Origin of the sequence: Streptomyces sp. NPDC089799, assembly GCF_040684755.1 — a bacterium.
Classification (GTDB): Bacteria; Actinomycetota; Actinomycetes; order Streptomycetales; family Streptomycetaceae; genus Streptomyces.
Genome location: NZ_JBFBGR010000006.1, coordinates 57,672 through 114,682, shown reverse-complemented (window position 1 = coordinate 114,682; position 57,011 = coordinate 57,672). Strand labels below are relative to the sequence as shown.

Annotated in this window: 52 protein-coding genes and 1 pseudogene (2 of these 53 cut by a window edge); 28 read left to right on the top strand and 25 right to left on the bottom strand. The window is 71.3% G+C overall.

Features of this window, described 5'->3' with window-relative positions:
* Positions 1–579 carry the 5' portion of a DUF3152 domain-containing protein gene (locus tag AB0O36_RS07970; protein WP_365105710.1) on the bottom strand. Its footprint begins 327 nt before the window's first position, so 579 of the gene's 906 nt are visible here — the first part of the coding sequence; the start codon lies at positions 577–579; the stop codon falls past the left edge of the window.
* A 205-nt stretch (positions 580–784) separates the two neighbouring features.
* On the opposite strand from AB0O36_RS07970, the gene AB0O36_RS07965 reads away from it, so the two are divergent.
* Both AB0O36_RS07965 and AB0O36_RS07960 read left to right on the top strand, forming a co-directional pair.
* The gene (locus AB0O36_RS07965) at positions 785–1,507 is read left to right on the top strand and encodes a demethylmenaquinone methyltransferase (RefSeq protein ID WP_365105708.1); all 723 of its coding nucleotides are present in this window, start codon (positions 785–787) and stop codon (positions 1,505–1,507) included.
* Positions 1,507–2,418, top strand: coding sequence for a glutaminase (locus tag AB0O36_RS07960; RefSeq protein ID WP_365105706.1), 912 nt, complete (start codon positions 1,507–1,509; stop codon positions 2,416–2,418). Before AB0O36_RS07965 ends, AB0O36_RS07960 begins: the two co-directional genes overlap by 1 nt.
* A gap of 75 nt (positions 2,419–2,493) precedes the next feature.
* Here AB0O36_RS07960 and AB0O36_RS07955 read toward each other — a convergent pair whose 3' ends face one another.
* Positions 2,494–3,015 (bottom strand): GNAT family N-acetyltransferase, encoded by a 522-nt coding sequence (locus AB0O36_RS07955; RefSeq protein WP_365106156.1) that lies wholly within the window; start codon positions 3,013–3,015, stop codon positions 2,494–2,496.
* A 102-nt stretch (positions 3,016–3,117) separates the two neighbouring features.
* Here AB0O36_RS07955 and AB0O36_RS07950 point away from each other — a divergent pair, with 102 nt between their 5' ends.
* Together AB0O36_RS07950 and AB0O36_RS07945 are read left to right on the top strand one after the other, a co-directional pair.
* Positions 3,118–4,401: a geranylgeranyl reductase family protein gene (locus tag AB0O36_RS07950; protein WP_365105703.1), complete on the top strand. Its 1,284-nt coding sequence runs from the start codon at positions 3,118–3,120 to the stop codon at positions 4,399–4,401.
* A gap of 160 nt (positions 4,402–4,561) precedes the next feature.
* Positions 4,562–5,470 (top strand): hypothetical protein, encoded by a 909-nt coding sequence (locus AB0O36_RS07945; RefSeq protein WP_365105700.1) that lies wholly within the window; start codon positions 4,562–4,564, stop codon positions 5,468–5,470.
* 61 nt (positions 5,471–5,531) lie between these two features.
* Here the strand turns inward: AB0O36_RS07945 and AB0O36_RS07940 are convergent, their stop codons facing one another.
* Entirely contained in the window at positions 5,532–6,035 is a 504-nt protein-coding gene (locus tag AB0O36_RS07940; protein WP_365105698.1) for a hypothetical protein, read from the bottom strand.
* Positions 6,036–6,193: 158 nt separating this feature from the next.
* Here AB0O36_RS07940 and AB0O36_RS07935 point away from each other — a divergent pair, with 158 nt between their 5' ends.
* On the top strand, positions 6,194–6,610 hold the full coding sequence (locus AB0O36_RS07935; protein WP_365105696.1) for a hypothetical protein: 417 nt from the start codon (positions 6,194–6,196) through the stop codon (positions 6,608–6,610).
* 276 nt (positions 6,611–6,886) lie between these two features.
* Here AB0O36_RS07935 and AB0O36_RS07930 read toward each other — a convergent pair whose 3' ends face one another.
* The 4 genes from AB0O36_RS07930 to AB0O36_RS07915 form a co-directional block, all read right to left on the bottom strand.
* Complete coding sequence (locus AB0O36_RS07930; protein ID WP_365105693.1) at positions 6,887–8,152, bottom strand: ABC transporter permease; 1,266 nt, start codon at positions 8,150–8,152, stop codon at positions 6,887–6,889.
* A complete protein-coding gene (locus tag AB0O36_RS07925) occupies positions 8,149–8,820 on the bottom strand; it encodes an ABC transporter ATP-binding protein (protein WP_365106154.1) in 672 nt (223 codons plus the stop codon). The genes AB0O36_RS07930 and AB0O36_RS07925 overlap by 4 nt, the downstream gene beginning before the upstream one ends.
* Before the next feature lie 104 nt (positions 8,821–8,924).
* On the bottom strand, positions 8,925–10,451 hold the full coding sequence (locus AB0O36_RS07920) for a peptidoglycan-binding protein (RefSeq protein ID WP_365105691.1): 1,527 nt from the start codon (positions 10,449–10,451) through the stop codon (positions 8,925–8,927).
* Positions 10,452–10,462: 11 nt separating this feature from the next.
* The gene (locus tag AB0O36_RS07915; protein ID WP_365105689.1) at positions 10,463–10,915 is read right to left on the bottom strand and encodes a hypothetical protein; all 453 of its coding nucleotides are present in this window, start codon (positions 10,913–10,915) and stop codon (positions 10,463–10,465) included.
* Between the two features lie 184 nt (positions 10,916–11,099).
* On the opposite strand from AB0O36_RS07915, the gene AB0O36_RS07910 reads away from it, so the two are divergent.
* Positions 11,100–11,516, top strand: a complete 417-nt coding sequence (locus tag AB0O36_RS07910; protein ID WP_365105686.1) for a hypothetical protein — start codon at positions 11,100–11,102, stop codon at positions 11,514–11,516.
* Between the two features lie 26 nt (positions 11,517–11,542).
* The gene (locus AB0O36_RS07905) at positions 11,543–12,475 is read left to right on the top strand and encodes a hypothetical protein (RefSeq protein ID WP_365105683.1); all 933 of its coding nucleotides are present in this window, start codon (positions 11,543–11,545) and stop codon (positions 12,473–12,475) included.
* A 111-nt stretch (positions 12,476–12,586) separates the two neighbouring features.
* Here the strand turns inward: AB0O36_RS07905 and AB0O36_RS07900 are convergent, their stop codons facing one another.
* Positions 12,587–13,411, bottom strand: coding sequence for a C40 family peptidase (locus AB0O36_RS07900; RefSeq protein ID WP_365105680.1), 825 nt, complete (start codon positions 13,409–13,411; stop codon positions 12,587–12,589).
* A gap of 786 nt (positions 13,412–14,197) precedes the next feature.
* On the opposite strand from AB0O36_RS07900, the gene AB0O36_RS07895 reads away from it, so the two are divergent.
* Genes AB0O36_RS07895 through nuoN form a run of 14 tightly spaced genes read left to right on the top strand, consistent with a single transcriptional unit; the run spans position 14,198 to position 29,922 of the window.
* Entirely contained in the window at positions 14,198–14,557 is a 360-nt protein-coding gene (locus AB0O36_RS07895; RefSeq protein WP_365105677.1) for an NADH-quinone oxidoreductase subunit A, read from the top strand.
* 15 nt (positions 14,558–14,572) lie between these two features.
* Positions 14,573–15,127 carry an NADH-quinone oxidoreductase subunit B family protein gene (locus AB0O36_RS07890; protein WP_365105674.1) on the top strand — a complete coding sequence of 185 codons (555 nt, stop codon included), beginning with the start codon at positions 14,573–14,575 and terminating at the stop codon, positions 15,125–15,127.
* A complete protein-coding gene (locus tag AB0O36_RS07885; protein WP_365105672.1) occupies positions 15,124–15,858 on the top strand; it encodes an NADH-quinone oxidoreductase subunit C in 735 nt (244 codons plus the stop codon). Before AB0O36_RS07890 ends, AB0O36_RS07885 begins: the two co-directional genes overlap by 4 nt.
* Complete coding sequence (locus AB0O36_RS07880; protein WP_365105669.1) at positions 15,858–17,198, top strand: NADH-quinone oxidoreductase subunit D; 1,341 nt, start codon at positions 15,858–15,860, stop codon at positions 17,196–17,198. The genes AB0O36_RS07885 and AB0O36_RS07880 overlap by 1 nt, the downstream gene beginning before the upstream one ends.
* Entirely contained in the window at positions 17,195–17,932 is a 738-nt protein-coding gene (nuoE, locus tag AB0O36_RS07875; RefSeq protein ID WP_365105666.1) for an NADH-quinone oxidoreductase subunit NuoE, read from the top strand. The genes AB0O36_RS07880 and nuoE overlap by 4 nt, the downstream gene beginning before the upstream one ends.
* Entirely contained in the window at positions 17,932–19,308 is a 1,377-nt protein-coding gene (gene nuoF, locus AB0O36_RS07870) for an NADH-quinone oxidoreductase subunit NuoF (RefSeq protein WP_365105663.1), read from the top strand. Before nuoE ends, nuoF begins: the two co-directional genes overlap by 1 nt.
* Positions 19,305–21,776: an NADH-quinone oxidoreductase subunit G gene (locus AB0O36_RS07865; RefSeq protein ID WP_365105660.1), complete on the top strand. Its 2,472-nt coding sequence runs from the start codon at positions 19,305–19,307 to the stop codon at positions 21,774–21,776. The genes nuoF and AB0O36_RS07865 overlap by 4 nt, the downstream gene beginning before the upstream one ends.
* Complete coding sequence (nuoH, locus tag AB0O36_RS07860; RefSeq protein WP_365105657.1) at positions 21,773–23,137, top strand: NADH-quinone oxidoreductase subunit NuoH; 1,365 nt, start codon at positions 21,773–21,775, stop codon at positions 23,135–23,137. Before AB0O36_RS07865 ends, nuoH begins: the two co-directional genes overlap by 4 nt.
* The gene (gene nuoI / locus AB0O36_RS07855) at positions 23,130–23,714 is read left to right on the top strand and encodes an NADH-quinone oxidoreductase subunit NuoI (protein ID WP_365105654.1); all 585 of its coding nucleotides are present in this window, start codon (positions 23,130–23,132) and stop codon (positions 23,712–23,714) included. Before nuoH ends, nuoI begins: the two co-directional genes overlap by 8 nt.
* Complete coding sequence (locus AB0O36_RS07850; protein ID WP_365105652.1) at positions 23,711–24,523, top strand: NADH-quinone oxidoreductase subunit J; 813 nt, start codon at positions 23,711–23,713, stop codon at positions 24,521–24,523. The genes nuoI and AB0O36_RS07850 overlap by 4 nt, the downstream gene beginning before the upstream one ends.
* Entirely contained in the window at positions 24,520–24,819 is a 300-nt protein-coding gene (nuoK, locus tag AB0O36_RS07845) for an NADH-quinone oxidoreductase subunit NuoK (protein ID WP_365105649.1), read from the top strand. The genes AB0O36_RS07850 and nuoK overlap by 4 nt, the downstream gene beginning before the upstream one ends.
* Before the next feature lie 12 nt (positions 24,820–24,831).
* Positions 24,832–26,727: an NADH-quinone oxidoreductase subunit L gene (nuoL, locus tag AB0O36_RS07840; RefSeq protein WP_365105646.1), complete on the top strand. Its 1,896-nt coding sequence runs from the start codon at positions 24,832–24,834 to the stop codon at positions 26,725–26,727.
* 1 nt (position 26,728) lies between these two features.
* Positions 26,729–28,300 (top strand): NADH-quinone oxidoreductase subunit M, encoded by a 1,572-nt coding sequence (locus AB0O36_RS07835; RefSeq protein ID WP_365105643.1) that lies wholly within the window; start codon positions 26,729–26,731, stop codon positions 28,298–28,300.
* On the top strand, positions 28,297–29,922 hold the full coding sequence (nuoN, locus tag AB0O36_RS07830) for an NADH-quinone oxidoreductase subunit NuoN (protein WP_365105640.1): 1,626 nt from the start codon (positions 28,297–28,299) through the stop codon (positions 29,920–29,922). The genes AB0O36_RS07835 and nuoN overlap by 4 nt, the downstream gene beginning before the upstream one ends.
* Before the next feature lie 75 nt (positions 29,923–29,997).
* Here the strand turns inward: nuoN and AB0O36_RS07825 are convergent, their stop codons facing one another.
* From AB0O36_RS07825 to fahA, 9 genes and pseudogenes are all read right to left on the bottom strand, one after another.
* The gene (locus AB0O36_RS07825; RefSeq protein WP_365105637.1) at positions 29,998–30,546 is read right to left on the bottom strand and encodes a hypothetical protein; all 549 of its coding nucleotides are present in this window, start codon (positions 30,544–30,546) and stop codon (positions 29,998–30,000) included.
* An 11-nt stretch (positions 30,547–30,557) separates the two neighbouring features.
* Positions 30,558–31,202: a hypothetical protein gene (locus tag AB0O36_RS07820; RefSeq protein ID WP_365105634.1), complete on the bottom strand. Its 645-nt coding sequence runs from the start codon at positions 31,200–31,202 to the stop codon at positions 30,558–30,560.
* 176 nt (positions 31,203–31,378) lie between these two features.
* Positions 31,379–34,126, bottom strand: a complete 2,748-nt coding sequence (locus AB0O36_RS07815) for a fumarate reductase/succinate dehydrogenase flavoprotein subunit (protein ID WP_365105631.1) — start codon at positions 34,124–34,126, stop codon at positions 31,379–31,381.
* An 81-nt stretch (positions 34,127–34,207) separates the two neighbouring features.
* Positions 34,208–34,987: an ABC transporter ATP-binding protein gene (locus AB0O36_RS07810; RefSeq protein WP_365105628.1), complete on the bottom strand. Its 780-nt coding sequence runs from the start codon at positions 34,985–34,987 to the stop codon at positions 34,208–34,210.
* Positions 34,988–35,464: 477 nt separating this feature from the next.
* Positions 35,465–36,232 (bottom strand): annotated as a pseudogene (locus tag AB0O36_RS07805) (ABC transporter permease); the annotation flags it as partial.
* The gene (locus AB0O36_RS07800; protein WP_365105625.1) at positions 36,229–37,596 is read right to left on the bottom strand and encodes an ABC transporter substrate-binding protein; all 1,368 of its coding nucleotides are present in this window, start codon (positions 37,594–37,596) and stop codon (positions 36,229–36,231) included. The gene AB0O36_RS07800 and the pseudogene AB0O36_RS07805, both read right to left, overlap by 4 nt.
* Positions 37,597–37,610: 14 nt before the next feature.
* Positions 37,611–37,838, bottom strand: a complete 228-nt coding sequence (locus AB0O36_RS07795; RefSeq protein WP_365105622.1) for a ferredoxin family protein — start codon at positions 37,836–37,838, stop codon at positions 37,611–37,613.
* A 96-nt stretch (positions 37,839–37,934) separates the two neighbouring features.
* A complete protein-coding gene (locus tag AB0O36_RS07790) occupies positions 37,935–38,690 on the bottom strand; it encodes a GntR family transcriptional regulator (RefSeq protein WP_365105620.1) in 756 nt (251 codons plus the stop codon).
* A 150-nt stretch (positions 38,691–38,840) separates the two neighbouring features.
* A complete protein-coding gene (gene fahA, locus AB0O36_RS07785; protein ID WP_365105618.1) occupies positions 38,841–40,067 on the bottom strand; it encodes a fumarylacetoacetase in 1,227 nt (408 codons plus the stop codon).
* 217 nt (positions 40,068–40,284) lie between these two features.
* Between fahA and AB0O36_RS07780 the strand changes: the two genes are divergently transcribed.
* Complete coding sequence (locus AB0O36_RS07780) at positions 40,285–41,103, top strand: HAD family hydrolase (protein ID WP_365106151.1); 819 nt, start codon at positions 40,285–40,287, stop codon at positions 41,101–41,103.
* A 76-nt stretch (positions 41,104–41,179) separates the two neighbouring features.
* Here AB0O36_RS07780 and AB0O36_RS07775 read toward each other — a convergent pair whose 3' ends face one another.
* The gene (locus tag AB0O36_RS07775) at positions 41,180–43,192 is read right to left on the bottom strand and encodes a CocE/NonD family hydrolase (protein WP_365105615.1); all 2,013 of its coding nucleotides are present in this window, start codon (positions 43,190–43,192) and stop codon (positions 41,180–41,182) included.
* A 206-nt stretch (positions 43,193–43,398) separates the two neighbouring features.
* On the opposite strand from AB0O36_RS07775, the gene AB0O36_RS07770 reads away from it, so the two are divergent.
* The 4 genes from AB0O36_RS07770 to AB0O36_RS07755 all read left to right on the top strand — a co-directional run bounded on the left by AB0O36_RS07770 (position 43,399) and on the right by AB0O36_RS07755 (position 46,608).
* Positions 43,399–44,409, top strand: coding sequence for a polyprenyl synthetase family protein (locus AB0O36_RS07770; protein WP_365105612.1), 1,011 nt, complete (start codon positions 43,399–43,401; stop codon positions 44,407–44,409).
* 200 nt (positions 44,410–44,609) lie between these two features.
* Positions 44,610–45,815, top strand: coding sequence for a DUF2092 domain-containing protein (locus AB0O36_RS07765; RefSeq protein ID WP_365105609.1), 1,206 nt, complete (start codon positions 44,610–44,612; stop codon positions 45,813–45,815).
* A gap of 158 nt (positions 45,816–45,973) precedes the next feature.
* On the top strand, positions 45,974–46,177 hold the full coding sequence (locus AB0O36_RS07760; protein WP_365105606.1) for a hypothetical protein: 204 nt from the start codon (positions 45,974–45,976) through the stop codon (positions 46,175–46,177).
* Positions 46,174–46,608 carry a hypothetical protein gene (locus tag AB0O36_RS07755; protein WP_365105603.1) on the top strand — a complete coding sequence of 145 codons (435 nt, stop codon included), beginning with the start codon at positions 46,174–46,176 and terminating at the stop codon, positions 46,606–46,608. The genes AB0O36_RS07760 and AB0O36_RS07755 overlap by 4 nt, the downstream gene beginning before the upstream one ends.
* Here AB0O36_RS07755 and AB0O36_RS07750 read toward each other — a convergent pair.
* The 7 genes from AB0O36_RS07750 to AB0O36_RS07720 form a co-directional block, all read right to left on the bottom strand.
* A complete protein-coding gene (locus AB0O36_RS07750) occupies positions 46,598–47,926 on the bottom strand; it encodes a M28 family metallopeptidase (protein WP_365105600.1) in 1,329 nt (442 codons plus the stop codon). The two genes, AB0O36_RS07755 and AB0O36_RS07750, sit on opposite strands and share 11 nt — an antisense overlap.
* Before the next feature lie 283 nt (positions 47,927–48,209).
* A complete protein-coding gene (rarD, locus tag AB0O36_RS07745) occupies positions 48,210–49,166 on the bottom strand; it encodes an EamA family transporter RarD (RefSeq protein WP_365105597.1) in 957 nt (318 codons plus the stop codon).
* 216 nt (positions 49,167–49,382) lie between these two features.
* Positions 49,383–50,459: a 2-oxoacid:ferredoxin oxidoreductase subunit beta gene (locus AB0O36_RS07740; protein WP_365105594.1), complete on the bottom strand. Its 1,077-nt coding sequence runs from the start codon at positions 50,457–50,459 to the stop codon at positions 49,383–49,385.
* Positions 50,452–52,404 (bottom strand): 2-oxoacid:acceptor oxidoreductase subunit alpha, encoded by a 1,953-nt coding sequence (locus AB0O36_RS07735; protein WP_365105592.1) that lies wholly within the window; start codon positions 52,402–52,404, stop codon positions 50,452–50,454. The genes AB0O36_RS07740 and AB0O36_RS07735 overlap by 8 nt, the downstream gene beginning before the upstream one ends.
* A 144-nt stretch (positions 52,405–52,548) precedes the next feature.
* Positions 52,549–53,208, bottom strand: coding sequence for a response regulator transcription factor (locus AB0O36_RS07730; RefSeq protein ID WP_365106148.1), 660 nt, complete (start codon positions 53,206–53,208; stop codon positions 52,549–52,551).
* Between the two features lie 236 nt (positions 53,209–53,444).
* Positions 53,445–54,788: a sensor domain-containing protein gene (locus AB0O36_RS07725; protein WP_365105589.1), complete on the bottom strand. Its 1,344-nt coding sequence runs from the start codon at positions 54,786–54,788 to the stop codon at positions 53,445–53,447.
* Positions 54,789–54,923: 135 nt separating this feature from the next.
* Positions 54,924–56,129 carry a sensor domain-containing protein gene (locus AB0O36_RS07720; RefSeq protein WP_365105586.1) on the bottom strand — a complete coding sequence of 402 codons (1,206 nt, stop codon included), beginning with the start codon at positions 56,127–56,129 and terminating at the stop codon, positions 54,924–54,926.
* A gap of 148 nt (positions 56,130–56,277) precedes the next feature.
* Between AB0O36_RS07720 and ndhC the strand changes: the two genes are divergently transcribed.
* Together ndhC and AB0O36_RS07710 are read left to right on the top strand one after the other, a co-directional pair.
* On the top strand, positions 56,278–56,685 hold the full coding sequence (ndhC, locus tag AB0O36_RS07715) for an NADH-quinone oxidoreductase subunit A (RefSeq protein ID WP_365105583.1): 408 nt from the start codon (positions 56,278–56,280) through the stop codon (positions 56,683–56,685).
* A protein-coding gene (locus AB0O36_RS07710) for an NADH-quinone oxidoreductase subunit B family protein (protein ID WP_365105580.1) crosses the window boundary here: on the top strand, positions 56,676–57,011 show its 5' portion. It continues 246 nt past the right edge of the window; 336 of the gene's 582 nt are visible here — the first part of the coding sequence; the start codon lies at positions 56,676–56,678; the stop codon falls past the right edge of the window. Before ndhC ends, AB0O36_RS07710 begins: the two co-directional genes overlap by 10 nt.

The window sequence follows — 57,011 nt, the reverse complement described above, 5'->3', positions numbered from 1 at the left end:
GGTGGCGATCCGTACGGTGAAGTCCACCGGCCCCTGCGCGCTGAGCTGGAAGCCGTACCGGTCGTCGCGGATCCAGCCCCGCTCGTTCGCGAGGACCGCGTCCACCTCGCGGGCCGCCTGGTCGGCGTCCACTCCGGAGCCGTCCTCCACCTCCACCCGGTAGCGCCGGGCGGGCCCCTTGCCGTGCTTGCCGGCGGAGACCCCGGCGGCGGTGAAGGTGCCCGGCCCGGAGCGCGGCACGTCGCTGCGCGAGGCCCGGCCCGGGTCGGTGGCGGGCGCGGACGGGCCCCCCGCCGAGGGGGACGCCCCGGAGCGCCCCGGGAGCGACGGGAGCGACGGGGCCGGCCGGGCCGGTGAGGGACGCAGGGCCGCCTGCGCCCCGCCCTTGTCCGACGGCGGGTCCTGCTGCAGCAGGGCCATCGCGACCCCGGCGGCGCCGGCCGCGCAGACCAGCGCCAGCGCCGTACGGCGGAGCCGCCTGCGGCGCTCGGCACGGACCCGGGAGCGGCCGGCGGACCGGGCGGCGGAGCGGCCGCCGGAGCGGCGTTCGCCGGCGCGTGTGGTGTTCGATTCGCGCATACATTCGCCGCACGGAACCCGTCCGCTCGGCCTTCCCCCTGGATCGTCGGTGCGGGTGCGGAACTGATGCACTATTCCTGCTAGTAGATGCACGGAGAGGGGGTCGGGGTTTCACCGGGGCCTGAAGTTCTCGTTCCGGGCCGCCTGCCAGAATGGACCGGGCACCATCCACGCACCCGAACGAGACGAGCGAGGCCGACCGCCAGTGACCCGCGCACACCTGGACAAGCAGCCGCACGAAGTCGCCTCGATGTTCGACGACGTGGCGGCGAACTACGACCTCACCAACGACGTCCTCTCGCTCGGTCAGGCCCGCCTGTGGCGGACGGAGGTCGCCCGCGCCGTCGACGCCCGCCCCGCCCAGAAGGTGCTGGACCTGGCCGCCGGCACGGCCACCAGCTCCCTGCCGTTCGCGGCCACCGGCGCGTACGTCGTCCCGTGCGACTTCTCGCTCGGCATGCTGCGCGAGGGCAAGCGCAAGCACCCCTGGCTGCCGCTGACCGCCGGCGACGCGACGAAGCTGCCGTTCCGCGACGACACCTTCGACACCGTCACCATCTCCTTCGGCCTGCGCAACGTCCAGGACACCGTCACCGCGCTGCGCGAGCTGTACCGGGTGACCAAGCCCGGCGGCAAGGTGGTCATCTGCGAGTTCTCGCAGCCCGTCTGGGGGCCGTTCCGGACGGTCTACACCGAGTACCTGATGCGCGCCCTGCCGCCGGTGGCCCGTGCCGTGTCCTCCAACCCGGACGCGTACGTCTACCTCGCCGAGTCCATCCGCGCCTGGCCCGACCAGTCCGAGCTGGCCGGGCTGCTGCAGAAGGCCGGCTGGGGCCGGGTGGCCTGGCGGAACCTCAGCGGCGGCATCGTCGCCCTGCACCGGGGCTACAAGGACGCCGAGGGCGTCGAGGGCGGCAAGGGCGCGTAGTGGACTACCAGGCGCTGCTGGAGCGGATCGCCGACGAGGTGGCCCCGCTCGTCGGCAGCGGCACCCCGGCCGGGTACATCCCCGCCCTGGCGTCGGTGGACCCGAGCCGGTTCGGCATGGCCGTCGCCGACCTCGACGGCCGGGTGTACGGGGTGGGCGACTGGCGCACCCCCTTCTCCGCGCAGTCCATCACCAAGGTCTTCTCGCTCGCCCTCGCGCTGGCCGAGGGCGGGGACAGCCTGTGGGAGCGGGTCGGCCGGGAACCGTCCGGCAACCCCTTCAACTCGCTGGTCCAGCTGGAATACGAGAACGGCATCCCGCGCAATCCGTTCATCAACGCGGGCGCGCTGGTGGTCACCGACCGGCTGCAGACCCTCACCGGCGACGCGAGCAGCGAGGTGCTGGAGTTCCTGCGGCAGGAGAGCCAGAACCCGGACCTGGGCTTCGACGCGGACGTGGCCGGCTCCGAGCAGGAACACGGCGACCGGAACGCCGCCGTCGCCCACTTCATGGCGTCCTACGGGAACATGGACAACCCGGTGCCGGCCCTGCTGGAGCACTACTTCTGGCAGTGCTCGATCGAGGCCAGCTGCGCCGATCTGGCCCTGGCCTCGCGCTTCCTGGCCCGGCACGGGCTGCGCGCCGACGGCTCCCGGCTGCTGACCCGCAGCGAGGCCAAGCAGATCAACGCGGTGATGATGACCTGCGGGACGTACGACGCGGCGGGGGAGTTCGCCTACCGGGTCGGACTGCCCGGCAAGAGCGGGGTGGGCGGCGGCATCGTGGCCGTGGTCCCGGGCCGCTGCACGCTCGCCGTGTGGAGCCCCGGGCTGGACGCGCGGGGCAACAGCGTGGCGGGCGTGGCGGCGCTGGATCGTTTCACCACCCTGACCGGGCTGTCCGTCTTCTGACCGGATCTCGGTCATCCGGACGGGTCGTCGGGTCTCCGGGCCCGGCCGTCGGTCATCCCGGCCGGCCGCCGTGGGTCAGGCGTCGCCCAGGGAGAGCGCGTACCGGCGGCCGTTGCGGGTGCCGCCCGGCAGCGGAAACGTCTCTTCGAGGGTCATGCCGAGGCGTTCGGCCACCGCGATCGAGCGCTCGTTGGCGTCGTCGATCATCGCGACCACCCGTGAGAGCCCGGTCCGCCGCACCCGGTCCACGGTGGCCAGCGCGGCGGCGTAGGCGTACCCCTTGCCCCAGTGGTCGCGTCCGAGCCGCCAGCCGATCTCTATCTCGCCGACCGGGCCCCACTCCTTCTCCGCCGGCCAGGGCTGCGCCCCGGTGAAGCCGACCACCTCGCCGTCCGAGTCGAGCAGCGTCCACAGGCAGTAGCCCAGCCGGGCGTCGTGCAGCCGCTGCCGGGCGGTGAACTCCTCGTACGCCGAGAGCTCCTCGGGCCCGCCGAGGAACTCCATCACGTCCGGGTCGTCGAAGACCCGGTGCCAGGCGTGGGCGTCCTCGTCGGTCGGCACGCGGAGTTCCACGGCCGGGAGCGGTGCGTTGGTCATCGTGCGGCCCTTCTCACTGGTGATCACGGTTCGCTGCATAGACTGCCCATGTCCGGTGCCTTCGGCACGCAGAAATTTCGAGCTCCCTGGGGAGATCCCGCAGTGACCGAGCCCCTCTCCGAACACAGCGCGGATGTGATCGTCGTCGGGGCTGGTCCCGCCGGCGCCACCACCGCCCACTACCTCGCCAAGTCGGGCCTCGACGTCCTGCTGCTGGAGAAGACGGCGTTCCCGCGCGAGAAGGTCTGCGGTGACGGCCTGACCCCGCGTGCCACCAAGCAGCTCGTGGCCATGGGCATCGACATCTCCGAAGAGGCCGGCTGGCTGCGCAACAAGGGTCTGCGCATCATCGGCGGCGGGCAGCGGCTCCAGCTGGACTGGCCCGAGCTGGCCTCCTTCCCCGACTACGGACTCGTGCGCAAGCGCGACGACTTCGACGAGACGCTGGCCCGGCAGGCGCAGAAGGCGGGCGCCCGGCTCTACGAGCGCTGCAACGTCGGCGAGCCGATCCGCGACCCGCGCACCGGGCGGATCACCGGCGTGCACGCCAAGCTCGGCGAGGAGAAGACCCCGGTCACCTTCCACGCCCCGCTGGTGGTCGCCGCCGACGGCAACTCCTCCCGGCTGTCGCTGGCCATGGGCCTGCACCGGCGCGAGGACCGCCCGATGGGCGTGGCCGTGCGGACGTACTTCACCTCGCCGCGGCACGACGACGACTACCTGGAGTCCTGGCTGGAGCTGTGGGACCGGCGCGGCCCGCAGGACCGGCTGCTGCCCGGCTACGGCTGGATCTTCGGCATGGGTGACGGCACCTCCAACGTGGGCCTCGGCATCCTCAACTCCTCGTCCGCCTTCCGGGAGCTGGACTGGCGCGAGGTCCTCAAGGCGTGGTGCGCGTCCATGCCGGAGGACTGGGGCTACACCCCGGAGAACATGACCCAGCCGATCCGCGGCGCGGCCCTGCCGATGGCCTTCAACCGGCAGCCGCACTACACCAAGGGCCTGCTGCTGGTCGGTGACGCGGGCGGCCTGGTCAACCCGTTCAACGGCGAGGGCATCGCCTATGCGATGGAGTCCGGGCGGATCGCGGCCGACGTGATCGTGCAGGCGCACGCTCGGGCCACCCCGGCCCAGCGCGAACTGGCGCTGCACAACTACCCGAAGGTGCTCAAGGAGACCTACGGCGGCTACTACTCGCTGGGCCGCGCCTTCGTGAAGCTGATCGGCAACCCGAAGGTCATGAAGGTCGCCGCGCAGCGCGGTCTGAGCCACCCGGTGCTGATGCGGTTCACGCTGAAGATGCTGGCGAACCTGACCGACCCGGCGGGCGGCGACGCCATGGACCGGATCATCAACGGCCTGTCGAAGGTGGCCCCGCGCGCCTGATCCGGCACGGGCCGGTGGCGTATGCGCGCCCGGGGCGGTGAACCGCCTCGGGCCGCATACCTGTTGCCCTTTTCGTACCCCTCTTGGCAGACTCGCGCCGATCGCATTTGATCTTCGGTCCGTCAGTTCTTCACGGGGGGTACACACAGTGCAGTTCCGCATGCCCGCACGCACCGCCACGCGCACCGCCGTACGTACGGCCGCCGCGCTCGCCACGGCCGCCACCGCCGCCCTTGCGGTGCCGCTCGCCGCCGCCGGCACCGCGCAGGCCGCCGCCATGCCGACGTTCGAGTTCATGTGGGCCGGGGACTCGGGCGACGGCCAGACCGACCGGCAGGTCTGGTACGCGCCGGTCTACGACGACAAGATCGACGTCACCGCCTCCGCCGACCACCGCACCCTGCGCGTCACCGTCACCCGCCCCGGCGACTCCTGGACCATGGACCTGGCCGCGCCGGCGGGTCAGACCCTGGCGCCGGGCACGTACGCGGACGCGGTGAAGACGCCGGAGATGCCGGGCGTCGTCCTCGACCGGCCCAGCATGTTCGTCAACGGCTACAAGGGCGGCTGTTCCGCGCTCACCGGCGGTTTCACCATCAAGGAGCTGGAGTTCGGCGCGGGGACCGCGGTCAAGAAGATCGACCTCTCCTACGCCCAGGACTGCGACGACCGTGACGAGCTCAGGGGCTACCTGACGGCCACCGACGTGGCCCCGCCGAAGCCGGTCGCCCTGGCCATGACGGTCAATGCCGGCGGCAAGCTGGCCAAGGACGGCAAGGCCACCGTGAACGGCACGCTCACCTGCACCAAGCCGGTGAAGGTGGACGTCGGCGGCTCGGCGAGGCAGGAGCAGCCGAAGGTCGTCCAGGGCTTCATCCGCACCCAGGTGAACTGCGTCCCGGGCAAGACCTTCACCTGGACCTCGCCGGTCACGGTGCACACTCCCGAGACGGACACGCCGTTCATCAAGTCCGAGCGGCTCGCGGTCTTCGGCTGGGTCTCCACCACCGACCCCGACACCAACCAGTACGTCTCGGTCAGCGCCGACAAGTGGGTCAAGCTCCGCTGACGTGACGGGATGACCCCTGGCGGGGCCCGGCCGGATGACCGGCGGGGCCCCGCCGTCCTTTTCACCTGTTGTCGTCGTCGTGTTTCCTGGCCCCGTCGCTCTTGCATTCCTGAAGTGCCGCACCGTGCTGCCTCTTCAGGCCACCCATCTGCTCGGCGGTCAGCGGCACCGTCCCGGTGCTCGGATCGGGGTCGGGAATCCAGGTCAGTCCCTGCCGACGCAGACAGTCGACCCACCGCTGTTCTTCCGCCAGGGTTTCCGAGCTCACGGGCTCCACGGGGGGCCGCTGGGACTCACATGCCTTTTCGGCCGCGGAGATCTTTTCCGCCGGGTCGGTTTTGGCCAGCCTCGGCGCGCCGTTGTCCTCGTACACGACGGCGAGACCCTCCTTTTTGAGGCAGTCGTGGTACTTGATTTCGGCCGCCGTCGGCGGAGGGCTGTCACTGGCCTTCGGATTCGAATCGTCGGAGCAGCCGCTCAGAACCAGCGCGGCGGCACATGCCAGTGGTATGCACAGTCGGATGCGAAACACGATACTTCCCGATGTTTGATCTTGGATCACCATTACGGGCTCCGGATGGTATTCATGCGATCTGTCGAGCGTCAAGGTGGCGCAAAATGGCGGCTGTCGGCGTCCAGTATTCGGAAGCCCCTTTACTTCCCGAGGGCTCGGGATCTTAGATTCGGCTGTCCCGAAAGGCGTTTACTGGAAGGGAGCATTCCATGAACAAGAAGCTTCGGGTGCGGGCGGTCGGTGCGCTGGTTCCGGTAATGAGCGCGGCCACGCTTCTGCTCTCCGGAAGCCCCGCGTCGGCCTTCAACAAGGACGGCTACCTGGAAAAGGACGAGTTCGGCCTCTACTACACCGTCAACCGCACGGGCTGCGTGTTCGACCTCGGATCGGAGGACATGAACTTCAGCGACAACAAGTTCTGGGGTCCGTCCGGCTGCTCCGGCTACCAGAAAATCACCAACGACAACACCGAGTCCTACTGGAACCGTGACGTATTCACGTGGAAGGTCGGCACGGACAAGGACATGGACGGCCAGGTCGGCACCCTGCCGGAAGGCCACGTCGGCAATGCCTCGGCCACGTTCAAGAACAAGATCAGCTCCGCTGACTACATCCTCGGCACGTGATGCCGGGCGCACGCCCTTCGGTCCTGCCCACCACGGGGCCACTTCCTCACTGACGTTCCCCATGGACGCCGTCACGGACACCGACGCCGACGCGATCCGCATGGCCCGGGTCCAGGAGCGGCTGACCGCCGCCTGCACGGAGCGGTACGGGTTCCCCTACGAGGGGACCGCGGCCGCGGCTCCGCCCGCCGGAACCGGCACACACGAAGGGCCGGCACTCCCGAGCGGGGGAGTGCCGGCCCTTCGTCGTGGACCGGACGCCGGGTCGGGGCAGGGTCAGCGGCGGAGGGCTTCCGCCGGTTCGATGCGGGCGGCCCGCCAGGCCGGGTAGAGGCCGGCCAGCAGGCCGGTGACCAGTCCGGCCAGCGGCGCGCCCGCGACCGTGGCCGGGTGCAGCACCGGGGTCCAGTCCCGGACCACCGCCACCACGACCACCGTCAGCTCGCCGATGGAGGTGCCCACGAGCCCGCCGAGCGCACCCAGCGTCGCGGACTCGGTGAGGAACTGCGCGGAGATGTGCCGCCCGCGCGCCCCCAGCGCCCGCCGAAGCCCGATCTCCCCGGTCCGCTCCAGGACCGCGACCAGCGTGGTGTTGGCGATCCCGACCGCCCCGATCACCAGGCAGATCCCCGCGAGCAGCAGGAACAGCGCGCTCAGGTCGGAGGTGACGCTCGCCCGCAGCATCCGCGGGTCCGGCGGCGGCACGGCCTTCAGGTACTCGGGATGGTCGGGCCGCAGCGCGACCGGCGCCAGTTCGGCCACCTGCCGCGCCGCCCCCAGATCGGTGGCGATCAGCATCCGGGCCTCGGTCGGGCCGGGCGGGCCCCACAGGTCCTCGGCGGTGGCCTTCGGTACCAGGACGGACATCAGGTGCTCGGGCTGCCGGCGTACGTCCGCGATGATCCCGGCCACGGTGAACGGCTGGTCGCCGATGAACACGGCCGGCCGGGTGGACAGGGAGCCGATGCCCAGCCGGGCGGCCAGGCCGCCGCCGATCAGCGCGATCCGCTGCCGGCTCTGCTCGGCGAAGGCGTCGTACAGCCGCCCCTCCCGGAGGGTCGGGACCATCGCGGCGACGGCCCCGGGGGAGGCGGCGTAGACGGTGGAGCCGGCACCGGCGGCCGACTCGGCGGGCGCCACGCCGGACTTGGGCGGCACCGTGCCGACGGTGGCGGACGAGGCCGTGCGGACCTGCCACAGGACGCCCGCCTGCTCGATTCCGGCCACGGACCGCAGCCGCTCCTCCGCGTCGGCGGGAAAACCGGGCCCTGCGAACTCGCTCTGCTGCCCCGCCACGTCCTCGATGGTCACTTCGGTGGCGCTCAGCACGTTGAACCTGCCGTCGATCTGCGCCGATATGGTGCCCGTCAGGCCGAGCACGGCGACGAAACTGCCCACGCCCAGGACCGTGCCGAGCGCGGTCAGTGCGGCGCGGCCGGGACGGCGCAGCATCCCGGCCACGGCCTCGGAGAGTGCGTCGCGGAGCCCGAGCCGGGTGGGCGGTATGCGCTCTGCCGTCCGCCCTCTCGTCCGTCCCCTCATCCGGTCTCTCCCAGCAGTCCGTCCCGGATGGTGACGGTCCGCTCTCCGCGTGCGGCGACCTCGCCGTCGTGCGTGATGACCAGTACGGTCATGCCCGCACCGTGGAGCTCGTCCAGCAGGGCCAGCACCGAGGCCGCGTTGACGGAGTCCAGGTTGCCGGTCGGTTCGTCGCAGAGCAGCAGCGAGGGCCGGCCCACCAGGGCGCGCGCGATCGCCACCCGCTGGCGTTCGCCGCCGGAGAGCCGCCCGGGCACGGCATCCGCGCGGTGGCCGAGGCCGACCCGTTCCAGGGCCTCACGGGCCCGGTCGAGGCGCCGGTCGCGCGGGACTTGGGTGTAGAGCATGGCGAGGGTGACGTTCTCCAGGGCGCTGCGGTGGGGCAGCAGGTGGAAGGACTGGAACACGAAGCCGATGCGGCGCCCGCGCAGTGCGGTCCGGTCCCGGTCGGCGAGGGTGCCGGTGTCGATGCCGTCGAGCAGGTAGCGGCCGGCGGTGGGGGAGTCGAGCAGCCCGGCGACGTTGAGGAAGGTGGACTTTCCGGAGCCGGACGGGCCGACCACGGTGATGAACTCGCCGCGCCGGACGGTCAGATCACACGGTTTGAGGGCGTCGACGGGCGGGGGGCCGGGATAGCGGAGGCCGACCTGTTCGAAGCGGATGACCGGCACGTCGCCGGTGCCGGCCCCGGTGCCGCTGTCCGCCGCGGCATCGGCCTCGGTGTCGGTGTTGCCGGACGGGGCTTCCGGGCCGCCCCGTCCGCGCCGCCACGGGGTCAACGTCCGCCTCCCGGGGGCGGCTCCGCCCCGGCGGTACCGATGATCACCTTGGCGCCCGGCGTGAGGGCGTCCGGCTGCTCCGGGGTGACGGCCACGTACCCGTCCCCGCTCGTGGCGGTACGGACCTCGACGCGCTGCTGGGAACCGTCCGCACCCACCACGGTGACCACGGTCCTGCCGTCGGCACCCGCGGACACCGCGGTGACCGGTACCACCAGCGCCTCGCCGTCGGTGGCAGCGGACTCGACGGTCAGCCGTACGTCCTGCCCGGTGAAGGACGCGGGGAGCGCCTGGTCGGGCCGGACCAGCATCCGGTACCCCACGCCCTGAGCGGGGCCGGCCGCTCCGCCCGAGGAGGAGTCCTGTCCGCCCCCGCCGCCCTTGCCGTCGCCGGAGCCCCCCGGCGCCCCGCCCGACTGCTGCTGCCCGGTGGACCGCTCGCCGGCGACCAGGGACACCTTGGCGCGGATGTCCTGGCCGGCCGTCTCGGAGGAGATCAGCGCCGCCATCCCGGGGCGCAGCAGCTGCTTCTTGTCCTCGGGGAGGTACGCCTCGACGACCAGGTCCCCGGACGACAGGGTGAGGACCGCACCGGACACCTGGGCCCCCAGGCGGGCGCCGACCGAGCTGACCCGGGCCGGGAACGAGCCGATGAACACGGTCTCCGCCGCCGGCAGCGTCGGCCCGTCGGCGGCCTCGGCGGCGGCCAGTGCCGCGCGTGCGTCGGTGAGCTGCTGGCGGGCGCGGGCCAGCTCCCGTCCGCCGTCCGGCGATGCCGGAGCCGCGGCTGCGGACCCCTTCTCCGGGGTGGCTCCTGCTGTGGCCCCCGTACCGCCCTTGTCCTCCGTACCGCCCTTGTCCCCCGTGCCGGGCTTGCTCTCCGTTCCGGCCTTGGCGGCGTCCTCGACGGCCCACTCGGCGGACCGTACGGCCTCCCGGGCCTGCTTGAGCGCGGCTCCACCGTCGGGGACGGCGGGCAGCGGCTCGTACCCGATGGCCCGGTAGCGGGCGGTGAGCGCCGTCTTCGTTCCCGGGCCGAACGTGCCCTTGGGGTCCCGGCCGGTGCCGTGGCCGAGCTCGCGCAGGGCCTGCTGGAGCTGGGCGACGTCATCGCCCGTGGCGCCCGGCTTCAGGTCGCGGTAGACCGGCAGCCCGCCCTTGAGGGCGAACACCGGCCGCCCGGACACCTCGGCCAGCAGCTGACCGGCCTTGACCTCGTCCCCCGCCTTCAGCGGCAGCTTGGTCACCACGGCCGTGCCCGTGCCGTCCCCGCCGCCCTGCGGGGACACCGCAACGGTCTGGCCGGCGATGACGGTCCCCCGCATGACCACGGTCTCGGCCAGCACCCGGCGCTCGACGGCGGCGGTCAGTGCCTGCTGCGCGGGCGGCCGGCTCTCCGCCGCGACCTGCGCGGGCGATTTCACCACGAAGGTGGCCAGCAGACCGCCCACGGCCATCAGCCCGGCCGCGGCCACCACTCCGAAGACGGCCCGTCGCCCGCGGACGAGCGTGGCACCGCTCACATCCCTCTCCGTCACTGTCCCTTGCCCCGTCGGCATTTCGCGAGGACGTCCACGTGCTCGGTCTTGAGCTCGGCGACCTGATCGTTGCTCAGCGTGTCGAACTCGCCGGACACCGGATTGGGGTCCGGGAACCAGGAAATTCCCTCCGCTCGCATACAAGCGGTGTAATTCCGGGCATCGGAGAGTTCCCGGGCGGTGGCGCGCCGCTCGGGCGGCTCGGGCAGCAGCGAGGCGCACGCCCGTTCCGCCGCCGTGATCTCCTCCACGGACTCCGTTTTCTCCAAACGCGGGCTTCCGCCTTCGGAGATTTCTACCTTCAGCCCCTTTTTCTCCAGGCAGTCGTAGTACGCAATTTCCTCGGCGGAGGGCGGAGGGCTGTCCTTGGCGGACGGCTCCTTCTCCCCGCTGCAGGCCGCGACCGGCAGGAGGAGGGCCACCAGTACGGTGCCGAGATATTTGCGCATTACAGCCATTCGGGCGAGGGGTGGGTGGGCTTCGGGATGCTATTCAGTCACCTTATGGAGCGTCAAGTTCCGCTTGTGCGGCTTAAGTTACCGGTCCGGAATGTGGAACCGCCTTTACTTTCGGCAGGATCTGATTCTTAGATTCAGCCCGACCGGAAAGATCATTACTGGAGGGGAATATTCCGTGAACAGCAAGCTTCGCGCCCGTATGGCCGCCGTGGTCGTGCCGGCCATGGCCGCAGCCGCTCTTCTCGCCGCCGGCGGTCCCGCGGCGGCGTACGGCAAGGACGGCTACCCGGAGACCAACGAGTTCAACCTGTACTACATGGCCGACCGCGCCGGCTGCGTGTTCGACCTCGTCAGGGAGGACTACAACTTCAACGACGACAAGTTCACCGGCCCGGCCGGCTGCCACGGTCGTACCGACTGGACGAACGACAACACCGAGTCCTACTGGAACAAGCACTGGCTGACCTGGAAGGTGGCGACGGACGCGAACATCGACGGCAGCGTCGGCACGATCCCGGAGGCCTACTGGGGCAACGCGTCGGCCACCTTCAAGAACAAGATCAGCTCCGCCGACTACATCCTCGGCACCTGATGGCGAGGCAGGGCCGCGATCTTCCCGTGGCCGCCGTAGCACTCGCCGCGGCCCTGCTGGCATCGGGTTGCGGTGCGGACGGAGCGGGGACGGGGGGCGGGAAGGAACCCGCGCTCGGTCCCGTCGCCCACAACCCGGTCACCTCCTCGCTGGCGTTCCCCATGGACGCGTTCACGGATTCCGACGCCGACGTCTTCCGGATGGCCCGGGTCCAGGACCGCATCACTGCCCAGTGCATGGCCCGGTACGGCTTCACGTACGAGGGCTCGGGCCCGGCAGCGGCCCCCGCGGGCGCCGAAGACCGTCACCGCTACCTGTTCGGAGTGGCCGACCCGGCCTACGCCGCCCGGTACGGCTACGACAAGAGCGCCGGCGCCGAGCGCGTCCCGCCCGTCCGGCCGGCGCTCAGCGAGAGCGCCGACGTTGTCCTGCACGGCATGCGCCCCGGCGAGAAGCCGGGCAGCCGCCCCGACCCCATGACCCAGGAAGAGGCGGACAGGACCGACAGCGGGATCGACGTCGGAGGGAAGAAGGTCCCGGCGGGCGGATGCCTCCGCGAGGGCTACCGCAAGCTGTACGCCCCGACCAAGGACAGCGTGGACCTGCTGTTCGCGTTCGGGCTCTCCTCCGAGGCGCACCAGCGGTCGAAGAACGACTCGCGGGTCGAGGCCGTCCTGGGGAAATGGTCCGACTGCATGGGAAAGGCCGGTTATTCCGGCATCCAGACCCCCTACGAGGTGGTCGAGAAGCTGCGGCTGACCGACGACAAGGGCAGCCCCAAGGCCGTCGCCGCGGCCGTCAAGGACGTCGCGTGCAAGCGCGAGGTGAACCTGGTCGGCGTCTGGGCGGCGGTGGAGAAGGCGTACCAGGAGCAGCTGGCCGAGGAGCACGCCGAGACGCTCGCGCTCTACAAGAAGCAGCGCGACGCGCGGTTCAAGCTGGCCGCGTCGATGTCCTGACGGTTCGCAGCGCGCGGCGTACACGCACACGAAGGGCCGGCACTCCCGAGCGGGGGAGTGCCGGCCCTTCGCCGTGTCCCGAGGACGGTGTCCCGGAGGACTACCGGGAAATCAGAGGACGCGGACCGCGCCCGAGGGGCGGTCGTAGCTCAGCGAGCGCTCGACGATGCCCGTGCGCGGGTTCTGGGCGCCGACGAACTTGCCGCCGCCGACGTAGATGGCCACGTGGTACGCGCTGCCCTTGGGACCCCAGTACAGGATGTCGCCCGGCTGCAGGTTGCTCAGCGAGACCGAGCGGCCGGCCAGCGACTGGGACTGGGAGGTGCGGGACAGGGAGATGTTGGCCTGGCGGTACGCGGCCTGCACGAGCCCCGAGCAGTCGTAGGCGGAAGGCCCGGTGGAGCCCATCACGTACGCCTTGCCGACCTGGGCGCGGGCGAAGTTGACGATGGCGGAGGCCGAGCCGGTGACGGGCTTGGCGGTGTCGTCGTCGTTGTTGTTGGGCGCCGACTTCAGCGACAGCGTGGACCGGCCGTCGTTGCGGGTGGCACGCTCCGCGGCCGCCTTGCGCTCGGCCTCGGCCTTGGCCTTCTTCTCGGCGTCGGCCTTCTTCTGGGCGTCTTCCTTGGCCTTCTTCGCCTGGGCGGCCGCGCCGGTGCGGGCGGTCTCCTCCTGAGCGGTCAGCTCGCCCTCGACGGCGGCCGCGCGGGAGTTGTCGGCGGCGGCGGTGACGGCGGAAGCGACCTCGGCGCCCAGGTCCAGGTCGAGGACCGGCATTTCGAGGGTCTCGGGTGCGGGCTCGACCGGCGTCGCGCTCGCCGTGCCGGCCATCGCCAGGGTGCTGAGCACGCCACCGGCAACTCCGGCGCGCACCGCGAGCTTCGAGGCGCTGCGACGGGGCTTCCGGTGGCTGGGTATGTGAGCGGTGTGGGACATGAGTACAACCGCTATCAGGGCGCCAGGGGTCCCTTCAAGAAACGTGGGCTGCGCCACAGTTGCCCGTCACCGGCCTGAACCGAGCGTTCCGGACGCCTTATTGACGCCGTAACGGACGAATCGGACAGGCACTCATAAGGCTGTGATCAAGGGGTTTCCTTGATTTGTCCTATTTGATCTATCGCCTACCATCCATGCACACAGATGGCCAAGCCCTCTTTCCCGGGCCTCTCGGTGCATGTGATGCAGGTCACAGAGGGGTCACGGTTGGGTGGAGCCTTGAGTGTCATTTCGGCCACCGGGGCCCGGAGGCGGCCGCGCGCACCGCGGAGCGCCCCCGGCTCGTGAACGGACGCACGCGCCGGCGCCCCCCGCGGAGTCCGTCCCCCGCGTCCACTTCCGTACCGTCCACCTCCCCCTGTCGGGGGATGCGAGTTCCCTTATCACGCCACCGGTCGCGCTGCCAATTTGCGTGCACGGACCATTCTTTGATAGTGCAACAGCCCTTTCACCTGCGATGAAGCACCCCGATGTCACCTATGGTGATCATGTGGGTGCTTCGCGTACGAAGATCACCACTCATCGGACTTCATGATCGTTCGTCAGGTGGTGGAGATCACAAACTCGGTCTTGCAACCCGTGTCGCAGATCACAGAGCGGCAGGCATAGGATGCGCACCAGTCCGGCTTGTGAACTGCCTCACATGTGCGCGATCTTCGCGAGGCGGGACACACGCGCCGGGCACAGCGGTCCAACGGTCAAGGACGACTGGAAGGAGCGAGGAGCGTGAATGCCTACACGCCCATCCTCGTGCTCGGCGCACTGGGCGCAGGGTTTGCGATCTTCTCCGTGGTCATGGCCACGCTGATCGGCCCGAAGCGGTACAACCGGGCGAAGCTCGAGGCGTACGAGTGCGGCATCGAGCCGACTCCGCTGCCGGCAGGCGGCGGTCGCTTTCCCATCAAGTACTACCTGACGGCGATGCTCTTCATCGTCTTCGACATCGAGATCGTCTTCCTCTACCCCTGGGCCGTCACCTTCGACGCCCTGGGGATCTTCGGGCTCGTCGAGATGCTGCTCTTCGTGCTCACCGTCTTCGTCGCCTACGCGTACGTCTGGCGGCGGGGCGGCCTGGAATGGGACTGAGGGGCTGAATTTTCCATGGGACTGGAAGAGAAGCTGCCGAGCGGCTTCCTGCTGACCACCGTCGAACAGGCCGCGGGCTGGGTGCGCAAGGCGTCCGTCTTCCCCGCCACCTTCGGCCTGGCGTGCTGCGCCATCGAGATGATGACGACCGGGGCGGGCCGCTACGACCTGGCCCGGTTCGGCATGGAGGTCTTCCGCGGCTCGCCGCGCCAGGCCGACCTGATGATCGTGGCCGGCCGGGTCAGCCAGAAGATGGCGCCGGTGCTGCGCCAGGTGTACGACCAGATGCCCGCTCCCAAGTGGGTCATCTCCATGGGCGTGTGCGCCTCCTCGGGCGGGATGTTCAACAACTACGCGATCGTCCAGGGCGTCGACCACATCGTCCCGGTGGACATCTACCTGCCCGGCTGCCCGCCCCGGCCCGAGATGCTGATGGACGCGATCCTCAAGCTCCACCAGAAGATCCAGACCTCCAAGCTCGGCGTGAACCGGGAAGAGGCGGCCCGTGAGGCGGAGGAGGCGGCCCTCAAGGCACTCCCCACCATCGAGATGAAGGGGCTGCTCCGGTGAGCGAGACCCGCGAACCCAATCCCGAGAAGGACCTCAGCGCCCAGAACCTGCCGGGCCAGCGCGGGGACCACGGTGAGGAGATCCGCGTCCAGCGCGGCATGTTCGGCGCCCGCAACGGCGGCGACACCTCCGGATACGGCGGCCTCGTCCGCTCCGTGCGGATGCCCGGCCCCTCCACGCGGCCGTACGGCTCCTACTTCGACGAGGTCGCCGACGAACTCGAAGGAGCCCTGGAGGAACAGGACCTGGTCCCCGCCAACGCGATCGAGAAGACGGTCGTCGACCGCGGCGAGGTCACCTTCCACATCGCCCGCGAGCACCTGGCACGCGTCGCCCGCACCCTGCGCGACGACCCCGCCCTGCGCTTCGAGCTCTGTACGGGGGTCTCCGGCGTCCACTACCCCGAGGACAAGGGCCGCGAGCTGCACGCCGTCTACCACCTGCGCTCGCTCACCCACGGCCGGCTGATCCGGCTGGAGGTCGCGGTGCCGGACGCCGACCCGCACCTCCCGTCGCTCGTCCCCGTGTACCCGACCAACGACTGGCACGAGCGCGAGGCGTACGACTTCTTCGGCCTGGTCTTCGACGGGCACCCGGCCCTCACCCGGATCATGATGCCGGACGACTGGCAGGGCTTCCCGCAGCGCAAGGACTACCCGCTCGGCGGCATTCCCGTCGAGTACAAGGGCGCCCAGATCCCGGCTCCCGACCAGCGGAGGTCGTACAGCTGATGTCCCACACCCCGAACCACGCGGAAGCAACGGCCGAAGGCCGGGAGACCACCGAGGGCACCGTCTACACGGTGACCGGCGGTGACTGGGACGAGATCGCCCGGTCCGCGGCCAAGGCGGACGACGAGCGCATCGTCGTCAACATGGGTCCGCAGCACCCGTCCACCCATGGAGTGCTCCGCCTGATCCTGGAGATCGACGGCGAGACGGTCACCGAGGCCCGCTGCGGAATCGGTTACCTGCACACCGGAATCGAGAAGAACCTCGAATTCCGCAACTGGACGCAGGGCACCACCTTCGTCACGCGCATGGACTACCTGACGCCCTTCTTCAACGAGGCGGCGTACTGCCTGGCCGTGGAGAAGCTGCTCGGCATCACCGACCAGATCCCCGACCGGGCCTCGGTCATCCGCGTGCTGCTGATGGAGCTCAACCGGATCTCCTCCCACCTGGTGTGCATCGCCACCGGCGGCATGGAGCTGGGCGCCACCACGATCATGATCTACGGCTTCCGCGACCGCGAGCTGATCCTCGACGTCTTCGAGCTGATCACCGGCCTGCGCATGAACCACGCGTTCATCCGGCCCGGCGGACTGGCGCAGGACCTGCCCCCGGGCGCCATGGACCGGCTCCGCGACTTCGTGAAGACCTTCAAGAAGAACCTGCCGGAGTACGACAAGCTCGCCACCGGCAACCCGATCTTCAAGGCCCGCATGCAGGACGTCGGCTACCTCGACCTGGCCGGCTGCATGGCGCTGGGCGCGACCGGGCCGATCCTGCGCTCCGCCGGACTCCCGCACGACCTGCGCAAGTCCGACCCGTACTGCGGCTACGAGGACTACGAGTTCGACGTGCCGACCACCGAGACCTGCGACTCCTACGGGCGCTTCCTGATCCGCCTGGAGGAGATGCGGCAGTCGCTGCGGATCGTCGAGCAGTGCCTGGACCGGCTGGAGCCCGGCCCGGTCATGGTCGCCGACAAGAAGATCGCCTGGCCGGCCCAGCTCGCCCTCGGCCCCGACGGCCTCGGCAACTCGCTCGACCACATCAAGAACATCATGGGCACCTCCATGGAGGCCCTCATCCACCACTTCAAGCTGGTGACCGAGGGCTTCCGGGTCCCGCCCGGCCAGGTGTACACGGCCGTCGAGTCCCCCAAGGGCGAGCTCGGCGTCCACGCGGTCTCCGACGGCGGCACCCGCCCCTACCGGGTCCACTTCCGCGACCCGTCCTTCACCAACCTGCAGGCCATGGCCGCGATGTGCGAGGGCGGCCAGGTCGCCGACGTCATCGTCGCCGTCGCCTCCATCGACCCCGTGATGGGAGGTGTCGACCGATGACAGACGTTTCGCTCGGCATGCCGCAGCTCCCGGCCCCGGACTTCCCGGCGGACGTACGCGCCCGGCTCGAAGCGGATGCGCAGGAGGTCGTGGCCCGCTACCCCGGCAGCCGGTCCGCCCTGCTGCCGCTGCTGCACCTGGTGCAGTCGGAGGAGGGCTTCGTCTCCCGCACCGGCATCCGGTTCTGCGCCGAGGTGCTGGGCCTGACCACCGCCGAGGTCACCGCGGTCGCCACCTTCTACACGATGTACCGGCGCAAGCCGTCCGGCGAGTACCAGGTCGGCGTCTGCACCAACACCCTGTGCGCGGTCATGGGCGGCGACGCCATCTTCGAGGAGCTCAAGGAGCACCTCGGCGTCGGCAACGACGAGACGACCGGGGACGGCAAGGTCACCCTCGAACACATCGAGTGCAACGCGGCCTGCGACTTCGCGCCCGTGGTGATGGTCAACTGGGAGTTCTTTGACAACCAGACCCCCGAGTCCGCGAAGGCCCTGGTCGACGACCTGCGCGCGGGCCGCCCGGTCGAACCGACCCGGGGCGCCCCCCTGTGCACGTACAAGGAGACCGCCCGGATCCTGGCCGGCTTCCCCGACGAGCGCGAGGGCGCGGTCGAGGCGACCGGCGGGGCGGGCCCCGCCTCCCTGGTCGGCCTGCGGATCGCCCGCGGCCACACCCCGCACGCGCCGATCGTGCACCCGCGCGGCGAAGCCAAGGCCGAGGGAGGGGAGTGATGAGCGTGTCGGCCAAGGAAAGTCATGGAGGCACCTCCCAGCCGGAGGCCGGGGGAGGGACCTCGCCGGAGAAGCTCCTCGCCCCGGTGCTCTCGGCGTTCTGGGACGAGCCCGAGTCGTGGACGCTGGAGACCTACCGGCGGCACGAGGGCTACCAGGGACTGCGCAAGGCACTGGCGATGACCCCCGACGAGGTCATCGCGTACGTGAAGGACTCGGGTCTGCGCGGCCGCGGCGGCGCAGGCTTCCCCACCGGCATGAAGTGGCAGTTCATCCCGCAGGGCGACGGCAAGCCGCACTACCTCGTGGTCAACGCCGACGAATCCGAGCCCGGGACCTGCAAGGACATCCCCCTCCTCTTCGCCAACCCGCACTCCCTCATCGAGGGAATGGTCATCGCCTGCTACGCGATCCGCTCCGAGCACGCCTTCATCTACCTGCGCGGCGAGGTCGTCCCCGTCCTGCGCAGGCTGCACGAAGCCGTGCGCGAGGCGTACGCCGCCGGCTACCTGGGAGAAAACGTCCTGGGCAGCGGTCTCAACCTCGAACTCACCGTGCACGCCGGCGCCGGCGCGTACATCTGCGGCGAGGAGACCGCCCTCCTCGACTCCCTCGAAGGCCGGCGCGGACAGCCCCGGCTGCGTCCCCCCTTCCCCGCGGTGGAGGGCCTCTACGCCTGCCCCACCGTGGTGAACAACGTCGAGTCGATCGCCTCGGTTCCCGCGATCCTGAACCGGGGCAAGGACTGGTTCAAGGCGATGGGCACGGAGAAGTCCCCGGGCTTCACCCTGTACTCGCTCTCCGGGCACGTCGCCAACCCCGGCCAGTTCGAGGCCCCGCTCGGCATCACCCTGCGCCAGCTGCTCGACATGAGCGGCGGCATGCGGCCCGGCCACCGGCTGAAGTTCTGGACCCCGGGCGGCTCCTCCACCCCGATGTTCACCGACGAGCACCTCGACGTCCCGCTGGACTACGAGGGCGTCGGAGCGGCCGGCTCGATGCTCGGCACCAAGGCCCTGCAGTGCTTCGACGAGACCACCTGCGTGGTGCGGGCCGTGACCCGGTGGACCGAGTTCTACGCCCACGAGTCCTGCGGCAAGTGCACGCCCTGCCGCGAAGGCACCTACTGGCTGGTCCAGTTGCTGCGCGATATCGAGGCCGGCAACGGCGTGATGTCCGACCTCGACAAGCTGAACGACATCGCGGACAACATCAACGGCAAGTCGTTCTGCGCACTCGGCGACGGCGCGGCCAGCCCGATCTTCTCCTCGCTGAAGTACTTCCGCGAGGAGTACGAGCAGCACATCACGGGCAAGGGCTGCCCCTTCGACCCCAAGAAGTCGACCCTGTGGGCCGACACGGAGGTGACCGCATGACCGCCCCGGCAGAGGACCTGGTCTCCGTGACCATCGACGGGGTCGAGCTGTCCGTCCCCAAGGGGACCCTCGTCATCCGGGCCGCCGAGCAGATCGGCGTCGAGATCCCGCGCTTCTGCGACCACCCGCTCCTCGACCCGGTCGGCGCCTGCCGCCAGTGCATGGTCGAGGTCGAGGGCCAGCGCAAGCCGATGGCCTCCTGCACGATCACCTGCACCGACGGCATGGTGGTCCGCACCCAGCTGACCTCGCCGGCCGCGGACAAGGCGCAGCGCGGCGTGATGGAGCTGCTGCTGATCAACCACCCGCTGGACTGCCCGGTCTGCGACAAGGGCGGCGAGTGCCCGCTGCAGAACCAGGCCCTGTCGCACGGCAACTCCGAGTCCCGCTTCGAGGGGAAGAAGCGGACCTACGAGAAGCCCGTACCGATCTCCACGCAGGTGCTGCTGGACCGGGAGCGGTGCGTGCTGTGCGCGCGCTGCACCCGCTTCTCCAACCAGGTGGCCGGCGACCCGATGATCGAGCTGGTGGAGCGCGGTGCGCTGCAGCAGGTCGGCACCGGCGAGGGCGACCCGTTCGAGTCGTACTTCTCCGGCAACACCATCCAGATCTGCCCGGTCGGCGCGCTCACCTCGGCCGCCTACCGGTTCCGGTCCCGCCCCTTCGACCTGGTGTCCTCGCCGAGCGTGTGCGAGCACTGCGCGGGCGGCTGCGCCACCCGTACCGACCACCGGCGCGGCAAGGTGATGCGCCGGCTCGCGCAGAACGACCCCGAGGTCAACGAGGAGTGGATCTGCGACAAGGGCCGGTTCGCCTTCCGGTACGCGCAGCGGCCGGACCGGCTGACCACCCCGCTGGTCCGGGACGCGGCCACGGGCGCCCTGGTGGAGGCGAGCTGGCCGGAGGCGCTGGCCGCGGCGGCCCGCGGACTCGCGGCGGCGCGCGGCCGGACGGGCGTCCTCACCGGAGGCCGGCTCACCGTCGAGGACGCGTACGCCTACGCCAAGTTCGCCCGGGTGGTGCTGGACACCAACGACATCGACTTCCGGGCCCGGGTGCACAGTGCCGAGGAGGCCGACTTCCTGGCCGCACAGGTCGCGGGCACCGGGGTCGGGCTGTCCGGCGAGGGGGTCACGCACGCTTCGCTGGAGGCGGCCCCGGCGGTGCTCCTGGCCGGCATCGAGTCCGAGGAGGAGGCGCCCGGCGTCTTCCTGCGGCTGCGCAAGGCGCACCGCAAGCGCAAGCAGCGGACCTTCGCGCTGGCGCCGTTCGAGACCCGCGGCCTGACCAAGGCCGGCGGCACCCTGCTGGCCGCCGCTCCCGGCACCGAACCGGAGTGGCTGGACGCGCTGGCCTCCCGCACCGGGCTGGAGGAGGGCGGCCACGAGGCCGCCGAGGCCCTGCGGCAGCCCGGTGCCGTCATCGTCGTGGGAGAGCGCCTGGCGGGCGTGCCCGGGGCGCTGACCGCCGCCGTACGGGCGGCCGGCGCGACCGGGGCCCACCTGGTGTGGATCCCGCGGCGGGCCGGCGAGCGGGCCGCGATCGAGGCGGGTGCGCTGCCCTCGCTGCTGCCGGGGGCCCGGCCTGCCACCGACCCGCGGGCCCGCGAGGAGGTCGCGCGGGTCTGGGGCCTGGACGAGCTGCCGCACCGGTACGGCCGCGACACCGGCCAGATCGTGGAGGCCGCCGCCACCGGAGAGCTCGGCGCCCTGCTGGTCGGCGGTGTCGAACCGGCGGACCTGCCGGACCCGGCGCGCGCCCGGCAGGCGCTGGCCGAGGCCTTCGTGGTCTCGCTGGAGCTGCGGCCGGGCGAGGTCACCGAACACGCCGACGTGGTGTTCCCGGTCGCCGCGGTGGCCGAGAAGAGCGGCGCGTTCGTGAACTGGGAGGGCCGGATCCGCCCGTTCGAGGCGGCGCTGAAGCCCGACCAGATGACCCGGCGGCTCGCCCCCGCCGACTCCCGGGTGCTGCACATGCTGGCCGACGAGGCCGGCCGGCCGCTGGGCCTGCCGGACGTCCACGCGCTGCGCCGGGAGTACGACCGGCTCGGCCCGTGGACCGGCGGGCGGGCCGGCGCACAGCCGGCCGGCACCGAGCCGCTGCCCCGCCCCGGCGCGGGCGAGGCGGTCCTGGCCGGACACCGGCTGCTGCTCGACCGGGGGCTGCTGCAGCAGGGCGACGACGCCCTGGCCGGCACCCGGCACGAGGCGAGCGCCCGGCTGTCGGCGGCCACCGCCGCCGAGACCGGCGTCAAGGACGGTGACGTCCTGGCGGTGACCGGCCCGGCCGGCACCGTCGCACTCCCGCTGCGGGTCACCGAGATGCCGGACCGGGTGGTCTGGCTCCCGCTGAATTCGCGCGGAGGCGGGGTCCTCGCGGACCTGGGCACCCGCCCGGGCACCCTCGTCCGGATCGGCGCGGCCGGTCCGGCCCCGTCCGGCGACACCACTGCGGAGGTGGGCGCGTGAACGCGGTAGTACTCGCCGCCGAGGACCTTTCGCTCTTCGGCCGCGACCCCTGGTGGCTGGTCGTCATCAAGGCGGTGTTCTGCTTCGCCTTCCTGATGGTCACCGTGCTGTTCTCGATCGTGTGGGAGCGCAAGGTGGTGGCCTGGATGCAGCTGCGCATCGGGCCCAACCGGCACGGCCCCTGGGGCATGCTCCAGTCCCTCGCCGACGGCATCAAGCTGATGCTGAAGGAAGACATCATCGTCAAGCGGGCCGACAAGGTCGTCTACGTGCTGGCCCCGATCATCGCGGCGATCCCGGCCTTCATGGCCATCGCGGTGATCCCCTTCGGGCCGGCCGACGACCAGGTCTCCATCTTCGGCCAGCGCACCTCGATGCAGCTCACCGACCTGCCGATCGCGATGCTGTACGTCCTCGCGGTCGCCTCCGTCGGCATCTACGGCATCGTCCTGGCGGGCTGGTCCTCCGGCTCGACCTACCCGCTGCTCGGCGGCCTGCGCTCCTGCGCGCAGATGATCTCGTACGAGATCGCGATGGGTGCGGCCTTCGCCTCGGTGTTCCTCTACTCGGGATCGATGTCGACCTCGGCGATCGTCGAGGCGCAGCAGGACCGCTGGTTCATCGTCCTGCTGCCGGTGTCCTTCATCATCTACGTCGTCACGATGGTCGGCGAGACGAACCGGGCCCCGTTCGACATGCCGGAGTCCGAGGGCGACCTGGTCGGCGGCTTCAACACCGAGTACTCGTCGATCAAGTTCGCGATGTTCATGCTGGCGGAGTACGTCAACATGGTCACCGTCTCGGCGGTCTCGGTCACCCTCTTCCTCGGCGGCTGGCGCGCCCCCTGGCCGATCAGCACCTTCTGGGAGGGCGCCAACCACGGCTGGTGGCCGCTCCTGTGGTTCGTCGTCAAGGTGCAGCTGCTGCTCTTCTTCTTCATCTGGCTGCGCGGCACCCTGCCCCGGGTCCGCTACGACCAGCTGATGAAGCTCGGCTGGAAGGTCCTCATCCCCGTCTCCGTGGTCTGGCTGATGCTCGTCGCCACCGTCCGCGCCCTGCGCAACGAGGCGTACGACTTCGGCGAGATCGTCCTGTACGTCGGCGGGGGCGTGTTCGCGGTCCTGCTGCTCTCCCTGGTCGTGGACGTGTTCCGGGACCGGAAGGCGAAGGCGCAGGCGGTCGCCGCTCCCCGGGCGGAGGAGCCCTTCGACCCGATGGCGGGCGGGTTCCCGGTGCCGCCGAAGCCCGGCCAGCGGCCGGAGTCCGTGCCGCGCAGGCGGCCCCGCGGGGAGCGGGAGCTGATTGTCAGTGGCGGGTCGAATACTGACAGTGACCGAGAGGAGGGTGCTGAGAATGTCTGACGAGAAGTGGCAGAACCCGGTGGCCGGCTTCGGCGTGACCTTCAAGGCCATGTTCAAGAAGCGGCTCACCGAGCAGTACCCGGAGCAGCCGAAGACCACCGCACCGCGCTTCCACGGGCGGCACCAGCTCAACCGCCACCCGGACGGGCTGGAGAAGTGCGTGGGCTGCGAGCTGTGCGCCTGGGCCTGTCCCGCCGACGCGATCTACGTGGAGGGCGCGGACAACACGGAGGAGGAGCGCTACTCCCCGGGCGAGCGGTACGGGCGGGTCTACCAGATCAACTACGCCCGCTGCATCCTGTGCGGGCTCTGCGTGGAGGCCTGTCCGACCCGGGCGCTCACCATGACCAACGAGTTCGAACTGGCCGACGCCAGCCGCGAGTCGCTGATCTACACCAAGGAGCAGCTGCTGGCCGGGCTGACCGAGGGCATGGTCGAGGCGCCGCACGCCATGTACCCGGGGACGGACGAGGGGGACTACTACCGCGGCCTGGTGACGGGCGCCGCCCCCGGCACCGAGCGCCAGGACGCCGCCTCGAAGGACCAGGACCCCGCGGACGAGGAGGTCGGGGCATGAGCGCGCTCGCCGAAGCGGCCTCCACCGGCGAGGCCGTCCAGTTCTGGGTGCTCGGCACGGTCGCCGTGATCGGCGCGCTGTGCACGATCCTGATGAAGAAGGCCGTGCACAGCGCGCTGTGCCTGGCCGGGACGATGATCATCCTCGCGGTGTTCTACCTGGCCAACGGGGCCTACTTCCTCGGCGTGGTCCAGGTGATCGTCTACACCGGCGCGATCATGATGCTCTTCCTCTTCGTGGTCATGCTGGTCGGTGTCACCGCCGCGGACTCCCTCAAGGAGACCATCAAGGGCCAGCGCTGGCTGGCCCTGCTGTGCGGACTCGGCTTCGGCATCCTGCTGGTCGCCGGCATCGGCCACGCCGGGCTCACCGATTTCAACGGGCTCGGCCGGGTCAACTCGGCGGGCCACGTGGAGGGCCTGGCCGAGCTCATCTTCACCAAGTACGTGTTCGCCTTCGAGATCACCGGCGCACTGCTGATCACCGCCGCGGTCGGCGCGATGGTGCTGACCCACCGCGAGCGCACCGAACGGCCCGCGACCCAGCGGGAGATGGCCGAGCGCCGCGTGCGCGAAGGGGTCCAGGTCCCGCCGCTGCCCGCGCCCGGCGTGTACGCCCGGCACAACGCGGTCGACGTACCCGGCCTGCTGCCGGACGGCACCCCGTCCGAGCTGACGGTCAGCAAGACGCTGCAGGACCGGGGCCAGGTGCGGGACGTCTCCGCCCGGGCGCTGGAGGACCTCAAGGCACTGGAGCAGCGCGCGGCCGAGCGCCTCGGGCGCGATGCGCACGAGGAGGCCGCCAAGTGAATCCGGTCAACTACCTGTACCTGTCGGCGCTGCTGTTCACCATCGGCGCGACCGGCGTGCTGATCCGGCGGAACGCGATCGTGCTGTTCATGTGCATCGAGCTGATGCTCAACGCCTGCAACCTCGCGTTCGTCACCTTCTCCCGGATGCACGGCAACCTCGACGGCCAGGTCATCGCGTTCTTCACGATGGTCGTCGCCGCCGCGGAGGTCGTGGTCGGTCTGGCGATCATCGTGTCGCTGTTCCGTACCCGTCATTCGGCCTCGGTCGACGACGCCAGCCTGATGAAGCTGTAAGGGGCGCACACCGTGGAGAATCTGATTGCGCTGCTCGTGGCGGCGCCCCTGCTCGGGGCGGTGCTGCTGCTGTGCGGCGGCCGGCGCCTCGACGCCGTCGGGCACTGGCTCGGCACCCTGCTCGCCGCCGCCTCCTTCGGCATCGGCGTGGCCCTGTTCGCCGACATGCTGGGGCGCGACGCGGACGACCGCGCCATGCACCAGTTCCTGTACAGCTGGATCCCGGTCGGCAGCTTCCAGGCGGACGTCGCCTTCCAGCTGGACCAGCTGTCCATGACCTTCGTCCTGCTGATCACGGGCGTGGGCACGCTCATCCACCTGTACTCGGTCGGGTACATGGAGCACGACGAGCGCCGCCGCCGCTTCTTCGGCTATCTGAACCTGTTCCTCGCGGCGATGCTGCTGCTGGTCCTCGCCGACAACTACCTGCTGCTGTACGTCGGCTGGGAGGGCGTGGGCCTCGCCTCGTACCTGCTCATCGGCTTCTGGCAGCACAAGCCCAGCGCGGCGACCGCGGCCAAGAAGGCCTTCCTGGTCAACCGGGTCGGCGACATGGGCCTGTCCATCGCGATCATGCTGATGTTCACCACCTTCGGGACCTTCGCCTTCGGGCCGGTGCTGGACTCGGCGGGCGAGGCGTCCGAGGGCAAGCTGACCGCGATCGCGCTGATGCTGCTGCTGGCCGCCTGCGGCAAGTCGGCCCAGGTGCCGCTGCAGTCCTGGCTCGGTGACGCGATGGAGGGCCCGACCCCGGTCTCGGCCCTGATCCACGCGGCGACCATGGTCACCGCCGGCGTCTACCTGATCGTCCGGTCCGGCGCCATCTTCAACGGCTCGCCGGACGCGCAGCTGGTCGTCACGATCGTCGGTGCGGTCACGCTGCTCTTCGGTGCGATCGTCGGTTGCGCGAAGGACGACATCAAGAAGGCGCTGGCCGGTTCGACGATGTCGCAGATCGGCTACATGGTGCTGGCCGCCGGCCTCGGCCCGATCGGCTACGCCTTCGCGATCATGCACCTGGTGACCCACGGCTTCTTCAAGGCTGGGCTCTTCCTCGGCGCCGGCTCCGTCATGCACGGCATGAACGACGAGGTCGACATGCGCAAGTACGGCGGCCTGCGGAAGTACATGCCGGTCACCTTCGTGACCTTCGGGCTGGGCTACCTGGCCATCATCGGCTTCCCGGGCCTGTCCGGCTTCTGGTCCAAGGACAAGATCATCGAGGCGGCCTTCGCCAAGGGCGGCACCGAGGGCTGGATCCTCGGCGGGGTGGCCCTGCTGGGCGCGGCCGTCACCGCGTTCTACATGACCCGCGTCATGCTGATGACCTTCTTCGGTGAGAAGCGCTGGCAGTCCGACGAACACGGCCACCAGCCGCACCCGCACGAGTCCCCGAAGAGCATGACCCTGCCGATGGTCGTGCTGGCCTTCGGCTCGGTGTTCGCCGGCGCCCTGTTCAGCTTCCACGACTCCTTCGTGACCTGGCTGGAGCCGGTCACCTCCTTCGAGCACGGCCACCCGCCGATCGGCGCCGCGGCCATCACCGGCCTCACCGTGGTCGCCCTGATCATCGGCGTGGGCCTGGCGTACGCGCAGTACGGCCGCAAGCCCGTCCCGGTCACCGCCCCCCGCGGCAGCTGGGCCACCCGGGCGGCCCGCAAGGACCTGTACCAGGACGACTTCAACCACGTCGTGCTGGTGCGCGGCGGCGAGCACCTGACCCGCTCGCTCGTGTACGTCGACCACAGCCTGGTCGACGGGGTGGTCAACGGCACGGCCGCCTCCGTCGGCGGGCTCTCGGGCCGGCTGCGCAAGCTGCAGAACGGCTACGCCCGCTCGTACGCGGTGTCGATGTTCGGGGGGACGGCGGTCCTCATCGCCGCGACCCTGCTGATGAGGGCGGTGTGACATGAACTTCCCGCTTCTGACGGTGACGGCGGCGACACCCGCGGTCGGCGCGATCCTCACGGCGGCCGTCCCGGCCGCCCGCCGGACCGCCGCCAAGTGGCTCGCGCTGCTCGTCTCCCTGGCGACGCTGGTGCTGGCCGCGGTCGTCGCGGTCCGGTTCGAGCCGGGCGGCGCCCGCTACCAGCTCACCGAATCCCACCCCTGGATCCCGGACTTCGGGGTCAGCTACGAGCTGGGCGTGGACGGCATCGGGGTGGCGCTGATCGGGCTCACCGCGCTGCTGATGCCCTTCATCATCGCGGCCGGCTGGCACGACGCCGACCCCCTGGAGACCTCCTCCAAGCGGTGGCGTCCCACCCAGGGCTTCTTCGCCCTGATCCTGATGGTCGAGGCGATGGTGATCATCTCCTTCGCCGCCACCGACGTCTTCCTCTTCTACGTCTTCTTCGAAGCCATGCTCATCCCGATGTACTTCCTCATCGGCGGCTTCGGGGACCGGGCCCACTCGGGTTCGGACGAGAACGCGGCCGCCCAGCGCTCGTACGCGGCGGTCAAGTTCCTCCTCTACAACCTGGCCGGTGGCCTGATCATGCTGGCCGCCGTGATCGGGCTGTACGTGGTCGCGGGCAGCTTCTCCCTGACGGAGATTGCCGACCTGCGCGCCGCGGGCAAGCTGGACATGGCCACCAACACCGAGCGGCTGCTGTTCCTCGGCTTCTTCTTCGCCTTCGCGGTGAAGGCCCCGCTGTGGCCGCTGCACACCTGGCTGCCGAACGCGATGGGCGAGTCCACCGCCCCGGTCGCCGTCCTGATCACCGCGGTGGTCGACAAGGTCGGCACCTTCGCGATGCTCCGCTTCTGCCTCGGCCTGTTCCCCGACGCCAGCAAGTGGGCCACCCCGGTGGTCCTGGTCCTCGCCCTGATCAGCATCGTCTACGGGGCGCTGCTCGCGGTCGGACAGCGGGACATCAAGCGGCTGGTCGCCTACGCCTCGATCTCGCACTTCGGCTTCATCATCCTGGGCATCTTCGCGATGACCACCCAGGGCCAGTCCGGCGCCACCCTCTACATGGTCAACCACGGCCTGTCGACGGCGGCGCTGATGCTGGTGGCCGGCTTCCTGATCTCGCGCCGCGGCTCCCGGCTCATCGCCGACTACGGCGGCGTGCAGAAGGTGGCCCCGGTGCTCGCCGGCACCTTCCTGATCGGTGGTCTCGCCACCCTCTCGCTGCCCGGACTCGCCCCGTTCGTCAGTGAGTTCCTGGTCCTGGTCGGCACCTTCGCCCGCTACCCGGCCGTCGGCATCATCGCCACCCTCGGCATCGTGCTGGCGGCTCTCTACACCCTGGTGCTGTACCAGCGCACCATGACCGGGCCGGTGCGCGAGGAGGTCCGGGCCATGCCCGACCTGCGCCTGCGGGAAGTCCTGGTGGTGGCCCCGCTGATCGCGGTGCTGATCTTCCTGGGCGTCTACCCGAAGCCGCTGACCGAGATCGTCAACCCGGCGGTGCAGCACACCATGTCCGACGTGAAGCAGACGGATCCCCGTCCCGAGGTGGAGGCGGCGAAGTGATCACTCTGAGCGCCGACGCGGTGGACCGGATCCCGGCCCCGCACATCGAGTACGCGCAGCTGGCGCCCACGCTGATCGTGGTGGGCGCGGCCATCCTCGGCGTGCTCGTGGAGGCATTCGTACCGCGAAAGTCCCGCTACTACGCGCAGGTGTTCCTCTCGGTGGCCGCGCTCGCCTCGGCCTTCGCGGCCGTGGTGGCACTGGCCGCCGGCGGGTACGGCACGACCAAGGCGCAGGTCGCCGCCATGGGCGCGATCGCCGTGGACGGGCCCGCCCTGTTCCTGCAGGGCACCATCCTGCTGGCCTCGGTCATCGCCGTCTTCACCTTCGCCGAGCGGCGCCTCGACCCGAAGGCGCACGGCAACCGGGTCGACTCCTTCGCCGCGCAGGCGGCCTCCGTTCCGGGCAGCGACAGCGAGAAGGCCGCCGTCAAGGCGGGCTTCACCACCACCGAGGTGTTCCCGCTCGCGCTGTTCGCGATCTCCGGCATGCTGATGTTCCCGGCGGCCAACGACCTGCTGACCCTGTTCATCGCCCTGGAGGTCTTCTCCCTCCCGCTGTACCTGCTCTGCGCCGTCGCCCGCCGCCAGCGGCTGATGTCGCAGGAGGCCGCGGTGAAGTACTTCCTGCTGGGCGCCTTCTCCTCCGCCTTCCTGCTGTTCGGCATCGCCCTGATCTACGGCTACGCGGGCTCCGTCTCGTACGCGCAGATCGCGGACGTCGTGGACGGCACGGTCACCCGGATCGACCCGGCGCTGGCCACCACCATGGGCAACGACGTGCTGCTGCTGATCGGCGGCGCGCTGATCCTGATGGGCCTGCTCTTCAAGGTCGGCGCGGTGCCGTTCCACATGTGGACCCCGGACGTCTACCAGGGCGCCCCCACCCCGGTGACCGGCTTCATGGCCGCGGCGACGAAGGTGGCGGCGTTCGGCGCGCTGCTCCGGCTGCTCTACGTGGTCCTGCCCGGCCTGCGCTGGGACTGGCGGCCGGTCATGTGGGGCGTGGCGATCGTGACCATGCTGGCGGGCGCGGTCATCGCGGTCACCCAGACCGATGTGAAGCGGCTCCTGGCCTACTCCTCGATCGCGCACGCCGGCTTCATCCTGGCCGGTGTGATCGCCACCTCGGAGCAGGGCGTCTCCGCGGTGCTGTTCTACCTGGGCGCGTACTCGTTCGTGACGATCGGCGCGTTCGCGGTGGTCACCCTGGTGCGCGACGCGGGCGGCGAGGCCACCCACCTGTCCAAGTGGGCCGGTCTGGGCCGGCGCTCCCCGCTCACGGCCGCGGTCTTCGCCGTCTTCCTGCTGGCCTTCGCCGGCATCCCGCTGACGTCCGGCTTCAGCGGGAAGTTCGCGGTGTTCAGCGCGGCGGCGGAAGGCGGCGCGGGCGCACTGGTCGTGGTCGGTGTGATCTCCTCGGCGATCGCCGCGTTCTTCTACATCCGGGTGATCGTGCTGATGTTCTTCAGCGAGCCGAAGGCGGACGGCCCGACGGTCGCGGTGCCCTCGCCGCTGACCATGACCACCATCGCGGTGGGCGTGGCGGTGACCCTGGTGCTGGGTGTGGCCCCGCAGTACTTCCTGGACCTGGCGGGATCGGCGAGCACCTTCGTCCGCTGACCGCGGCCGGGGTCCGTACGGCCGGGCCCGGCTCCCCGAACGGGGGAGCCGGGCCCGGCCGCGTGCAGGGGGCCTTCACCGTGCCGGCGAGGCCGCCACGGGGCACGTCACGTTCGGGTTGTGGACGGCGAACTTGCCCCGCGGATTGTTCCTGAACAGCCACACGTGGAGCTCGTAGTGGTGGGGCTGGCCGAAGACATGGCCGGGCATGGGCCCGTCGAAGGGCATGCCGAACAGGTAGGGCCGGTCGTCGGTGGTCTCCAGCGTGCCGTCGCCGTCGTTGACCACCCACTCCGCGGCGACCAGTTCGCGCCCCTTGGGGCCGTCCGCGTAGACCAGGGTGGCGGGCGTGTTCGGGTCGACCGAGCCGACGTACTTCGGATTGACGTAGTGGTAGCCGATGCCGCCGGACTTCGGGTCGGAGGCACACTCGTCCGTGCGGATCCAGCCGTCCTTGATCGCCAGGGCCTCGTTTGCGTACTTCGCCGTGGACTTCGCGGCCGCCGAGAGCTCTCGCGCCTCGCGCACCGGGTCCGGGTCTGCGGTCGCCCGCGCCGGGGCGGGCAGGAGGGTCAGGGCCGCGGTGACCGCGGCCAGCACGGGTGCGAGGGTGCGCACGGACATTCCACTGGCTCCTACGGGTGCTGATGTGCGGGGGTGGGGTTGGAAGTGGAGGTGGAGGCGGAGGCGGGGGTCGAAGGCGTGGCGCCGGGGCAGGTGACGGAGGGGTTCCAGTTGTGGAACCGGCCGGCGGGGTTCTTCTTGTAGGCCCACATGTGCAGGTCGTAGTGCCTGGGCATGCCCTCCCAGTGGCCCGGCATGGGCCCGTCGAAGGGCAGGCCGAACATGGACGGGCGGTCCTCGGTGGTCGTCAGGTCCTGGTCCTTGTCGGAGACCATCCACTCCACGGCGTACAGCCGGTGCTTGCCGTTCTTGTCCGTCTCCGGGCTGTAGACCAGCGCGGTCGGCTTGCTCGGGTCGGTCGAGCCCCAGTAGGCGTCCCTGACGTAGTGGTAGCCCATCGCACCGGGGCCGAACGGGTTGAGCAGGCACTTGCCGTGGCGGACGTAGCCGTCCTTGAGTGCCTGGTCCTCGTCCACGTACTTGGCGGTGACCGCGAGGGCCGTGGCCATGTCGCGGATCGCCTGCGCGTCGAGCGGGTCGGGGGCGGGACCGTCCACGGCCTGCGCGGTGGTGACCAGGCCGGGGGAGAGGGCCGGGGCGAGGGACAGGGCCACGGCCGCGGCGGCGAGGGCCACGGTGCGGGCGGTCACGAGCATGGCGGGGCCTCCTGCGCGGCGGGGACTTCCGGCTGTCCGAGCAGCATGCGCAAGGGTGGCGCCACCCCGCCACGCGAACGGTCCGTCCGGATGACCCCGCCCGCCCGGCCCGAGGGCACCCGCGCCTTCGGCGGAGGTGCCCGGGAGGTGCCGGGTGAGGTTGCCCGACCGTGCCGTCAGCGGGCGCCGCGGGCCGCGTAGGCGCGGACGTCCGCGTCGGGGTCGGCGGTGGCGGTGGCGAGGGCCGCGCGGGCGGAGGCGTCGGAGGGGTGCTTCAGGAGGGCCAGCACGGCGGCCTTGCGGACATCGGCGTTCGGGTCGGCCAGCGCCTTCGCCAGGGCCGGGACGGCGGGCCCGGCCGCCGCCGCGGACAGGGCCGCCGCGGCCCCCGCCCGCACCTGCCAGGCCGGGTCGCCGAGCACCGCGCCCACCACCCGTTCGGCGTAGCCGGCGGGGCAGCCGGTCGTGGCCAGTGCCGCCAGCGCCGCGCCCCGGACCAGCGGGTCGGCGTCCTCCAGCAGCGGTTCCAGCGGTTCCGGCGCGGGCGTGCGCACCGCCGCGAGGCCCTTGGCGACCGCGACCCGTACCTCCCGGGCCGGGTCGGCGGCGGCCGTGCCGAGCGCCTCGACGGCGTCCACGGAGACCAGGGCGCGGACCGCCTGGATCCGGACGCCCGCCTCGGGGTCGGTGAGCGAACGGGCGTACAGGCCGGCGTCCCCCAGCCGGAGCACGCGCAGCGCTTCGAGCGCCGCCGTACGGACGGCCGGGTCGGCGACGTCCAGTGCCGCCCGCAGCCCGGCGCCGAACTCTGCTTCGCCCGGGAGCACTTCGAGCAGCTCGCGCAGGGAGGAGGCGGCGGCCGAGCGGACCTGTGGCGCCGCGTCGGCGAGCCGCTCCGCGAGCGCCGGCCCCGCCCCGGCCGGCAGGGTCTCGGCGAGCGTGGTCACGGCCGCGGCCCGCACCGCCGGGTCCGGGTCGGTGAGGTAGGGCCGCAGTGCGGCCAGATCGGGCTGCTCCTCGCCGAGCGCGAGCAGCAGCAGGAGCCGCCCCGACCCGGCGCCGGGACCGGTCGTTCCGGTCGCCCCGGCGCCGGCCGTCCCCGCCGTGGCCGTCCCCGTCGTCGTGGCCGCCCCGGCCGCCGCTGGCACCGCGTCGCGCGGACCCGCCGTCGCCACCGGCACGAGGCCGACTTCGCCGAGGTGCCGTTCCGGGCCGCCCGGCGGGCTGAACTCCGGGACCGGGACGACGTACGGCTCCACCGGCCGCGCGGTGAACTCCATCGCCCCGGAAGCCGACTTGCGCAGGTCCAGGTGGTGCAGCCAGCCCGAGTCGTCGCGCTCGGGGTGGTCCAGCCGCTGGTGGTACAGCCCCCACCGGGACTCCGTACGGGCCAGCGAGGACCGCGCCGCCATCTCCGCGCAGTCGCGGATGAAGGACACCTCCGCGCAGCGCATCAGCTCGTGCGGGGTCCGGGCGCCCATCCCCGCGATCTCCCGCTCCATCCGGTCGAACGCCTCCACCGCCAGGGACAGCTTCGCGCCCGTCTTCGGGGGCGCCACGTAGTCGTTCACGAAGCGGCGCAGCTTGTACTCCACCTGCGGCTGCGGCGGCCCGTCCGGGTTCCGCAGCGGCCGGTAGACCAGCTCGTGGGCCGCCGCCAGCTGGTCCGCGGGCAGCGGGCCCTCGTACGCCTCGTACTGCGCCGCGTCCTCACCGGCCAGATCGCCGAAGACGAACGCGCCGATCATGTAGTTGTGCGGTACGCAGGCCAGGTCCCCGGCGGCGTAGAGCCGCGGGACGGTGGTGCGGGCGTGCGCGTCCACCCGTACCCCGGAGGCGGAGTGGCCGCCGCACAGCCCGATCTCCGAGATGTGCATCTCGATGTCGTGGGTGCGGTAGTCGTGGCCGCGGTTCTCGTGGAAGGTGCCGCGGGTCGGCCGCTCCGTGGAGTGCAGGATCGATTCGACGGCGCCGATGGTCTCCTCGGGGAGATGGCTGAGCTTGAGGTAGACCGGGCCGCGGTCGGAGGCGAGTTCGGCCGCGAACTCGGCCATCATCCGGCCCGACCAGTAGTCGGACTCGACGAACCGCTCGCCGTGCCGGTTGACCTGGTAGCCGCCGAAGGGGTTGGCGACGTACGCGCAGGCCGGGCCGTTGTAGTCCTTGATCAGCGGGTTGATCTGGAAGCACTCGATGCCGGTGAGCGCGGCCCCCGCGTGATAGGCCATGGCGTAGCCGTCACCGGCGTTGGTCGGGTTCTCGTACGTGCCGTAGAGGTAGCCGGACGCGGGCAGGCCGAGCCGTCCGCAGGCGCCGGTCGCCAGGATCACCGCCCCCGCCCGTACGGTCACGAACTCCCCCGTGCGGGTGTTGAACCCGGCCGCGCCGATCGCCTCACCCGTCTCCGGGTGGGTCAGCACGCGCACCGGCATCACCCGGTTCTCGATGCGGATGCGCTCGCGCATCTCGCGTCGCCGCAGCTGCCGGTAGAGCACCTTCTTGACGTCCTTGCCCTCCGGCATGGGCAGCACGTACGAACCGGACCGGTGCACCTGGCGCACCGCGTACTCGCCGTGCTCGTCCTTCTCGAACTTCACCCCGTACGACTCCAGCCGGCGGACCATCCCGAAGCCGCGGGTGGCGGTCTGCCGGACGGTGGACTGGTCGACGATGCCGTCGTTGGCGCGGGTGATCTCGGCGACGTAGTCGTCGGGTTCGGCGCGGCCGGGGACGACGGCGTTGTTCACCCCGTCCATGCCCATGGCGAGCGCACCGGAGTGCCGGACGTGGGCCTTCTCCAGCAGCAGGACGTCCGCCCCGCGGCCGGCGGCGGTGAGCGCGGCCATGGTTCCGGCGGTGCCGCCCCCGATGACGAGGACGTCGCAGGAGAGTTCGGTCGCGTCGGCGAGGGCGGGGATCTGCACGGGGGTGCCTTTCGGTGCGGGTGCGGGTGCGGGTGCGGGTGCGGGCGGGGCGGCGGGTCGCGCGTCGTGTGGACGGGGGTGTCAGAGGGAGTCGAGGATCCGGGCGCGCAGGGCGGCGGTGTCCGGGGAGCGGTGCGCGGCCCGGTCGCGCGGGCCGGGCACGGCGAGTACCCGGCCGGTGCCGAGCAGCGCGATCCGGTCGCCGAGGAACAGGGCCTCGTCCACGTCATGGGTGACGAAGACGACGGTCGCGCCGGTGCCGTGCAGGATCTCCACCAGGAGGTCCTGCATCTCGGCGCGGGTCTGTGCGTCGAGCGCGCCGAACGGCTCGTCCATCAGCACGGCGCGGGGGCGCGCGGCGAGGGCGCGGGCCAGCTGGACGCGCTGCCGCTGGCCGCCGGAGAGCTGGTGCGGCAGTTTGCCGGCGTGCCCGGCGAGGCCGACCCGGTCCAGCCAGTCCGCCGCCGTGCGACGCCGCTCGGCGCGCGGGATCCGGCGGATCGCGAGGGGGAGTTCGACGTTGGCCCGTACGGTCCGCCAGGGCAGCAGGGCGTCCTCCTGGAAGACCAGCGCGCGGTCCGCGCCGGGCCGGGTGACGGGGGCGCCGTCCTGGGTGACCTCGCCGGCCAGGGGCGGCAGCAGTCCGGCGAGGGTGCGCAGCAGGGTGGATTTGCCGCAGCCGGACGGGCCCACGACGGCCAGCAGTTCGCCGGGGGCGATCCGCAGGTCGACGGTGTCGAGGACCGGCGCGGCGGGGGAGTGGCCCAGCCGTACGCCGTCCAGCGCGAGTGCGGCTCCGGCGGATGTGCCGGGGGAGCGGGCGGGGGCGGGGCCGGTGTCGGTCACCGTGACGGTGCTCATGGACGGCTCCTTCCTGGTTTCGGCGTGTGGGGGCGGGGCGGTGCGGTGCGGTGCGGTGCTCGGGTGGCAGGGGCCGGTGGCGGGGCGGGCCGGCCGCGGGGCGGTGCCGGGCGCACGGATTCCCGCTGCGCGGGGGGATTTCCCCTACCCGCCCCTCCCCGCTCCCCGGGGCTCCGCCCCGGACCCCGCCGCAGCGCGGGGGCCGCCCGCCGGGGTGTCGCCGTCGGCCTCCGGCCGGCCGGGGGCGGCCTCGGCGGCCGGTCGGGCAGTGGCTCCGCCGGCTTCCGCCGCAGGCGCAGCAGCCGCCGCCGCAACAGCGGTAGCCGCAGCCCCCGCCGCGGCGCCGGTGCCGTCCACCGGGTCCTCGCCGGCGGCTCCTGCGCCGGCCGCAGCCGCAGCCCCCGCCGCAGCCCCCGCAACGGCGGCCCCGGCCGCGGCCGCGGGGCGGCGTCGCCGGGTGCGGGTGGCGGGGGCGGTCGACGCGGGGCGGGGCAGCCAGCCGGTGAGACGGCGGCCCAGCGCCTCGACGGCCGTGGAGGTCAGCCAGCCCAGGGCGCCGATCGTCACCATGCCGACGAACACCCCGGGGTAGTCCACCACCGTGTAGTCCTGCCAGGTCCGGTAGCCGACGCCGTACTCGCCCGAGATCATCTCGGCGGAGATCACGCAGATCCACGACACCCCGATGCCGACCGACAGGCCGCCGAAGATGCCCGGCAGGGCCCCCGGCAGCACCACCGAGAACAGCACCCGCAGCCGGCCGCCGCCCATCGTCAGCACGGCCTCCTCCCACACCGGGGCCAGCGCCCGCACCGCGTGCCGGGTGGAGACCAGCACCGGGAAGAAGGCCGCGGTGAAGGTGATGAACACGATGCCCTGCTCGTTCGTGGGCAGGAGCAGGATGGCCACCGGCACCAGCGCGATCGCCGGGACCGGCCGGGTCACCTCCACCAGCGGGCCCAGCAGGTCCGCCGCCCACCGGGAGCGGGCGATGGCGGTCCCCGCCGCCACCCCCAGCACCGCGGCCAGCACGAAGCCGATCACGATCCGCCGCAGGCTGTGCTCCAGGTCCTGGACGTACGCGGCGGTGCCCAGCCGGTCGGCGAACGCGGAACCCACCTCGCCCACCGTGGGGAACTGCTCGAACCGCAGCCACAGGTTGACGTCCTGCGCGGTGAGCAGCTGCCACAGCCCGAGGGCGGCGGCCAGCGAGGCCACGCGGAGCAGGCGGCGGCCCGCCGTCATGACGCCGTCGCCAGGGCCACGGCCTCGGCGTGGCCGATGACCCGCGACCCCGCGTGCTGCGCGACGTACGCCTTCGCGGTCGAGGGTGCGACGAAGGCCCGCAGGTCCCCGCCCTCGGCGACCCACACCGCCTTGTCGGCGTACCAGAGTGTGCCGGTCACCGCGTCGGGGACGTACGCGGCGCGCACCCCGTCGCCGGCCTCCTTCGCCGCCTTCAGCAGCTCCCGCGGGCCGTCGAAGGTCCTGGTGGTGTCCTGGCCCTCGATCCAGAGCTCCGCGCGCGGTGCCGTCGCCTTCGGGTACGCGGTACCGGCCGCGGCCCGCTTGAGCGGCTCCGGGTCCACGAACGCGTCCACGTCCACGTCCTTGACCAGCTTGGCCGCCTTCAGCACCGGCACGTCCTCCTTGAGCGCGGCGATGAGCTCGGGCCGCAGCTCCGGGTCGAAGGTCGCGATGCCGTTCGCGCCGTTGTAGAGGTAGACCACCTCCGCCGGCAGCCCGGTCTCCTTCGCCACCGACTCGGCGGCCGCGACCGGCTTCGTGCGGAGGTGGTCGGTGGCGCGGCGCTGCGCCTTCAGGAAGTCGTCGAGCACGCCGGGCCGTTCGTCGGAGAACTCCTTCCGGACGGTGACCCCGTGGAAGGTGGGCAGGTTCAGCTCGGCGCCGTCGTACAGGGCCTTGGCCTTGCCCTCGTAGGCGAGCTGACCGGGCCAGGCCACGAACTGCGACAGGGCGTCCACACTGCCCGCCTGCAGGGCCGAAGCGCCCACGCTGGGCTGCTGGTTGAGCTTCTGCACGCCCTTCTCCGGGTCGATCCCGGCGCGCTGCAGGGCCCGTACGAGCGTCCCGTCGGCGGCCGAGCCCACACTGGTGGACACCTTCCTGCCGCGCAGGTCCGCCAGTGACTCCAGCTTCGAGTCCGGGGCGGTCACCACGGTGTTGAGGCCGCCGCGCAGGTTGTAGCCGGTGATCGAGACCAGCCGGGTCGGCTGCTTCAGCTCCTTGCCGCGGGCGGCGTTGAGCAGCAGCGGGAAGTCACCCATCGAACCGATGTCGATCTTCCCCGCGGTCATCTGGGCCGTGATCGGGGCGCCGGTCGCATAGTCCTGCCAGTCGACCTTGTACGTCACCCCCTCCCGCTTGCCGCGCGCGGCCAGCTCCTCCTCGAAGTAGCCCAGCGAGCGCAGCAAGGTGCCGGCGGTGACGGTGTTGATGGTCTTGGACTGGTAGCCGACGGTCACCGTGACCGTCTTCGACGGGCCGCCCGCCCCGGTGTTCCCGTCCTCGCCGCCACAGGCCGTGGCCAGGGGGAGGAGCAGTGCGAGCGGAAGGGCGGGGGCGAGGGCTCTGTGGCTGCGACGCATGGGACGGGGGCCTTTCACCGGAGCAGATAGGGCATGTTGACGGTCACCGCGCCGGTGGGACAGCGCGCGGCGCACGGGCCGCAGTACCAGCACTCGTCCACGTGCATGTACGCCTTGCCGTTGTCCTCGCGGATCGCGAGCGAGTCGAGCGGACACATGTCGACGCAGAGGGTGCAGCCGTCGATGCACTGGGACTCGTCGATGGTCACGGGCACGTCGGTGCGCTGGGGGACCAGGGGCATGGCTGTCTCCAGGAGAGGAGGAAACGGGGAGGAAGAGGAAGGAACCGGAAGAAATCGCGGCTCTGGGCTCCGGGCTCTGAGCTCTGGGCTCCGGGCTCAGAGCGAGCGGTGGAGCAGGCCGCTCATGGTGATGCGGTCGCCGCGGAAGCGGATGAACTCCAGGTCGACGGGCCGGCCGTCGCGCAGGTGGGTCAGCCGCTCCAGCATCAGCACGGCCGCGCCCTTGGGCGCCTGGAGCACGGCGGCGGAGTGCGCGTCGGCGTTGACGGCTTCGAGGGTGATGTCGGCGTGGCCCAGCGGCTGGCCGGCGAGCGATTCCAGCAGCCGGAAGAGGTCGGTGTGCTCCAGGTCGCAGCCGAGGAGCCCGGTGCCGAGGTCCATGGGGACGTAGGTGAGGTCGAGGGACAGCGGCAGGCCGTTCAGCCGGCGCAGCCGCTCGACGTAGAGCACGTCGGCGTGCTCGGGGAGGCCCAGCCGGTGGGCGACGGGCGCGGGGGCCGGCACCGGGCCCACGGTGCGGACCTCGTTGCTCACGGTGCCGTGCTCGTGCAGGGTCTCGGCGAGGCCCTGGAGGCGGTCCAGGCCGTGGGGGTACTTCTCGCAGACGACGACGGTGCCGACGCCGGGCTGCCGTGCGACGAGCCGCTCGCCGCGCAGCAGGTCCAGGGCCTGCCGGACGGTGTTGCGGCTGGCCCGGTAGTCGGCGGCGAGGGCGTTCTCCAGCGGGAGGACCCCGCCGGGGAAGGCGCCCGCGAGGATCTGGTGGCGCAGCAGGTCGGCGAGCTGCCGCGCCTGGTCCGCGCGCAGTCGCCGCCGCCGCGCGGCATGGTCGAGGCTGCGTTCGGCTGGCATGGCAGGGAACGTACCGGCGGCCGGGCCGGGATGGTGTTGCCGCAGTATTGCGCCACTCGACGCCGTGGGTGGAACGCTCTGACCTGGGATTTTCGGGGCGGGGTGGCAAGATCCGCCACCCCGCCCGCGGGGGCTGTCCCAGGGTGTGGACTAGCGGGTGCCCACGATGCGGCCGGTGACCTCGCCGAGGCCGACCTTGGTGCCGTCCGGGCCCGGGGCCCAGGCGGTGAGGGTGACGGTGTCGCCGTCCTCCAGGAAGGTGCGCTTGCCGTCGGCGAGTTCGATGGCGTCGCGGCCGTTCCAGGTCAGTTCCAGCAGCGAGCCGCGCTGGTTCGTCTCCGGGCCGCTGACGGTGCCGGAGCCGTAGACGTCGCCGGTGCGCAGCGAGGCGCCGTTGACGGTCATGTGGGCGAGCTGCTGGGCGGCCGTCCAGTACATGGTGTCGAACGGCGGGTGCGCCACCTCCTGCCCGTTGATCGACACGGTGATGCGCAGGTCGAAGCCGCCCTGCTCGTCGGCGTCCGCGTCGTCGAGGTAGGGGAGCAGCGGGAAGTCCCGGGCGGGCGGGGCGACGCGGGCGGCGTCCAGGGCCTCCAGCGGGGTCACCCAGGCGGACACCGAGGTGGCGAAGGACTTGCCGAGGAACGGGCCGAGCGGCACGTACTCCCAGGCCTGGATGTCGCGGGCGGACCAGTCGTTGAGCAGGAACAGCCCGAAGACGTGGTCGCGGAACCCGCCGACGGGGACCGGGCGGCCGTGCTCGGAGGGGGCGCCGACGACGAAGCCGACCTCGGCCTCGATGTCGAGCTTGACGCTCGGGCCGAAGACGGGCGCCGGGTCGGCAGGGGCCTTGCGCTGGCCGGAGGGGCGTACGACGTCGGTGCCGGAGACCACGATCGTGCCGGAGCGGCCGTGGTAGCCGATGGGCAGGTGCTTCCAGTTGGGGGTGAGCGGGTCGCCGTCCGGCCGGAACATCCTTCCGACGTTGGAGGCGTGGTGCTCGCTGGCGTAGAAGTCGACGTAGTCGGCGACCTCGTACGGCAGGTGCAGGGTCACCGCGTCCAGCGGCAGCAGGTGCGGTTCGACGGCGGGGCGGTGGCCGGGGTCGGTGACCCAGGCGGTCAGCGCGCGGCGCACGTCGTGCCAGGCGGTGCGGCCGGCGGCCAGCAGCGGGTTGAGGGAGGCGTGCCCGAGCAGCGCGGCGTACGGGGAGCCGAGCGCGAGGGCGGCTGCGCCCGCGTCGAGCACGTGTCCGCCGATCCGCACACCGATGCGGCGCCGCTCGGGCTCCGCGGCGGTGCTGAACACCCCGTACGGGAGGTTGTGCGGGCCGAACGGATCGCCCTCGGGGACGTCGAGGGGGCTCTGCTGGGGCATGGGGTGCTGCCTCGCTTTCCACGCGGTCCGGGGGTGTCCCGGGTGACACAGTGAGGGTTGACACGTTACGTGGCCGGTGAGGGCTGCGGGAGGGCGGATTCGGGCGCTATTTGTAGGACTTGTCCGAGGAGGTCCTATCCTTGGCGCCGTGACAAGCGCCCTCTCTCACGCCTCTTCGCACGCCTCCCGCGCCTCCTCTCCCGCCGCGTCGTACCCGGTGCCGCACGCCGCTCCCGGCACCGCGCCGTACGCCCTGGTCGCGACGGATCTGGACGGCACGCTGCTGTGCGCCGGGGACACCGTCTCACCCCGCTCGCGCGCCGCGCTCGCGCTGGCGCGCGCCGCGGGCGCCCGGCACATCGTGGTCACGGGGCGCCCCGTCCCCCAGGTACGCCATGTCCTGGACGGGCTCGGATATGCGGGGCTCGCGGTGTGCGGGCAGGGCGCGCAGGTGTACGACGCGGCGCGCGGCCGGATGCTTCACTCCGTCGAGATGGACCGGGAGCTGGCGGAGGTCGCCCTGGGGAAGATCGAGGCGGAGATCGGGGAGGTCTACGCGGCGGTCGACGGGGCGGGCCCCGACGCGGCGATGCTGACGGCGCCGGGCTACCGGATGCCGCACCCGCACCTGGCGACGGTCCGGGTGGGCCGCCGGGCCGAACTCTGGTCGGCGCCGATCAACAAGGTGCTGCTCCAGCACCCCGAACTGGACGACGACGAACTGACCCGCATCGCGCGGGGCGTGGTCGGCCACATGGTCAACGTGACGATGGCGGGCGAGCACACGGTCGAGCTCCAGCCGCCGGGGGTCTCCAAGGCGACGGGCCTGGCCCTGGCGGCGGCGGAACTGGGCGTCCCGGCCGCCGCCACGATCGCCTTCGGCGACATGCCGAACGACATCCCGATGTTCGCGTGGGCCGCGCACGGCGTCGCCATGGCCAACTCCCACACCGAACTCAAGGCGGTGGCGGACGAGGTCACCCTCTCCTGCGACGAGGACGGCATCGCGGTGGTCCTGGAACGCCTCTACGCCTGACGCCTCCGCGAAGGCGTGGGCACACCGGAACGCCGCCCCACAGGCTCGCTCCCGCCCCGCCGAAGCGGTGGCCCGCTCAGCCCGCGGCACGCGGGAGGCGGCGTTCCCACGTGCGGTGGAAGACGATCTCGTCGCCCTCGCGGCACACCAGCTCGTTGGAGACGACGAAGCCGCCCTCGTCGCACGTCGTCTCCGCATGCGTCTCCACCCGTACGTCCCAGCCGTCCTCCGGCCGGTGCAGCCGGATCCGCCAGTCCGAGCGCGCCCGCGCCGACAGCGGGTCCGCGTCCTGGATCTCGTACACCTCGCGCACCTCCTCGCCCGTCTCCAGCCCGTCCGGGTACACCCGGGTGCCGCCGTACCGCGGGTCCACCTCCAGCCGCCACACCCCGCGCGCCACGTCCCGTACGACCAGCCGCTCCGGCCCCGGCCCGTCCAGCGTCACCGGCACCGACACGCCCAGCGGCTCCGCCTGTTCCGGCTCCTCGAAGGACACCTCCGCGTCCGCCGGCGAGGCGCTCCGCACCGGCAGGGTCAGCGCGCTGCCCTCCGGGTCCACCGTCCAGCCCGCCTCCGAGCCGGCCCGCGGCCAGATCCACGGCCAGTACGCCGAGGACAGCGCCAGCCGGATCCGGTGGCCGGGCGGAAACGCGTGCCCGGCGGCGTTCAGCTCGAAGGCGACCGTCTCCCAGGAGCCCGCCGGCCACGGCGCCGCCCGGTCCCGGCCCGCCCGCGCGGACAGGTTGAGCACGCCCCGGGTGACCAGCGTCGACGCCCCGTCCGGCGCCACGTCGCACAGCCGCGCCACGATCTGCCCGTAGGGGACGTCCATCCGGAGCCGGACCGCCACCGAGGCCCGGCCCAGCACCTCCAGCGCGGCGCCGTCCGGCACGGGGAACTCGAAGCACGCCGACTTCGCGTCCTCCTCCCGCTGGTCCGGCGGCAGGTCCGCCTCGTTGCCGAACGGGCAGAAACGGCCCGCGTCCAGGCCCGTGTGCTGCGGCGACCTGACCGGTACGGGCGCGCCCTGGAGGGCGTACTCGACGGGCTCCACGTTCGGCGAGGGCCAGCCGGGGTCGGCGACCCAGCGCCCCGGCAGCTCCTCGTACACCGTGCGCGGCGGGTGCGACCCGCTGATCCAGGAGCGGAGCATCGGCTCCGCCATCACCCCGTTGTCGGCCCCCTTCAGCCAGTGGTCCCACCAGCGCAGGGTCTCCTGCAGGAAGCCGATCGCCGGCCCCGGCGGCAGCCCGCGGTCCGGGTACTGGTGGGGCCACGGGCCGATCACCCCCCGCACCCGGTCCGCGGGCAGCGCGGACACCAGCCGGAGCACCGCGTCCCGGTACGGGTCGCGCCAGCCGCCCACCGCCAGTACGGCCGCACCGATCGCCCCGTAGTCCTCGCAGACGCTGCCGTGCCGCCAGTAGCCGTCCCGGGTCTGGTGCGACAGCCAGGTGTGGACCAGCGGCTCCACCGCCTCCAGCCGCGACAGCCAGGCGTCCCGCCAGCCCGTGCCCGCGTACCGCGGGTCCGGCGGGTGCGCCGAGAGGGCCAGCATCGCCGCGCCCCACGCGTGCATCCCGGAACCGAGCACCGAGCCGCCCGCGTAGTGCGCGTCGTTGTCGTAGCGGTCGTCGCTCGCGCAGACCGTGACGACGGCCTTGAGCGGCTCGGGCGCCAGCGCGGCGACCTGCAGCGAGTTGAACCCGCCCCAGGAGACGCCGAACATGCCGACCGAGCCGGTGCACCAGGGCCGGGACGCCAGCCACTCCACCACCTCGGCCCCGTCGGCCAGCTCCCGCGCGTCGTACTCGTCGCCCGGCCGGCCGCCGCTGTTGCCGTGGCCGCGCACGTCGACCCGTACGGAGGCGTATCCGTGGCCGGCGTACCAGGGGTGGCGCTGCGCGTCGCGCGGTGCCGTCCGGTCGGTGAGCCGGTACGGGAGGTACTCCAGCAGGGCGGGAACGGGACGGTCGGTGACGGGCCGCCAGATCCGGGCGTACAGCTGCGCACCGTCCCGCATCGGGATCCGGACGTCCTCGTGGCGCGTCTCATGGGGGAAGGAGGTGCGGATGGCCGTACGGGTCATGACCAAAACGTACTCTCCGTGGCGATCCGCTCATCGCGGACATACCGGGGTCCTTGGGGTGGTGTCCGGAAGGCGGACGGGCCCGGACCGGCGGGCGCTCACGGTGATCGAAAATGGACGGGATACGCTGGCTTGAGTGAAGGCAGCGACACATCGACAATCCAGGTGATCGTCACCGTGATCGTCAGCAGACAGGAGTACCCCTCGTGACCGTCGTCGGGCCGTTCGGACTGAGCGTGCGGGACCAGGCTCTTGAGACCGATGTCCAGGCCGGACTGGCCGCCGTGGAGGCGGGTCTGCTGGAAGCCACCAAGAGCGAGGTCCCCTTCATCACCGAGGCCGCACAGCACCTGGTGAAGGCCGGGGGCAAGCGCTTCCGCCCGCTGCTGGTGATGCTGGCCGCCCGCTTCGGTGACCCGTACGCGCCCGGGATCGTGCCCTCCGCCGTGGTCGTGGAGCTCACCCACCTGGCGACGCTCTACCACGACGACGTGATGGACGAGGCGGACGTGCGCCGCGGGGTGTCCAGCGCCAACGCGCGCTGGGGCAACTCGGTGGCCGTCCTGACGGGTGACTTCCTGTTCGCCCGTGCCTCGCACATACTGGCCGACCTCGGCCCGGAGGCCGTCCGCATCCAGGCGGAGGCCTTCGAGCGGCTCGTGACCGGGCAGATCCTGGAGACCGCCGGTCCGCGGGACGGCCGGGACCCGGTCGCGCACTACCTGGAGGTCATGGCCGGCAAGACCGGTTCGCTGGTCGCCGTCTCCTGCCGTTTCGGCGCGCTGATGGCCGGCGCCGACGAGGCGGTCGTCGACATCCTCACCCAGTACGGCGAGCGCCTGGGCACCGCCTTCCAGCTGGCCGACGACGTCCTGGACATCGCCTCCGACAGCCACGAGTCGGGCAAGACCCCCGGCACCGACCTGCGCGAGGGCATCCCGACGCTCCCGGTGCTGCGGCTGCGCGAGATGGCCGAGCGGGACGGCCGCGAGGAGGACCTGGACCTGGTCCGGCTCCTCGACGGCGACCTCACCGACGACGCCCGGCACGCCGAGGTCCTGGCCCGGCTGCGGGTGCACCCCGCGCTGGAGCAGGCCCGCCGCGACACCGTGCGCTACGCGGAGGAGGCCCGCGCCACGCTGGCCCCGCTGCCCGAGTGCTTCGCGAAGTCGGCGCTGGAGGAGCTGTGCGACGCGGTGGTCCACCGCGCGGGGTAGTACCGGACCGCGTCCGGACCGCATCCGAGGCCCCGAAAGGGTCCTTCCGCCCCCTACGGGATGGGGGAGGGAGGACCCTTTCGTGTCATACCGCGGTCGTACGCGGAGTTGGCTCCGGGGGTTGACGCGGACCACGTGTCCGGTTTGGTCAGATGGATCCATCAACCGCACCGGATCAGGACAGAGGGGCTGGCACTGACATGGCAGCGAACGTGAAGACTTCCCGCAAGGCCGCTCGGTACGCGGTACCGGCCGTGGTGCTCGGAGTCGTCGGCGCGACGGTCGCGCTCGTCCCGGCCTTCGCCAACGCCGGCGGCCCCGACCTGCCGAAGATCACGGCGCAGGAGCTGATGGAGAAGATCGCCGCCTCGGACGTGGAGCAGCTGTCCGGCACCGCGAAGATCACCACGGACCTGGGCCTGCCGAAGCTGGCCGGCGGCCTGCTCGGCGGTGCCGGGGTCACCGGCGGCTCCGCGAACCCGGAGGACAAGCTGGCGCAGCTGGCCGCCGGCACGCACACCTTCAAGGTGGCGGCGGACGGCCCCGACCGACAGAAGCTCACCTTCCTGGACGGGAAGGACGAGTACACCCTCGTCCACAACGGCAAGGACGTGTGGGGGTACGACAGCAAGTCCAACGAGGTCTTCCACGAGAAGACGGAGGAGGCCGGGGCGGCCGGGCACGACGGCAAGGGCCGGAAGACCGCCGAGCGGCTGCCCGCCACGCCCAAGCAGCTGGCCGAGGAGGCCCTGAAGGCAGCCGGCCCCACCACCGAGGTGACCGTCGGCGACACCGCGCAGGTGGCCGGGCGGGACGCGTACCAGCTGGTGCTCAAGCCCAAGCAGTCCGGTTCCACGGTGGGTTCGGTGCAGATCGCGGTCGACGCGAAGAACGGCGTGCCGCTGCGCGTCCGGCTGCTGTCGAGCAAGGGCGGCAAGCCGGTCGTCGACGCGGGCTTCACCCAGGTGGAGTTCGCCAAGCCGGCCGCCTCCGCCTTCGAGTTCAAGACGCCCAAGGGTGCCAAGGTGACGGAGGGCGAGGGGGAGCACGGCAAGGACGCGGGCAAGGAGTTCAAGGCCCTGGAGTCCCTGCCGGGTTTCGGGGGACTGACCGGCGGCCCCGGCGGCCAGGGCGATGTGAAGGAACTGGGCGAGGGCTGGGCCACGGTGGCGCGCATCGACACCGGTGCCGGCCAGGGCCTCAAGGACCTGGAGAACGACAAGAACGCGCCGAAGGAGGCCAAGCAGTTCATGAACTCCCTCGGCGACAAGGTCTCCGGCAGGTTCGGTGAGGGCCGGGTCTTCTCGACCCGCCTGGTCAACGCCCTGATCACGGACAACGGCAAGGTCTACGTCGGCGCGGTCACCGCGGACCAGCTGGTGAAGACGGCCAACGCCGACAAGTAACCGCAACCGCGCACCACCTGCGCACCTGCGCACCACCTGCGCACCACCTGAGCACCTGCGCACCACCTGTGCACCGGGGTGGCCCGGGACCTGTGTCCCGGGCCACCCTTTCGCCGTTCCCGTTCTGCGTACAGCGCACCCGCTGTACGGTGAACGGCATGTCGAGACACGTCACCATCCGCCTGGACGAGGAGTTCCACGACCGCCTCAAGGCGCGGGCGGCGGCACTGGGTACGACGGTCACCGCGATGATCACCGAGGTAACCGAGCGCGAACTGGACGAGGACCGGAAGAAGTTCCTGTCCGGCATCGAGGAGTTCGCCGACCACTGGGGCTACTTCCAGGAGCGGTTCGGCAATTGAAGATCACCATGGAGTGGGCCTGGACCGCACTGGCCCACCATCTCCCCTCCGATCCCGCCGTATGGGACCCCTCCGGGGTCGCCGCCGCCGTGGCCCGGCACCAGAACGACCTGGTGCTCGTCCCCGAGCAGCCCGCCCCCGACACCGCCTGGCGGGCCGCGGCCTTCCTGCACACCCTCGCGGTGTGCCCCGCCCTCGAATCCCCGATGAACGAGTTCTACGCGGCCGCGGCCACCCGCTCGTACCTGCGGGTGGCCGGAGCCAGGCAACTGCCCTCGCCCGAGATGCTCGGGGATCTGGTGGAGGCCGCCAAGAAGGGCCGGGCGGACATCGCCGCGGTCGCCGAGGAGCTGCGCGCCCAGATCCAGGAGCCGCCGCCGGTCCTGCACGGCGACGGCTCCGAAGAGGGCGGCAGCGGGATCAGAAGGTGATCTTCCAGCTGTTGATGTAGCCGACGTCCTGTCCGGCCGCGTCCTTCACCCGGAGGTTCCAGGTCCCGTTGGCGACCTCGCTGGAGGCGTTGACGGTGTACGACTGGACGAGGTTGTCGGCGCTGCCTCCGGCCCGGTTGTGCAGGTTGTAGACGGTGCCGTCCGGGGCGACCAGGTCGACCACCAGGTCACCGCGGTAGGTGTGGACGATGTTCACGTCCACCTTGGTGGTGGCCGGGGCGTTGCCCGTGACCCCCGAGACGGTGATCGGCGAGTTCACCGCGGCACCCGGGTAGTCGGGGATGTTCACGTCCGCGGTGTTCTCGAAGGACGGGCCGGGCGGGACCGGGGTCGAGGCGCCCAGGTTCCAGATCGCGTAGGCGATGGCGTCGCTGTTGCGGTCCAGGGCGGTGTCGTTGATGTTCGCCGTGGTGTCGCAGGAGGAGTGGTAGCAGCGGTCGAAGGCCTGGCCGGCCGTGCCGCCCCACTTCTGCGCCTGGGCGCTGGTCTTGGTGTAGTCGGCACCGGTGAACAGGCCGCCGACCGGAATGCCCACGTTCTTGAACGGGGCGTGGTCGGAGCGGCCGTCGCCCTCCGTCTCGATCTCGGTCGGGATGCCGAGGCCCGAGAAGTACGTCTTGAAGGTCTGCTCGATCGTCGGGTCGTCGTCGTAGACGAAGTAGCCCGGGTTCGGCGAGCCGATCATGTCGAAGTTCAGGTAGCCGGAGATCTTTGATCGCTCCGCCGCCGGCAGGTTGTTGACGTAGTACTTCGACCCGATCAGGCCCAGTTCCTCCGCGCCCCACCAGCCGAACCGCAGGTGCTTGGTGGGCTGCAGCCCGGCGCGGGAGACGGCCAGGGCGGTCTCCAGGACGGCGGCGGACCCGGACCCGTTGTCGTTGATGCCGGGGCCGGAGGTGACGCTGTCCAGGTGCGAGCCGGCCATCAGGACCGAGTTGGGGTCACCGCCGGGCCAGTCCGCGATCAGGTTGTAGCCCGTCGCGCCGCTGCTGGTGAAGGTCTGCAGGGTGGTGGTGTAGCCGGCCGCGTCCAGCTTGGCCTTGACGTAGTCGATCGATGCCTTGTAGCCGGCCCGGCCGTGGGCGCGGTTGCCGCCGTTGTTGGTGGCGATGGTCTGGAGCTGCGTCAGATGTGCCTTGACGTTGGCCAGCGGGATGTCCGGCGGGGTCGGTGCGGCGGCCGTGGCCGCAGTCGGTGCGGCGAGGGCGGCGGGCGCGGTGGCCGAGACCAGCCCGCCGACCGCCAGGGCGGCGGCGATGGCGAGGACGGCAGGGCGCGGCGGAACGGACAGACTCATGTGGGGGCTCCGGAATTCCGAACGGGGATGGGAACGGAACGTGCGGGGATGGTGCGTCTGTGCGAGCCCGATGTTCAGCGAGGACATGACAATACGTCAAGAGCGGAATCCGGTCAGAAGGGTTCGCCAATCGGACGGCCGCCCGTACGCGTGTTGCGTACGGGCGGCAGGGTGGCGGACGGTGAGCGGTTACGCCCCTTCGCGGGCGGAGCGGTTACGGCGGTTCCGCCGTGGGGTCACGCCGGTTCCGCGGTGGGGTTGCGCCGGTCCGCGGGTGGTGGGGTCACGCCGGTTCGCGGGCCGGGGTCCGGGTGCTCCCGGCGGGCGTTCCGGAGGCCACGGCCGACCGGGCCCGGGTGCGCCGGGCGGTGCGCAGTGCGTCCCAGGTGAGCAGGGCCAGGGCGGCCCACACCAGGGCGAAGCCCGCCCACCGCTCGGGCGGCATGGCCTCGTGGAAGTAGAGCACCCCGAGCGCGAACTGGAACAGCGGCGCCAGGTACTGGAGCAGCCCCAGGGTGGACAGCGGGACCCGGATGGCGGCGGCGCCGAAGCAGACCAGCGGGAGCGCGGTGACCAGGCCGGTGGCGGCCAGCAGGGTGGCGTGCCCGGCGCCCTCGTGGCCGAAGGCCAGTTCGTCCCGGGTCGACAGCCACAGCAGGTAGCCCAGGGCGGGCAGGAACTGGACGGCGGTCTCGGCGGCCAGTGATTCCACCCCGCCGAGGTTGATCTTCTTCTTGATCAGTCCGTAGGTGCCGAAGGAGAAGGCCAGGACCAGCGAGATCCACGGCAGGCGTCCGTAGCCGATGGCGAGCACGACCACGGCGGTGATGGCGATGCCGACCGCCGCCCACTGCGCGGGCCGCAGCCGCTCGCCGAGCAGCAGCACTCCGATGCCTATGCTGACCAGCGGGTTGATGAAGTAGCCGAGACTGGCCTCCACCACGTGGCCGGCGTTGACCGCCCAGATGTAGACGCCCCAGTTCACCGTGATCACCGTGGCGGCGAGCGTGGTCAGGGCGAGCTTCCGCGGCTGCCGCAGCAGCTCCCGTATCCAGCCCCAGCGGCGCATCGCGCACAGCAGGACGACCACCACGACCAGTGACCACACCATCCGGTGGGCGAGGATCTCCAGGGCCTCGGCGGGCTTGAGCAGCGGCCAGAAGAGGGGGACCAGTCCCCACATGCCGTAGGCGGCGAAACCGTAGAGCAGACCCGTGCGCTGTTCGTTCTGTGCCTTCACGGGCCCTCCACCGTTACTTCAAGCCAACCTCTCGACGGTAACGCCGGGGGCGTTATATGTCATGTCCGTAGGCAGTGACAGTCATGACATCCCACATGTTGGACAAGCGCGGTGGATGAGCGTGGCGGACGGACGTGCCGGGCAAACGGGTGCCGGACAAAGGGACGGGCCCGGAGCTCAGCAGAGCTCCGGGCCCGTGGGGCGTGATCGGCCGGGTCAGCCGATGACGGTCCAGGTGTCGTTGCCGGCGAGGAGGCGGCCGAGGTCGCCCTTGCCGTTCTGCTCGATGGCGGTGTCGAGCTGGTCGGCCATCTGCGTGTCGTAGACGGGCCGCTCGGTGCTGCGGAAGACGCCGATGGGGGTCTGGTGCAGCGTGTCGGGGTCGGCCAGCCGGGAGAGCGCGAAGGCGGTGGTCGGGGACGCGGCGTGGGCGTCGTGGACCAGGATCCGGGCCTCGTTCTCGGGGGTCACCGCGACGACTTCGAGGTCGCCGGTGGCGGGGTTGCGGACGACGCCCTTGTGGCCGTCCGCGCCGAACCGGATGGGCTTGCCGTGCTCCAGGCGGATGACGGCTTCCTGGGCCTGCTCGGCGTCCTTGAGGGCTTCGAAGGCGCCGTCGTTGAAGATGTTGCAGTTCTGGTAGATCTCCACCAGGGCGGTGCCGGGGTGGTCGGCGGCCTGGCGGAGCACCTCGGTGAGGTGCTTGCGGTCGGAGTCGACCGTGCGGGCCACGAAGGAGGCCTCCGCGCCCAGGGCGAGGGAGACCGGGTTGAAGGGCGCGTCCAGGGAGCCCATCGGGGTCGACTTGGTGATCTTGCCGACCTCGGAGGTGGGGGAGTACTGGCCCTTGGTCAGTCCGTAGATCCGGTTGTTGAAGAGGAGGATCTTGAGGTTGACGTTGCGCCGGAGGGCGTGGATGAGGTGGTTTCCGCCGATGGACAGGGCGTCGCCGTCGCCGGTGACGACCCAGACGGACAGGTCGCGGCGCGAGGAGGCCAGGCCGGTGGCGATGGCCGGGGCGCGGCCGTGGATGGAGTGCATCCCGTAGGTGTTCATGTAGTACGGGAAGCGGGAAGAGCAGCCGATGCCGGAGACGAACACGATGTTCTCGCGGGCCAGGCCGAGTTCGGGCATGAAGCCCTGCACCGCGGCCAGGACGGCGTAGTCACCGCATCCGGGGCACCATCGGACCTCCTGGTCCGACTTGAAGTCCTTCATGGACTGCTTGCCCTCGGCCTTGGGGACCAGGGAGAGCAGGGAGTGACCGGCAGGTGCCGCCGCCGTCTCAGTCATTGATGGCCTCCTTGAGAACCGTCGCGAGCTGCTCCGCCTTGAAGGGCATTCCGTTGACCTGGTTGTACGACTGGGCGTCGACCAGGTACTTCGCCCGGATCAGCGTGGCGAGCTGCCCGAGATTCATCTCCGGCACCACTACCTTGTCGTAACGCTTCAGGACCTCCCCCAGATTCCGCGGGAAGGGGTTGAGGTGGCGCAGGTGGGCCTGTGCGATGGGGGCGCCGGCGATGCGCAGCCGGCGGACCGCCGCGGTGATCGGGCCGTACGTGGAACCCCAGCCCAGGACGAGCGTGCGGGCCCCGTCCGGGTCGTCCACGACGAGGTCGGGGACCTCGATGCCGTCGATCTTGGCCTGGCGGGTGCGGACCATGAAGTCGTGGTTGGCCGGGTCGTAGGAGATGTTGCCCGTGCCGTCCTGCTTCTCGATGCCGCCGATGCGGTGTTCCAGGCCCGGCGTGCCGGGCACGGCCCACGGGCGGGCCAGGGTCCGGGCGTCCCGCTTGTAGGGCCAGAACACCTCGGTGCCGTCGGCCAGGGTGTGGTTGGGGCCGGTGGCGAACTGCACCCGCAGGTCGGGGAGCTCGTCGGGGTCCGGGATCCGCCAGGGCTCGGAGCCGTTGGCCAGGTAGCCGTCGGAGAGCAGGAACACCGGGGTCCGGTAGGTCAGCGCGATCCGCGCCGCGTCCAGGGCCGCGTCGAAGCAGTCCGCCGGGGTCTTGGGGGCCACGACCGGGACGGGGGCCTCGCCGTTGCGGCCGTACATGGCCTGCAGCAGATCGGCCTGCTCGGTCTTGGTCGGCAGACCCGTCGAGGGGCCGCCGCGCTGGATGTCCACGATCAGCAGCGGCAGCTCCAGGGAGACGGCCAGGCCGATGGTCTCGGACTTCAGGGCCACACCGGGGCCGGAGGTGGTGGTCACCGCCAGCGACCCGCCGAACGCGGCGCCCAGCGCCGCTCCGATTCCGGCGATCTCGTCCTCGGCCTGGAAGGTCCGCACCCCGAAATTCTTGTGCTTGCTCAGCTCGTGGAGGATGTCCGAGGCCGGGGTGATCGGATAAGAGCCCAGGTAGAGCGGCAGATCGGACTGCTGCGAGGCCGCCACCAGACCATAGGACAGGGCCAGGTTCCCCGAGATGTTCCGGTAGGTGCCCGGATCGAACGCCCGCGTCGCCGGCGCCACCTCATAGGAGACCGCGAAATCCTCCGTGGTCTCGCCGAAGTTCCAGCCCGCACGGAAAGCCGCCACGTTCGCCGCCGCGATCTCCGGCTTCTTCGCGAACTTCTGCCGGAGGAACTTCTCCGTCCCCTCCGTCGGACGGTGGTACATCCACGACAGGAGCCCCAGCGCGAACATGTTCTTGCTGCGCTCGGCCTCCTTCCGGGAAAGGCCGAATTCCTTCAGCGCCTCCACCGTCAGCGTGGTCAGCGGCACCGGATGCACGTTGTAGGCATCCAGCGACCCGTCCTCCAGCGGCGAGGTCTCATACCCCACCTTCGCCATCGGCCGCTTGGTGAACTCATCGGTATTGACGATGATCTCCGCGCCCCGCGGGACATCTGCGATGTTCGCCTTGAGTGCCGCCGGATTCATCGCCACCAGCACGTTCGGGGCGTCACCCGGCGTGAGGATGTCGTGATCGGCGAAATGCAGCTGGAACGACGACACGCCCGGAAGCGTGCCGGCGGGTGCCCGGATCTCGGCGGGGAAGTTCGGCAGCGTCGACAGGTCGTTCCCGAAGGACGCCGTCTCCGAGGTGAAGCGGTCGCCCGTGAGCTGCATGCCGTCACCCGAGTCACCCGCGAAACGGATGATCACCCGGTCGAGGCGGCGGATTTCCTTGGCATCGGAGCCCTCGGGCGTGCGCTGCCCGCCGACAACAGCCTCATCGGCCTCATCGGCCCCGTCGGTCTGCTCGGCTGTGCTACTGACCTGGCTGGTCACTGAACTGGACCTCCTTCGAGGCATGGCATCCCCAAGGCCAACCCTACGTCGCTAAGGGTGTCCTTCCTCGGGGTGCTCATATTCTGGACGGCTTTTTGAGACGGCCGGTTCAATTACGCCTATATCTGACAGGGTGTCAGTCGATCAGGAATTCAGATAGGTGAGGACCGCCAGAACCCGGCGGTGATCCCCGTCACTCGGCGACAGGCCGAGTTTCATGAAGATGTTGCTGACGTGCTTCTCCACCGCTCCGTCGCTGACCACGAGCTGTTTCGCGACGGCCGAATTCGTGCGCCCCTCGGCCATCAGCCCCAGCACCTCGCGCTCCCGGGGCGTCAGCCCCGCCAGCACGTCCTGCTTGCGGCTGCGCCCCAGCAGCTGGGCCACCACCTCCGGGTCCAGGGCGGTGCCGCCCCGCGCGACCCGTACGACGGCCTCGGTGAACTCGCGGACCTCGGCCACGCGGTCCTTCAGCAGATACCCCACTCCGGTACTGGAACCGGCCAGCAGCTCCGTGGCGTACTGCTCCTCCACGTACTGCGACAGCACCAGCACGCCTATGCCGGGATGGTCCCGGCGCAGCCGCACGGCCGCCCGCACGCCCTCGTCGGTATGGGTCGGGGGCATCCGTACGTCCGCCACCACCACATCCGGCACAGCGTTCTCGGCCGCGAGCTCCGCGACCGTCTTCAGCAGGGCTTCCGCGTCCCCGACGCCGGCCACGACGTCATGCCCCCGGTCGGTCAGCAGCCGGGTCAGGCCCTCACGGAGCAGCACTGAATCCTCGGCGATGACCACCCGCACCCTGTCTTCCACGTTCTGTGCTCTCCCCGTGTCCACTCGTAGTCGCCGCGTTGCGGCTTCATGGTGAGCCAAGCATCCCAGCCTCGTGGCCCGAACCGGGTCAGCCTGACAACGAGACGAATGGAGATCGTGGCGAAGTGCTCTTACGGGGATGCGAGGGGTGGCGGTGGCGGTGGCGGTGCGACGGCCGGTGGCGCGGTGGCCGAGGGCGTGGTGCGGGCGGCGGCCGTGATGTGTCAGCGGCGGGCGGCGGTGGCGGTGCGGTCCCGCCAGGGCAGCTCGGCGGTCACGGTGGTCCCGCCGCCGGCCGGGGAACGGACGATCAGTACGCCGTCCACCGCGTCCAGCCGCTCCCCGAGCCCGGCCAGCCCCCCGCCGGCCGAGGCCGCCGCACCGCCGCGGCCGTCGTCCGTCACCTGGACCAGCAGCCGGTCGGCGGACCTCCACACCTCCACCGAGGCGGTACGCGCCCCGGAGTGCTTGCTGATGTTCTGGAGGAGTTCGGAGACGGTGAAGTAGGCGATGCCTTCGATGGCTTCTGCGGGTCGGGTGGGGAGGTCGACGGTGACGTGGACGGGGACGGTGCAGCGGGAGGCGATGGCGGAGAGGGCGGCGTCGAGTCCGCGGTCGGTGAGGACGGCGGGGTGGATGCCGCGGGCGAGGTCGCGGAGTTCCTGGAGGGCGATCTTCACTTCGCCGTGTGCTTCGTCGACCATGCGGGCGGCTGCCTGGGGGTCTTCGGTGAGTTTTTCCTTGGCGAGTCCGAGGTCCATGGCGAGGGCGACGAGGCGGGCCTGGGCTCCGTCGTGGAGGTCGCGTTCGATGCGGCGCAGGTCGGCGGCGGCGGTGTCGACCACCACCCCCCGGTCCGACTCCAGCTCGATGACCCGGCCGGTCAGACGGGACGGGCCCAGCAGGCCCTTGACCAGCAGGGCGTCGACCGCGGTCAGCGCCCGTACCAGCCAGGGCGTCACCAGGGTGAAGGCCAGGCCGAGAAGGAAGGTTCCGGCGATCCGGAACGGGCCGTCCACCTGGTAGGTGTAGTCGCCGTTCTGGAAGAGCTGGAGGCCCGGCTGGTCGGTGAAGACGGGGAACACCCAGAACCAGAGCGGGTACGTCACCAGCGCCCAGCCGACGGACCAGAAGACCAGCGCCACGTTGAAGGCGAACACCGACCACGGGAAGTGGAAGACCGCGTACACCACGTGCCGCCACGCGCTGCCGCTGCGGAGCATCGCCCCGATCCAGGGGAAGACCCCCGGCTTGGCGGCCCGCACCGGCTCGGGGTCGGCGACCTCCAGGTCCAGCAGTGCCCGGGCCCGGGTCCGCTCGAAGCGGCCGATGCCCCGGCACATGGCCAGCAGCCCGGCGAGCACCGGGACGCCGAGGAAGGTGACGAGCAGGCCGGCCCCGAGGCTGATTCCCGTGATCGCCAGCGAGAACCAGACGACGCTCAGCGGCAGCCCGAGCATCAGGTACCCGAAGCCGCGCCAGGTCTTCCCCTCCAGCGGCGCCCGCAGGATCCGCATCCCCACCGGAACGGGCACCCCGTCCGCCCCCGTCGTCGTCCCGCTGCTCATCTTCCGGCCCCGTTCTGTCCGTCGTCCGTACGTTTCCCAGCCTCGCCGCGGGGCCCTGTGACGGGCCATGCGGCGGGTCGGCGTCTCGGGAGGGGGGTTAACCCCACCCCTCCGCACAAGGCCGGCCGCCGGGGGTCAGCCCCGGCCCGGCGCGGCGGTGACCATGCGGTCCCGCCAGGGCAGCTCGGCCGTCACCGTGGTCCCCGAGCCCTCCGGGGAGTCGACGACGAACACGCCGTCCACGGCGTCCAGCCGTTCGGCCAGTCCCGCCAGTCCGGAACCCGCGCCGAGCTGCGCCCCGCCCCGCCCGTCGTCGGTGACGCGGAGCATCAGCCGGGCCCGGGCCCCGCTCCCGGACTGCCAGACCTCGACCTCGGCCCGCCGCGCGGACGCGTGCTTGCTGATGTTCTGGAGGAGTTCGGAGACGGTGAAGTAGGCGATGCCTTCGATGGCTTCTGCGGGTCGGGTGGTGAGGTCGACGGTGACGTGGACGGGGACGGTGCAGCGGGAGGCGATGGCGGAGAGGGCGGCGTCGAGTCCGCGGTCGGTGAGGACGGCGGGGTGGATGCCGCGGGCGAGGTCGCGGAGTTCCTGGAGGGCGATCTTCACTTCGCCGTGTGCTTCGTCGACCATGCGGGCGGCTGCCTGGGGGTCTTCGGTGAGTTTTTCCTTGGCGAGTCCGAGGTCCATGGCGAGGGCGACGAGGCGGGCCTGGGCTCCGTCGTGGAGGTCGCGTTCGATGCGGCGCAGGTCGGCGGCGGCGGTGTCGACCACCACCCCCCGGTCCGACTCCAGCTCCGCGATGCGCCGCTCCAGCTCGTCGGAGGGCGAGAGCAGGCCCTTGACCATCGCCCGGTCCGCGTTGGCCATGCCCCGCATCACCCAGGGCAGCACCGGCCACAGCACGAACAGGCCGGTCAGCGCCACCGTGAAGGTCAGCACGCCCCAGGGCAGCCGGATCAGGTGGAAGAGCACGGTCCGCCAGGCCACCGGATCCTTGATCGCCGCCCACAGCCAGACGAAGAACCCGCCCGAGCGCCCCGGTCCGGGCAGCGGCGAAGGCTCGTCCACCCGTACGCCGAGCAGCATGCGGGCCCGCGCGCGTTCGAATCGTCCTGTCAGGCGGGACAGGTAGAGACCGCCCGCGAGCAGTGGCAGTCCGACCACCGTCACGGACATCCCGCCCGCGGTGCTGATCATGAACACCGTGTAAACAAAACCGATGATCGTGACGGGCAGATTCGCCAGCGCGTATCCGATCTCTTTGCACGTATCTACGCTGAAAACAGCACGCACCGGCGAGGGCCGGTCGTTGTCCGGTCCCGGAGTGTTGACGCTCATGCGGCACAGCCTGTCAAGCGAGTGGTGCCCGTGCCATGGGGTGCCCTTGTCTCAGTGAACGGGGGATAACCCCACCCCCCTGGAGGCAGGCCCTAGACTCCCGTCGGTACAGATCGTCGACAGTGGCCAAGAGGAGCGAGGAACGGACGTGCCAGACCCAACGGTATCGACCGTGACCGTGCTCGCGGCGGACTACTTCCGGAGTTATTCGGTCGTCGGCCTGCTCGCGGCTTTCGGTGTGCTCTTCGTGGCCGTGGCCTTCGGCGCGGGACGGCTGTTGCGGCCCGTCGTGCCCACCGCCGAAAAACTGCTGACGTACGAATGCGGTGTCGATCCGGTCGGCGAGGGCTGGGCGCACACCCAGGTCCGCTACTACGTCTACGCGTTCCTCTACGTCATCTTCGCCGTCGACTCGATCTTCCTGTTCCCGTGGGCGACGGTGTTCGACGCCGCCGGTTACGGGGCCACCACCCTGGTCGAGATGTTCATCTTCCTGGGCTTCCTGGCCGTCGGCCTGCTCTACGCGTACAAGAAGGGCGTCCTCGAATGGACGTGACACCGGAGCCCCAGCTGCTCCCGGAGCCCAAGCGCCTGGGAGTGCTCTCCCGACTCGCCCCGGAGCCCATGAAGGTGGTCCTGAACTGGGGCCGCCGCTACAGCCTGTGGGTCTTCAACTTCGGTCTGGCCTGCTGCGCGATCGAGTTCATCGCCGCGTCCATGGCCCGGCACGACTTCATCCGGCTCGGGGTGATCCCCTTCGCGCCCGGCCCGCGCCAGGCCGACCTGATGATCGTCTCGGGCACGGTCACCGACAAGATGGCCCCGGCGGTCAAGCGGCTCTACGAGCAGATGCCGGAGCCGAAGTACGTGATCTCCTTCGGT

Bases quoted from the DNA above. Each gene is read 5' to 3' on its own strand.
- AB0O36_RS07955 (WP_365106156.1), bottom strand. From the start codon at position 3,015: ATGACCAACGCACCGCTCCCGGCCGTGGAACTCCGCGTGCCGACCGAC.
- AB0O36_RS07945 (WP_365105700.1), top strand. From the start codon at position 4,562: ATGCCCGCACGCACCGCCACGCGCACCGCCGTACGTACGGCCGCCGCG.
- AB0O36_RS07940 (WP_365105698.1), bottom strand. From the start codon at position 6,035: ATGGTGATCCAAGATCAAACATCGGGAAGTATCGTGTTTCGCATCCGA.
- AB0O36_RS07935 (WP_365105696.1), top strand. From the start codon at position 6,194: ATGAACAAGAAGCTTCGGGTGCGGGCGGTCGGTGCGCTGGTTCCGGTA.
- AB0O36_RS07930 (WP_365105693.1), bottom strand. From the start codon at position 8,152: ATGAGGGGACGGACGAGAGGGCGGACGGCAGAGCGCATACCGCCCACC.
- AB0O36_RS07915 (WP_365105689.1), bottom strand. From the start codon at position 10,915: ATGCGCAAATATCTCGGCACCGTACTGGTGGCCCTCCTCCTGCCGGTC.
- AB0O36_RS07900 (WP_365105680.1), bottom strand. From the start codon at position 13,411: ATGTCCCACACCGCTCACATACCCAGCCACCGGAAGCCCCGTCGCAGC.
- AB0O36_RS07890 (WP_365105674.1), top strand. From the start codon at position 14,573: ATGGGACTGGAAGAGAAGCTGCCGAGCGGCTTCCTGCTGACCACCGTC.
- AB0O36_RS07880 (WP_365105669.1), top strand. From the start codon at position 15,858: ATGTCCCACACCCCGAACCACGCGGAAGCAACGGCCGAAGGCCGGGAG.
- nuoE (WP_365105666.1), top strand. From the start codon at position 17,195: ATGACAGACGTTTCGCTCGGCATGCCGCAGCTCCCGGCCCCGGACTTC.
- nuoF (WP_365105663.1), top strand. From the start codon at position 17,932: ATGAGCGTGTCGGCCAAGGAAAGTCATGGAGGCACCTCCCAGCCGGAG.
- AB0O36_RS07865 (WP_365105660.1), top strand. From the start codon at position 19,305: ATGACCGCCCCGGCAGAGGACCTGGTCTCCGTGACCATCGACGGGGTC.
- nuoI (WP_365105654.1), top strand. From the start codon at position 23,130: ATGTCTGACGAGAAGTGGCAGAACCCGGTGGCCGGCTTCGGCGTGACC.
- AB0O36_RS07850 (WP_365105652.1), top strand. From the start codon at position 23,711: ATGAGCGCGCTCGCCGAAGCGGCCTCCACCGGCGAGGCCGTCCAGTTC.
- AB0O36_RS07835 (WP_365105643.1), top strand. From the start codon at position 26,729: ATGAACTTCCCGCTTCTGACGGTGACGGCGGCGACACCCGCGGTCGGC.
- AB0O36_RS07825 (WP_365105637.1), bottom strand. From the start codon at position 30,546: ATGTCCGTGCGCACCCTCGCACCCGTGCTGGCCGCGGTCACCGCGGCC.
- AB0O36_RS07820 (WP_365105634.1), bottom strand. From the start codon at position 31,202: ATGCTCGTGACCGCCCGCACCGTGGCCCTCGCCGCCGCGGCCGTGGCC.
- AB0O36_RS07810 (WP_365105628.1), bottom strand. From the start codon at position 34,987: ATGAGCACCGTCACGGTGACCGACACCGGCCCCGCCCCCGCCCGCTCC.
- AB0O36_RS07800 (WP_365105625.1), bottom strand. From the start codon at position 37,596: ATGCGTCGCAGCCACAGAGCCCTCGCCCCCGCCCTTCCGCTCGCACTG.
- AB0O36_RS07795 (WP_365105622.1), bottom strand. From the start codon at position 37,838: ATGCCCCTGGTCCCCCAGCGCACCGACGTGCCCGTGACCATCGACGAG.
- AB0O36_RS07790 (WP_365105620.1), bottom strand. From the start codon at position 38,690: ATGCCAGCCGAACGCAGCCTCGACCATGCCGCGCGGCGGCGGCGACTG.
- fahA (WP_365105618.1), bottom strand. From the start codon at position 40,067: ATGCCCCAGCAGAGCCCCCTCGACGTCCCCGAGGGCGATCCGTTCGGC.
- AB0O36_RS07775 (WP_365105615.1), bottom strand. From the start codon at position 43,192: ATGACCCGTACGGCCATCCGCACCTCCTTCCCCCATGAGACGCGCCAC.
- AB0O36_RS07765 (WP_365105609.1), top strand. From the start codon at position 44,610: ATGGCAGCGAACGTGAAGACTTCCCGCAAGGCCGCTCGGTACGCGGTA.
- AB0O36_RS07760 (WP_365105606.1), top strand. From the start codon at position 45,974: ATGTCGAGACACGTCACCATCCGCCTGGACGAGGAGTTCCACGACCGC.
- AB0O36_RS07750 (WP_365105600.1), bottom strand. From the start codon at position 47,926: ATGAGTCTGTCCGTTCCGCCGCGCCCTGCCGTCCTCGCCATCGCCGCC.
- AB0O36_RS07740 (WP_365105594.1), bottom strand. From the start codon at position 50,459: ATGACTGAGACGGCGGCGGCACCTGCCGGTCACTCCCTGCTCTCCCTG.
- AB0O36_RS07725 (WP_365105589.1), bottom strand. From the start codon at position 54,788: ATGAGCAGCGGGACGACGACGGGGGCGGACGGGGTGCCCGTTCCGGTG.
- AB0O36_RS07720 (WP_365105586.1), bottom strand. From the start codon at position 56,129: ATGAGCGTCAACACTCCGGGACCGGACAACGACCGGCCCTCGCCGGTG.